60 protein-coding genes and 2 pseudogenes (2 of these 62 only partly in view) are annotated in these 57,671 nt (G+C 37.1%); 24 read left to right on the forward strand and 38 right to left on the reverse strand.

The window, feature by feature from the left end:
• Positions 1–550 carry the start of a DUF4317 domain-containing protein gene (locus tag RCG22_RS03535; RefSeq protein ID WP_308105752.1) on the reverse strand. It extends 611 nt beyond the left edge of the window, so only the first 550 of its 1,161 coding nucleotides appear in the window; its start codon is at positions 548–550; its stop codon lies off the left edge, out of view.
• 315 nt (positions 551–865) lie between these two features.
• On the opposite strand from RCG22_RS03535, the gene RCG22_RS03540 reads away from it, so the two are divergent.
• The gene (locus RCG22_RS03540; RefSeq protein ID WP_308105753.1) at positions 866–1,183 is read left to right on the forward strand and encodes a hypothetical protein; all 318 of its coding nucleotides are present in this window, start codon (positions 866–868) and stop codon (positions 1,181–1,183) included.
• Positions 1,184–1,235: 52 nt separating this feature from the next.
• Here the strand turns inward: RCG22_RS03540 and RCG22_RS03545 are convergent, their stop codons facing one another.
• Complete coding sequence (locus tag RCG22_RS03545; protein WP_308105754.1) at positions 1,236–2,426, reverse strand: acetyl-CoA C-acetyltransferase; 1,191 nt, start codon at positions 2,424–2,426, stop codon at positions 1,236–1,238.
• 383 nt (positions 2,427–2,809) lie between these two features.
• Entirely contained in the window at positions 2,810–3,544 is a 735-nt protein-coding gene (fabG, locus tag RCG22_RS03550; protein ID WP_308105755.1) for a 3-oxoacyl-ACP reductase FabG, read from the reverse strand.
• Between the two features lie 320 nt (positions 3,545–3,864).
• On the opposite strand from fabG, the gene RCG22_RS03555 reads away from it, so the two are divergent.
• The 5 genes from RCG22_RS03555 (at position 3,865) to RCG22_RS03575 (ending at position 9,164) form a co-directional block, all read left to right on the forward strand.
• Entirely contained in the window at positions 3,865–4,266 is a 402-nt protein-coding gene (locus tag RCG22_RS03555; RefSeq protein ID WP_308105756.1) for a polyhydroxyalkanoic acid synthase subunit PhaR, read from the forward strand.
• A gap of 77 nt (positions 4,267–4,343) precedes the next feature.
• The gene (locus tag RCG22_RS03560; protein ID WP_308105757.1) at positions 4,344–5,087 is read left to right on the forward strand and encodes a 3-oxoacyl-ACP reductase; all 744 of its coding nucleotides are present in this window, start codon (positions 4,344–4,346) and stop codon (positions 5,085–5,087) included.
• 92 nt (positions 5,088–5,179) lie between these two features.
• Positions 5,180–6,244: a class III poly(R)-hydroxyalkanoic acid synthase subunit PhaC gene (gene phaC, locus RCG22_RS03565; protein ID WP_308105758.1), complete on the forward strand. Its 1,065-nt coding sequence runs from the start codon at positions 5,180–5,182 to the stop codon at positions 6,242–6,244.
• A 654-nt stretch (positions 6,245–6,898) separates the two neighbouring features.
• Positions 6,899–7,507: a LysE/ArgO family amino acid transporter gene (locus RCG22_RS03570; protein ID WP_308105759.1), complete on the forward strand. Its 609-nt coding sequence runs from the start codon at positions 6,899–6,901 to the stop codon at positions 7,505–7,507.
• 202 nt (positions 7,508–7,709) lie between these two features.
• Positions 7,710–9,164 (forward strand): flavin monoamine oxidase family protein, encoded by a 1,455-nt coding sequence (locus RCG22_RS03575; protein ID WP_308105760.1) that lies wholly within the window; start codon positions 7,710–7,712, stop codon positions 9,162–9,164.
• Between the two features lie 29 nt (positions 9,165–9,193).
• Here the strand turns inward: RCG22_RS03575 and RCG22_RS03580 are convergent, their stop codons facing one another.
• Positions 9,194–9,661 carry a hypothetical protein gene (locus tag RCG22_RS03580; protein WP_308105761.1) on the reverse strand — a complete coding sequence of 156 codons (468 nt, stop codon included), beginning with the start codon at positions 9,659–9,661 and terminating at the stop codon, positions 9,194–9,196.
• A gap of 105 nt (positions 9,662–9,766) precedes the next feature.
• Here RCG22_RS03580 and RCG22_RS03585 point away from each other — a divergent pair, with 105 nt between their 5' ends.
• Positions 9,767–10,735, forward strand: a complete 969-nt coding sequence (locus RCG22_RS03585; RefSeq protein ID WP_308105762.1) for an NAD(P)-dependent alcohol dehydrogenase — start codon at positions 9,767–9,769, stop codon at positions 10,733–10,735.
• A gap of 148 nt (positions 10,736–10,883) precedes the next feature.
• Here RCG22_RS03585 and RCG22_RS03590 read toward each other — a convergent pair whose 3' ends face one another.
• Both RCG22_RS03590 and RCG22_RS03595 read right to left on the reverse strand, forming a co-directional pair.
• Positions 10,884–11,876, reverse strand: a complete 993-nt coding sequence (locus RCG22_RS03590; protein WP_308105763.1) for a LysM peptidoglycan-binding domain-containing protein — start codon at positions 11,874–11,876, stop codon at positions 10,884–10,886.
• A 172-nt stretch (positions 11,877–12,048) separates the two neighbouring features.
• The gene (locus RCG22_RS03595) at positions 12,049–12,873 is read right to left on the reverse strand and encodes a GNAT family N-acetyltransferase (RefSeq protein WP_308105764.1); all 825 of its coding nucleotides are present in this window, start codon (positions 12,871–12,873) and stop codon (positions 12,049–12,051) included.
• A gap of 185 nt (positions 12,874–13,058) precedes the next feature.
• On the opposite strand from RCG22_RS03595, the gene RCG22_RS03600 reads away from it, so the two are divergent.
• Positions 13,059–13,466: a ribosomal maturation YjgA family protein gene (locus RCG22_RS03600; RefSeq protein WP_308105765.1), complete on the forward strand. Its 408-nt coding sequence runs from the start codon at positions 13,059–13,061 to the stop codon at positions 13,464–13,466.
• 10 nt (positions 13,467–13,476) lie between these two features.
• Here the strand turns inward: RCG22_RS03600 and RCG22_RS03605 are convergent, their stop codons facing one another.
• From RCG22_RS03605 to RCG22_RS03625, 5 genes are all read right to left on the reverse strand, one after another.
• Positions 13,477–14,034 carry a Gmad2 immunoglobulin-like domain-containing protein gene (locus RCG22_RS03605; protein WP_308105766.1) on the reverse strand — a complete coding sequence of 186 codons (558 nt, stop codon included), beginning with the start codon at positions 14,032–14,034 and terminating at the stop codon, positions 13,477–13,479.
• A 172-nt stretch (positions 14,035–14,206) separates the two neighbouring features.
• Complete coding sequence (locus RCG22_RS03610; protein ID WP_308105767.1) at positions 14,207–14,425, reverse strand: DUF1540 domain-containing protein; 219 nt, start codon at positions 14,423–14,425, stop codon at positions 14,207–14,209.
• A 144-nt stretch (positions 14,426–14,569) separates the two neighbouring features.
• Entirely contained in the window at positions 14,570–15,817 is a 1,248-nt protein-coding gene (locus RCG22_RS03615) for an L-lactate MFS transporter (RefSeq protein ID WP_308105768.1), read from the reverse strand.
• 147 nt (positions 15,818–15,964) lie between these two features.
• A complete protein-coding gene (locus tag RCG22_RS03620) occupies positions 15,965–16,744 on the reverse strand; it encodes a LytR/AlgR family response regulator transcription factor (protein WP_308105769.1) in 780 nt (259 codons plus the stop codon).
• Positions 16,741–18,402 (reverse strand): LytS/YhcK type 5TM receptor domain-containing protein, encoded by a 1,662-nt coding sequence (locus tag RCG22_RS03625; RefSeq protein ID WP_308105770.1) that lies wholly within the window; start codon positions 18,400–18,402, stop codon positions 16,741–16,743. Before RCG22_RS03625 ends, RCG22_RS03620 begins: the two co-directional genes overlap by 4 nt.
• Before the next feature lie 280 nt (positions 18,403–18,682).
• Between RCG22_RS03625 and RCG22_RS03630 the strand changes: the two genes are divergently transcribed.
• Positions 18,683–19,555: a hypothetical protein gene (locus tag RCG22_RS03630; protein WP_308105771.1), complete on the forward strand. Its 873-nt coding sequence runs from the start codon at positions 18,683–18,685 to the stop codon at positions 19,553–19,555.
• A 55-nt stretch (positions 19,556–19,610) separates the two neighbouring features.
• On the opposite strand, the gene RCG22_RS03635 is transcribed toward RCG22_RS03630, so the two are convergent.
• Positions 19,611–20,813: a macrolide family glycosyltransferase gene (locus RCG22_RS03635; protein ID WP_308105772.1), complete on the reverse strand. Its 1,203-nt coding sequence runs from the start codon at positions 20,811–20,813 to the stop codon at positions 19,611–19,613.
• Between the two features lie 107 nt (positions 20,814–20,920).
• Positions 20,921–21,109: a hypothetical protein gene (locus tag RCG22_RS03640; protein ID WP_308105773.1), complete on the reverse strand. Its 189-nt coding sequence runs from the start codon at positions 21,107–21,109 to the stop codon at positions 20,921–20,923.
• Between the two features lie 206 nt (positions 21,110–21,315).
• On the opposite strand from RCG22_RS03640, the gene RCG22_RS03645 reads away from it, so the two are divergent.
• On the forward strand, positions 21,316–21,474 hold the full coding sequence (locus RCG22_RS03645; protein WP_176525608.1) for a hypothetical protein: 159 nt from the start codon (positions 21,316–21,318) through the stop codon (positions 21,472–21,474).
• A gap of 359 nt (positions 21,475–21,833) precedes the next feature.
• Here RCG22_RS03645 and RCG22_RS03650 read toward each other — a convergent pair whose 3' ends face one another.
• Positions 21,834–22,133, reverse strand: coding sequence for a hypothetical protein (locus RCG22_RS03650; protein ID WP_308105774.1), 300 nt, complete (start codon positions 22,131–22,133; stop codon positions 21,834–21,836).
• An 81-nt stretch (positions 22,134–22,214) separates the two neighbouring features.
• Here RCG22_RS03650 and RCG22_RS03655 point away from each other — a divergent pair.
• Positions 22,215–22,403: pseudogene (locus RCG22_RS03655) on the forward strand (HAD family hydrolase); the annotation flags it as partial.
• A 102-nt stretch (positions 22,404–22,505) separates the two neighbouring features.
• Here the strand turns inward: RCG22_RS03655 and RCG22_RS03660 are convergent.
• The 4 genes from RCG22_RS03660 to RCG22_RS03675 form a co-directional block, all read right to left on the reverse strand.
• Positions 22,506–22,922: a VOC family protein gene (locus RCG22_RS03660; RefSeq protein ID WP_308105775.1), complete on the reverse strand. Its 417-nt coding sequence runs from the start codon at positions 22,920–22,922 to the stop codon at positions 22,506–22,508.
• A 114-nt stretch (positions 22,923–23,036) separates the two neighbouring features.
• Positions 23,037–23,258: a helix-turn-helix domain-containing protein gene (locus tag RCG22_RS03665; protein ID WP_166262829.1), complete on the reverse strand. Its 222-nt coding sequence runs from the start codon at positions 23,256–23,258 to the stop codon at positions 23,037–23,039.
• 10 nt (positions 23,259–23,268) lie between these two features.
• Positions 23,269–23,751 carry a DUF2975 domain-containing protein gene (locus tag RCG22_RS03670; RefSeq protein WP_308105776.1) on the reverse strand — a complete coding sequence of 161 codons (483 nt, stop codon included), beginning with the start codon at positions 23,749–23,751 and terminating at the stop codon, positions 23,269–23,271.
• Between the two features lie 220 nt (positions 23,752–23,971).
• Positions 23,972–24,778: a hypothetical protein gene (locus RCG22_RS03675; protein ID WP_308105777.1), complete on the reverse strand. Its 807-nt coding sequence runs from the start codon at positions 24,776–24,778 to the stop codon at positions 23,972–23,974.
• A gap of 234 nt (positions 24,779–25,012) precedes the next feature.
• Here RCG22_RS03675 and RCG22_RS03680 point away from each other — a divergent pair, with 234 nt between their 5' ends.
• The 4 genes from RCG22_RS03680 (at position 25,013) to RCG22_RS03695 (ending at position 28,078) form a co-directional block, all read left to right on the forward strand.
• Positions 25,013–25,186: a hypothetical protein gene (locus RCG22_RS03680; protein WP_176525609.1), complete on the forward strand. Its 174-nt coding sequence runs from the start codon at positions 25,013–25,015 to the stop codon at positions 25,184–25,186.
• A 197-nt stretch (positions 25,187–25,383) separates the two neighbouring features.
• Complete coding sequence (locus tag RCG22_RS03685; RefSeq protein ID WP_308105778.1) at positions 25,384–26,403, forward strand: DUF3231 family protein; 1,020 nt, start codon at positions 25,384–25,386, stop codon at positions 26,401–26,403.
• Positions 26,404–26,744: 341 nt separating this feature from the next.
• Positions 26,745–27,173, forward strand: a complete 429-nt coding sequence (locus tag RCG22_RS03690) for a hypothetical protein (RefSeq protein ID WP_308105779.1) — start codon at positions 26,745–26,747, stop codon at positions 27,171–27,173.
• 35 nt (positions 27,174–27,208) lie between these two features.
• Positions 27,209–28,078, forward strand: a complete 870-nt coding sequence (locus RCG22_RS03695) for a nuclease-related domain-containing protein (protein ID WP_308105780.1) — start codon at positions 27,209–27,211, stop codon at positions 28,076–28,078.
• 139 nt (positions 28,079–28,217) lie between these two features.
• On the opposite strand, the gene RCG22_RS03700 is transcribed toward RCG22_RS03695, so the two are convergent.
• Complete coding sequence (locus RCG22_RS03700) at positions 28,218–28,670, reverse strand: DMT family transporter (RefSeq protein ID WP_308105781.1); 453 nt, start codon at positions 28,668–28,670, stop codon at positions 28,218–28,220.
• Between the two features lie 517 nt (positions 28,671–29,187).
• Here RCG22_RS03700 and RCG22_RS03705 point away from each other — a divergent pair.
• From RCG22_RS03705 to RCG22_RS03715, 3 genes are all read left to right on the forward strand, one after another.
• A complete protein-coding gene (locus RCG22_RS03705) occupies positions 29,188–30,036 on the forward strand; it encodes a sialate O-acetylesterase (protein ID WP_308105782.1) in 849 nt (282 codons plus the stop codon).
• A 1,082-nt stretch (positions 30,037–31,118) separates the two neighbouring features.
• Positions 31,119–31,610, forward strand: coding sequence for a staygreen family protein (locus RCG22_RS03710; RefSeq protein ID WP_308105783.1), 492 nt, complete (start codon positions 31,119–31,121; stop codon positions 31,608–31,610).
• 150 nt (positions 31,611–31,760) lie between these two features.
• Positions 31,761–31,916 (forward strand): hypothetical protein, encoded by a 156-nt coding sequence (locus RCG22_RS03715; RefSeq protein WP_374049490.1) that lies wholly within the window; start codon positions 31,761–31,763, stop codon positions 31,914–31,916.
• A 220-nt stretch (positions 31,917–32,136) separates the two neighbouring features.
• Here RCG22_RS03715 and RCG22_RS03720 read toward each other — a convergent pair whose 3' ends face one another.
• Both RCG22_RS03720 and RCG22_RS03725 read right to left on the reverse strand, forming a co-directional pair.
• A complete protein-coding gene (locus RCG22_RS03720) occupies positions 32,137–32,658 on the reverse strand; it encodes a GrpB family protein (protein ID WP_308105784.1) in 522 nt (173 codons plus the stop codon).
• Between the two features lie 357 nt (positions 32,659–33,015).
• A complete protein-coding gene (locus RCG22_RS03725) occupies positions 33,016–33,333 on the reverse strand; it encodes a hypothetical protein (RefSeq protein WP_308105785.1) in 318 nt (105 codons plus the stop codon).
• A gap of 563 nt (positions 33,334–33,896) precedes the next feature.
• On the opposite strand from RCG22_RS03725, the gene RCG22_RS03730 reads away from it, so the two are divergent.
• A complete protein-coding gene (locus RCG22_RS03730; protein ID WP_308105786.1) occupies positions 33,897–34,223 on the forward strand; it encodes a hypothetical protein in 327 nt (108 codons plus the stop codon).
• A 234-nt stretch (positions 34,224–34,457) separates the two neighbouring features.
• On the opposite strand, the gene RCG22_RS03735 is transcribed toward RCG22_RS03730, so the two are convergent.
• Entirely contained in the window at positions 34,458–35,471 is a 1,014-nt protein-coding gene (locus RCG22_RS03735; protein ID WP_308105787.1) for a DUF3231 family protein, read from the reverse strand.
• 264 nt (positions 35,472–35,735) lie between these two features.
• On the opposite strand from RCG22_RS03735, the gene RCG22_RS03740 reads away from it, so the two are divergent.
• The gene (locus tag RCG22_RS03740) at positions 35,736–36,212 is read left to right on the forward strand and encodes a hypothetical protein (protein WP_308105788.1); all 477 of its coding nucleotides are present in this window, start codon (positions 35,736–35,738) and stop codon (positions 36,210–36,212) included.
• A gap of 274 nt (positions 36,213–36,486) precedes the next feature.
• Positions 36,487–36,783, forward strand: coding sequence for a hypothetical protein (locus tag RCG22_RS03745; RefSeq protein ID WP_308105789.1), 297 nt, complete (start codon positions 36,487–36,489; stop codon positions 36,781–36,783).
• Positions 36,784–37,118: 335 nt separating this feature from the next.
• On the opposite strand, the gene RCG22_RS03750 is transcribed toward RCG22_RS03745, so the two are convergent.
• Both RCG22_RS03750 and RCG22_RS03755 read right to left on the reverse strand, forming a co-directional pair.
• The gene (locus RCG22_RS03750; protein WP_308105790.1) at positions 37,119–38,060 is read right to left on the reverse strand and encodes a hypothetical protein; all 942 of its coding nucleotides are present in this window, start codon (positions 38,058–38,060) and stop codon (positions 37,119–37,121) included.
• A 577-nt stretch (positions 38,061–38,637) separates the two neighbouring features.
• Positions 38,638–39,879: a multidrug effflux MFS transporter gene (locus RCG22_RS03755; RefSeq protein WP_308107079.1), complete on the reverse strand. Its 1,242-nt coding sequence runs from the start codon at positions 39,877–39,879 to the stop codon at positions 38,638–38,640.
• Positions 39,880–40,210: 331 nt separating this feature from the next.
• Between RCG22_RS03755 and RCG22_RS03760 the strand changes: the two genes are divergently transcribed.
• Entirely contained in the window at positions 40,211–42,316 is a 2,106-nt protein-coding gene (locus RCG22_RS03760) for a LysM peptidoglycan-binding domain-containing protein (protein WP_308105791.1), read from the forward strand.
• A gap of 122 nt (positions 42,317–42,438) precedes the next feature.
• Here RCG22_RS03760 and RCG22_RS03765 read toward each other — a convergent pair whose 3' ends face one another.
• Positions 42,439–44,346 carry a 3'-5' exonuclease gene (locus RCG22_RS03765; RefSeq protein ID WP_308107080.1) on the reverse strand — a complete coding sequence of 636 codons (1,908 nt, stop codon included), beginning with the start codon at positions 44,344–44,346 and terminating at the stop codon, positions 42,439–42,441.
• Between the two features lie 221 nt (positions 44,347–44,567).
• Between RCG22_RS03765 and RCG22_RS03770 the strand changes: the two genes are divergently transcribed.
• Positions 44,568–44,954: an ABC transporter ATP-binding protein gene (locus RCG22_RS03770; RefSeq protein ID WP_308105792.1), complete on the forward strand. Its 387-nt coding sequence runs from the start codon at positions 44,568–44,570 to the stop codon at positions 44,952–44,954.
• Between the two features lie 248 nt (positions 44,955–45,202).
• Here the strand turns inward: RCG22_RS03770 and RCG22_RS03775 are convergent, their stop codons facing one another.
• From RCG22_RS03775 to RCG22_RS03790, 4 genes and pseudogenes are all read right to left on the reverse strand, one after another.
• Positions 45,203–47,632 (reverse strand): DEAD/DEAH box helicase family protein, encoded by a 2,430-nt coding sequence (locus RCG22_RS03775; RefSeq protein WP_308105793.1) that lies wholly within the window; start codon positions 47,630–47,632, stop codon positions 45,203–45,205.
• A pseudogene (locus RCG22_RS03780) lies at positions 47,625–47,950 on the reverse strand (nucleoside triphosphate pyrophosphohydrolase). Before RCG22_RS03780 ends, RCG22_RS03775 begins: the two are co-directional and overlap by 8 nt.
• Before the next feature lie 131 nt (positions 47,951–48,081).
• Positions 48,082–48,924 carry an aldo/keto reductase gene (locus RCG22_RS03785; RefSeq protein ID WP_308105794.1) on the reverse strand — a complete coding sequence of 281 codons (843 nt, stop codon included), beginning with the start codon at positions 48,922–48,924 and terminating at the stop codon, positions 48,082–48,084.
• Positions 48,925–49,057: 133 nt separating this feature from the next.
• A complete protein-coding gene (locus tag RCG22_RS03790) occupies positions 49,058–49,909 on the reverse strand; it encodes a DegV family protein (protein WP_098263063.1) in 852 nt (283 codons plus the stop codon).
• Positions 49,910–50,160: 251 nt separating this feature from the next.
• On the opposite strand from RCG22_RS03790, the gene RCG22_RS03795 reads away from it, so the two are divergent.
• Positions 50,161–51,504 carry an RNA-guided endonuclease TnpB family protein gene (locus RCG22_RS03795; protein ID WP_308105795.1) on the forward strand — a complete coding sequence of 448 codons (1,344 nt, stop codon included), beginning with the start codon at positions 50,161–50,163 and terminating at the stop codon, positions 51,502–51,504.
• Positions 51,505–51,888: 384 nt separating this feature from the next.
• Here the strand turns inward: RCG22_RS03795 and RCG22_RS03800 are convergent, their stop codons facing one another.
• The 9 genes from RCG22_RS03800 to RCG22_RS03840 form a co-directional block, all read right to left on the reverse strand.
• The gene (locus tag RCG22_RS03800; RefSeq protein ID WP_308105796.1) at positions 51,889–52,320 is read right to left on the reverse strand and encodes a hypothetical protein; all 432 of its coding nucleotides are present in this window, start codon (positions 52,318–52,320) and stop codon (positions 51,889–51,891) included.
• Positions 52,321–52,362: 42 nt separating this feature from the next.
• The gene (locus tag RCG22_RS03805; protein WP_308105797.1) at positions 52,363–52,788 is read right to left on the reverse strand and encodes a DnaB-like helicase C-terminal domain-containing protein; all 426 of its coding nucleotides are present in this window, start codon (positions 52,786–52,788) and stop codon (positions 52,363–52,365) included.
• On the reverse strand, positions 52,788–53,264 hold the full coding sequence (locus RCG22_RS03810; protein ID WP_308105798.1) for a DnaB-like helicase N-terminal domain-containing protein: 477 nt from the start codon (positions 53,262–53,264) through the stop codon (positions 52,788–52,790). Before RCG22_RS03810 ends, RCG22_RS03805 begins: the two co-directional genes overlap by 1 nt.
• Positions 53,261–54,268 (reverse strand): DnaD domain protein, encoded by a 1,008-nt coding sequence (locus tag RCG22_RS03815; RefSeq protein WP_308105799.1) that lies wholly within the window; start codon positions 54,266–54,268, stop codon positions 53,261–53,263. Before RCG22_RS03815 ends, RCG22_RS03810 begins: the two co-directional genes overlap by 4 nt.
• A 414-nt stretch (positions 54,269–54,682) precedes the next feature.
• Positions 54,683–55,450 (reverse strand): TatD family hydrolase, encoded by a 768-nt coding sequence (locus tag RCG22_RS03820; RefSeq protein WP_308105800.1) that lies wholly within the window; start codon positions 55,448–55,450, stop codon positions 54,683–54,685.
• The gene (locus tag RCG22_RS03825) at positions 55,447–56,187 is read right to left on the reverse strand and encodes an ABC transporter ATP-binding protein (RefSeq protein WP_308105801.1); all 741 of its coding nucleotides are present in this window, start codon (positions 56,185–56,187) and stop codon (positions 55,447–55,449) included. Before RCG22_RS03825 ends, RCG22_RS03820 begins: the two co-directional genes overlap by 4 nt.
• On the reverse strand, positions 56,184–56,951 hold the full coding sequence (locus tag RCG22_RS03830; RefSeq protein ID WP_308107081.1) for an ABC transporter permease: 768 nt from the start codon (positions 56,949–56,951) through the stop codon (positions 56,184–56,186). Before RCG22_RS03830 ends, RCG22_RS03825 begins: the two co-directional genes overlap by 4 nt.
• Positions 56,951–57,241, reverse strand: a complete 291-nt coding sequence (locus tag RCG22_RS03835; RefSeq protein ID WP_098263068.1) for a thiamine-binding protein — start codon at positions 57,239–57,241, stop codon at positions 56,951–56,953. The genes RCG22_RS03830 and RCG22_RS03835 overlap by 1 nt, the downstream gene beginning before the upstream one ends.
• A 13-nt stretch (positions 57,242–57,254) precedes the next feature.
• Positions 57,255–57,671 carry the 3' end of an ABC transporter substrate-binding protein gene (locus RCG22_RS03840; RefSeq protein ID WP_308105802.1) on the reverse strand. It continues 579 nt past the right edge of the window, so only the last 417 of its 996 coding nucleotides appear in the window; its start codon lies off the right edge, out of view; its stop codon occupies positions 57,255–57,257.

Here is a 57,671-nt window from a genome sequence, read left to right on the forward strand (position 1 = left end):
TATGATAGGACTTAAATTCTTTCTCGATATAATCAAACATTAAGGCTTTTTTGGGCTGATCGGTTTTATTCAGACTGCTAAGGATAAACTTGCTGGAATAAACCTCATCATCCCCGCCTTCCTCAGATTCTGTATTCCGTTTCCGTGCCGCCTTTTTGTATTCTCCGCGGATAAATGTGACCACTGTATCAAATTCATATGCTGCATGCGCAAACATTTTCTCGACGATTTGCAGCATATTTTCTTTCCAATCTTCCGATACGTCGGCTTGTAGGCCTTCAAAGAGGATCGTTTGTGTGCTGTCCTCCACATCACGCCTAAATTTCAGCTCAAATAGTTTAGTATCCAGATTTCCTGTCAAAACTTTTTTGAAGTTTGCCAAAAATAATTCTTGTGTTTCTAGTTCTAACATTTGAAATGGTTGACTTACTTGATGGTAAATCTCACCTGATTCTTTCTTGACATAAACGTTGAAGATTTCTTGAATTTGCATAAGATGATTATCTAATTTAAATTGTTTACGGATATTTGCGATGTCTTTTTTGTTCATTAATATCATCTCCCATTCATGATTATACTGTTATGAAAGTGAAATAGTAATACTTGATATTTTTTCAACTTTATTAGTAGAAAAGAAAAAAAGCTGTAAATGCCCCAAATATGTATTATAAATCACATCTTATCTTCCTCGTCGGATGTACAATCAGAATGAAATCATCTATGAAAAGGAGGTTTTTGAATTAGCTGAAGTTAGAAGGAAGATAAATAAATGTTGATTTACTTTCCTTTATAAAAACTTTCGGGAGTTTAGCGTGTAGGAATCATACATATGTATCTAACCAAAAAAGCATAGGAGGATATTCAATTGTTCAATTTATTTGTTTTCGTACTAATTGCAATTACTTTGGTCTTGTTAAGTATCTTTGTTGATGGCCTGATGACGTTACATAAGGAGGAAAAAGAAGCTGAAAAAAATCATGTCCGCGACGGAATGGAAGGTTATTTAGATCAAACCTTTGGATTTGGTTTTGTAAAAATATTTAAAACAATGCTTGATTCAGATGGCAATGTGAGGTATTTGGTTTATTTGCCGCAATACGAGTGGTTTAAAGCCCCGCAATACAAATGGTATGAAGTGTATGCGACTAAAAGTGGTTATCAACATAATGAAATTATACGATAAAAAAATGGCTTGGAGTTTTCCTCCAAGCCATTTTTCCATTATTCATACATTCCTATTTAACATTTTCGATAATGGTAGCTACACCTTGTCCTCCACCGACACATAACGTAGCTAGACCGTAGCGATTTTCTCTTTTCTTTAATTCATGGATTAAAGTAACCAAGATTCTCGCTCCACTCGCACCGATTGGATGTCCAAGAGCAATGGCCCCACCATTAACATTTAATTTTTCTTTATTGAATTGAAGCTCGCGATCTACTGCAATCGATTGTGCAGCAAATGCTTCGTTTGCTTCAATTAATTCAATGTCTTCTAATGATAAAGAAGCGGTTTTAAGTGCTTTTTTTACAGCTGGAACTGGACCGATTCCCATAATACTTGGATCTACACCTGCAGTAGCATTCGCTTTAATCGTAACTAAAGGTGTAACTCCTAATTCGTCTGCCTTTTTACGGCTCATCACAACAAATGCTGCCGCACCATCGTTAATTCCTGAAGAGTTAGCAGCTGTGACGCTTCCATCCTTTTTAAATGCAGGACGAAGCTTACCTAATCCTTCTGCAGTCGTTCCAAACCGTGGGAATTCATCTTGACTGAATAATGTCACTTGTCCTTTGCGGCCAGGTACTTCAACAGGGACAATTTCATCATCAAAACGATTGGATTCAATCGCTGCTTGAGCCTTCTGCTGACTCGATGCTGCAAATTCATCTTGTTCAACACGTGTGATTTCATATTTTTCAGCAAGATTTTCTGCTGTAATTCCCATATGATAATCATTTTCAGCACACCATAATCCATCTTGAATCATGCTGTCTAGGATTTTCTGATCGCCCATCTTAAAGCCATTTCGCCCACCTTTTAATAGATATGGTGCTTGACTCATATTTTCCATTCCGCCGGCAACTACTACTTCAGACTCCCCAGCAAGAATCGCTTGAGTAGCTAAGTGAACCGCTTTTAATCCAGATCCACAAACCTTATTAATGGTCAAAGCTGGTACCTCTTGAGGAATTCCAGCGGCGAGGGAAGCTTGTCTTGCTGGGTTCTGACCAGATCCTGCCTGTAAAACATTCCCCATAATCACTTCATCCACATCATTAGCATTAATTCCAGCTCGTTCAATAGCTGCCTTTATAACAGTGGTCCCTAACTGAGTGGCTGAAACATTTTCTAAACCTCCCAAAAAACTACCAATTGCTGTTCTAACCGCACTTACAATGACAACTTCGTTTACTGACACTAAAATCTCCCCCAAATCAATTTATGTATTCAAATATTAATCCCACACAAATATTACTACATCTGGCTGAACTTTTCGTGACAAAAGATTCGACAAATTCAGAGTTTTTTCTCTATTGGTATTAATAATTAATGAGCCATGTGGTTAGTTATTCACCTTATTAAACATGCAAATAGCTACTCATGGCAATGGAAAAGCTTCATAAAAATAAGAATCACCTATGCTTCCAAACAGCAAGAAGCTTTTTGATGGACTTCGTAGGAATATGACAGATTTTGTAGAAAAGTTTTTTACTGTTTTTATTTTAATATAATTATAGGTATTATCGTAAAAACAAAAAAAGAGAGAAATCATGATTTCTCCCTCCAATTTAGCTTTAAAAGTTATATCACTAAGCCGCCATCCACACTTAATATTGTTCCGTTTATATAATTAGCCTTATCTGAAGCTAAGAATAAATACGCTGCAGCGATATCCTCCGGTTTGCCGAGCTTTCTAAGCGGCGTCTTTTCCTTCATGAATTGAAGTACCTTATCGGGAACAGCTGCAGTCATACCCGTTTCAATAAAGCCCGGGGCAACGGCATTGACGCGGATCCCCTTTGGTCCAAATTCTTTCGCCCAGCTTTTCGTAAGCCCAATCACGCCCGCCTTTGTAGCAGCATAGTTGGTTTGACCAATATTACCGTATAAACCAACGACAGAAGAGGCATTTAGTATAACTCCTGATCCCTGATTTAACATAATAGGTGCGACAGCTTTTGTGCATTTAAAAACACCTGACAGGTTTACAGCAATGACCCTTTCCCAAGCGGATTCATCCATTTTTGTCAGAAAGCCATCAAGTGTGATCCCAGCATTGTTTATTAGGACATCAATTCTGTTATGCCTATTTACTGTTGACTGAACCATCTCCTCGATTTGCTTACTGTCTGTGACATCCACTTTATAAAACTCTACCTTTTCATTATTTAATTCCTCTAATGCTGCTTTACCAGCCGACTCATCATAATCACATATGACGACACTTGCACCCTCTTGAAGAAATTGTTTAGCGGTTTCTTTGCCGATTCCCTGTGCTCCACCTGTAATTAACACCACTTTTTCATTATACCCCAATAATATCACCTCGTTTTTTCTTTTCAGAATAGACAGTTGGCTACAACATCATCACTTGGCAATTGAGTAAAGAATCCACAATAAAAAGTGTCAATAGGACTGAGCAGTAGAAACAGCAATAAGCCATTTTTAACCATATTATGATTGCTTTTCCTTTTTTATCACTCTAATTATATTTCATATGAAATTAGCAAAATAATGAGAAATTTGTCGTAAAATGAAGAATTGTTTTTGGATAATTTTCAATCTTTAATCTTTTAAAATTTCAATTATGTTAGTATGATGAATAAGTCAACAATAGTATTCAAGGAGGAATAAAAATGAGTCAAGACATTAATTTTTATGATATGTGGAAGGATTTATATTCACAATCCAGTAAGTTTTTCGATGAGAAAATAAGCCAAGATTTCCCTTCTCAAGGAATGGGTCAGGTTTTAGAAATGAATCTTCAATTTAAAAAAATGATCGATGAATCAACATTAAAGTATTTAGAATTTATAAATGTTCCAAGTCGAAATGATATTGCCGACATCTCCTCACTAATTGTTAATGTAGATGCAAAAGTGGATGATCTAGAAGAAAAATTGGAAGAAAAGTTTGATAACCAAGACCAGGAAGCATTAAAGGTAGAACTTTCAAACTTAAAAAAGGATATGAAGAATTTAGATAATAAATTAAACCAAATCCTAACTTTATTAAAAGTGCCAGAAACTAAGAAATAGAAACGCGTTACATACTTGCAATAAAAAAACTTAGTAATTTAGTAAACTAACAACTACAGAGCGGGAGTGGAAATCACATGACAGGATTAAAAGATAAAGTAGCAATAGTAACAGGTGGCAGCAGAGGTATTGGAGCAGCAATTGCATTGGAACTAGCTAAAAATGGCGCGAAAGTTGTTATTAACTATAATATCCGTAAAGAATTAGCAGATAGAGTAGTCGCAGAAATCAATGAATTTGGCGGAGACGCATATGCCGTTCAAGCAGACGTCTCTGAAAGTAATGAAGCAACCTACCTTGTACAAGAAACAATCAATCATTATGGTAAATTAGATATCCTCATTAATAATGCAGGAATTACAAGAGACAGCACGTTCAAAAAGTTAAATGAAGAAGATTGGAGAAAGGTGATCGATGTTAATCTAAACAGTGTTTACAACAATACATCTGCCGCCCTCCCTTACCTTATGGATTCTGAAGCTGGCCGCATTATTAACATTTCATCAATTATCGGTCAAGCAGGCGGATTTGGTCAAACCAACTATGCTGCGGCTAAAGCAGGATTAATTGGCTACACTAAATCACTGGCTCTTGAACTTGCAAGAAGCAAGGTAACCGTTAATGCGATTTGCCCTGGATTTATTGGAACTGAAATGGTTCAAGCTATTCCTGAAAAAGTTCTTGCTGGAATCGTTGAAAAAGTACCACAAAAACGCTTAGGTAAACCAGAAGAAATCGCTCGTGGCGTTGTTTTCTTATGTAAAGATGGCGACTATATTACTGGTCAGCAATTAAATATTAACGGTGGACTTTACATGTAATTGTCATGAAGGTACAAACTTCTCTATATATTATTAGAGTAAATAATTTAAGTAAGGAGTGAACAGTCATTAGCGTTCTTATACCAAAAGAATTGAATACGATACTTGATTATACCCCTCAAAAGTATAAAGACATGTATCAGCGTGTACAACGCGCAACCCAAGTATTAACGACAGATGCCGAACCGGAAGTAGCCCCTACACCGAAAGAAGTTGTTTGGACTAGAAATAAAACGAAGCTCTATCGGTATATTTCTGATCATCCAAAGAAACATAAAGTTCCACTTCTTTTTGTTTATGCTTTGATTAATAAACCCTATATTTTAGATTTAACAAAGGGTGGCAGTTTAATAGAGTTCTTGGTTGAACGTGGTTTTGATGTCTATCTTCTTGACTGGGGTACACCAGGTTACGAAGATAAAAAGATGAAACTTGATGATTACATTATGGACTATATTCCACGTGCTGTCCGTAAAGTTTTGCGTAAATCTAATGCAGACGAAGTATCGATTCTTGGATATTGCATGGGTGGGACGATTACATCAATGTTTGCGGCTCTTCATCCTGAATTACCGATCCGGAACCTTATCTTTATGACAAGTCCGTTTAATTTCGATAATAGCGGCGCCTATGGTGCAATGCTGGATGATCGGTATTTTGATATTGATAAAGTCGTAGAAACCCTTGGTTGTATTCCACCAGAAATGATTGACTATGGTAATAAAATGATTAATCCAATGGGAACTAATTTTGGACCATTTATTAGTCTGGTTGAGCGTGCTGACAATGAAAATTTCATAAAGAGCTTTAAACTACTGCAAAAATGGTTAAACGACGGAATCTTATTCCCTGGTGAAGCCTATCGTCAATGGATTAGAGATTTTTATCAAAAGAACAAACTAATCAAAGGCGAAATGGTTATTCGCGGCCAAAAGGTTAACCTAGAAAATATCAGGGCCAATGTGCTCAATTTAGCTGGGAAAAACGATCTCATCGCCCCACCCCATCAAGTGGAGGCATTGATGAATGCGATTTCAAGTGAGGATAAGGAATTTAAAGTTTTACCTGTTGGTCATACTTCGATTACTTATGGCAGTCAAGCAACAAAAATTACGTATCCAACTATTGCTGAATGGTTAGTAAAACGTTCCAACTAATCAAAGAGAAAGTCTAATCAGTGAGGTATTTCTTTTACATCAGTGGAGTGTCCCGAAACATTTGGGGCACTCATTTTTGTTATTCTAGAAGTTCACACTTTTACGAGGAAAACAAGATGTTAGTAGTGGTAAAGTTAATTATATTTAATTTTCAGATAATAAGCAAGTGGTAACAGGATAAAAACTTTTCTGACATGTGTTAATTATTTTGCATTAAGAGGCTTCACGGGTTATAGTCGCTGCCACTAGTTCCCGTTGAACCGATTTTTCATGCTTCACGTGCATTAGTCGCCTCTACTAGTTACCGCGGAACCGATTTTTCACCCTTCACGAGCATTAGTCGCCTCTACTAGTTACCGCGGAACCGATTTTTCATGCTTCACGGGCATTAGTCGCCTCTACTAGTTACCGCGGAACCGATTTTTCACCCTTCACGGGCATTAGTCACCTCTACTAGTTACCGTGGAACCGATTTTTCACCCTTCACGGGCATTAGTCGTCACTATTAGCTCCCGCGGAACCGATTTTTCACGCTTTTTTTTGTCCCCTCTCCCCTCTCCATTAAACCTACCTACCAAAATTTATTGTGCTTGGGTAAAGACAAATGTAAATATTTTATATACAATTCAGTTATTACCTATCAGGGGGAGAAACATGTTAGAAGCAATGCTACACGGTATGATCTTAGCTTTCGGCTTAATCCTGCCGTTAGGAGTTCAAAATGTTTTTGTATTTAATCAAGGGGCAAGTCAGACCAAATTCGTAAGAGCTTTACCAGTCATTATAACCGCAGCCGTTTGTGATACTTTGCTTATATCCATAGCTGTCATAGGGGTCTCGGTAGTTGTGCTGAATTCCTATTGGATAAAAATACTACTTTATGTCATTGGTAGTTTATTTTTACTCTACATGGGCTTTGTGGTATGGAAGGCAAAACCTCAAAATGTACAGGAAGCAGGAGGATCTTTTTCACCCAAAAAACAAATTTCTTTTGCGATATCTGTGTCTTTACTAAACCCACATGCCATTTTGGATACCATTGGGGTCATCGGGACCAGTTCCGTTAAATATATAGGCTCGGAGAAAGTAGCCTTTGCTGCTGCCTGTATACTAGTTTCGTGGGTATGGTTTGCAGGGTTGGGGATAACCGGTAGAATGCTAGGAAAAATAGATAAATCGGGAAATTATTTAACTATATTAAATAAAGTTTCAGCCATCGTCATGTGGGGCACAGCCATTTATATTAGCTCTTCCCTTTTTTAAAAATTCCTCCCTTCAAGGAATTGAATTGAAACTTAATAAATTGGTAAAGGAAATCACAATGATTTCCTCTTTTTTTTGGTTTGGAACTAATCGAACTTCCTTTTCCTTTTCGTCCCAGAGGAAATTGCACATATGGGGCCTATTAATTGTATATAATGCATTAAGCCATTTACAGGAAATGTAAGGGAGGTTGCCGAATATCATGAAGAAATCCCAACTTTCGGAGCAACAAATGCTCACAATCATTAGAAATGGTCTTAAGAAATCACAATATCCAAAGCATATGATTGTAATAGGTGCAGGAATGGCTGGACTAGTTACGGCATCATTATTAAAGGAAGCTGGACATAGGGTTACCATTCTGGAAGCGAATGATAGAATTGGTGGACGTGTTTATACCATCCGGCCTCCCTTTAGCAATCCTTTATATTTCAATGCGGGAGCCATGCGTATTCCTGACACGCATACGATAACCTTTGAATATATTAAAAAATTCAAGTTGCCTACAAATCTATTTATTAACCGGACACCCACCGACATCCTCTACGCCAATGGTATCAAAACTCGACTGAATGTTTTTGAAAGTAATCCAAGCATATTAAAATTCCCTGTGGCCCCAAATGAAAGAGGCAAATCCTCAGAAGAACTATTGCTCTCGGTCATCCAACCAATTATCAATTTTATTAACCAGGATCCCGTAAAGAATTGGCCGCTTATAGAAAAGCAATATAGAAGTATAGCCTTTGGTACTTTTTTAAACGCTTATTTTTCAGTCAGTGCGATCGATATGATTGGGGTGCTTCTTGATTTAGAAGCATTTATGGGGATGACCTTTGTTGAAGTATTACGAGAAATCATCATTCTAGTATCAACGAAGAAATTTTATGAAATAACGGGTGGCATGGATCGGTTGCCACTTGCCTTTCTCCCGCAAGTAAAAGAGAATATGTTATTTAACCAAAAAATGATAAAAATTTCTCAATATCAAAACAGTGTAGCCATTCATTGTAAACATCAGCAAACCGGTGAGAATATTATGATAACTGGTGATCTTGCTATAGTCACCACTCCATTTTCAACCTTACGATTTGTGAAATTCGAACCTTATAATTCTTTTTCCTATTTCAAAAGAGTCGCAATACGCGAACTCAATTACATGGCATCGACAAAAATAGGAATTGAGTTCAAAAGTAGATTTTGGGAAAAAGAAGGTCAATTCGGAGGTAAATCGATAACGGACCTGCCCATTCGCTTTACATATTACCCAAGTTATGGCATAGGCTCACCTGGTCCCGCAGTTATTACAGCTAGCTATATTTGGGCAGATGAGGCACTAACATTAGAAAGTCTGCCTGAAAAAGAACAGATACAATATGCATTAACGAACTTAGCAGAACTTTATGGACCGCAGGTTTATTCAGAGTTTATAACAGGTACTTCTTTTAGCTGGAGTAAGAATCCTTATTCCTGCGGAGCTTTTACTTCTTTTGAACCTGGGCAGGATTCGGAACTTTATCCATATATATCCACCCCGGAGGGAAGAGTGCACTTTGCCGGAGAACATACGTCACTTACCCATGGATGGATTCAAGGAGCTATTGAATCAGGCATACGGGTGGCAAATGAAGTAAATGACATACCTAAATATGCTCATTAAAAAAAGGCTGAGAAGGCAGCCTTTCAAACTCAGTAATATCTTTTTATCTTCTCAAATAAATACTGTACTCCATATAATAAATAAGCCTTATAGTGTAAGTAGATAAAAAATTGAAAATGACTTAACCGATTTAGCCCGACGATTTTCAGTTTTTTAAGCACATCAATGATAATAAACGCAAAGAGTCCATCAGAAATCGCGTTAAGTAATACAAACTTTTTAAAATTTCCGAACGAAAACTTAAGCAACCACATGGATATTGGCATATAAGGACCGACACTAAAAGGAAGTTCATCCTTAATAAATGCTTTTCGCTTATCGTAAAACTTCCACCAATTCCTTTTATGGCCATATAAATGGTTGATGATCTCAAAAATAACAATAAAAATGCCCGAGAAAGAATAACGTCTCATGTTGCTCTTACCGATAAATAACAAGGATAACCATGGGATCAAAATGATTGATAGATTAAATATTTTATGCCTACGAGTCGCCATTAGCTTTTCACCCCTACCCGCTTTACTACTCTTATTTTAGAGTAACCAAATGGAATAAAAAAATACTGCCAATGCAGGAGGAAGTTGTAATTAGGGGGACTTTATATGAAAGCGATTGTTTCTACTAAATATGGTTCACCTGATCTTCTTGAATTAACAGAGGTTGATAAACCGATCCCAAAGGGCAATCACGTCCTCGTAAAGATTCATGCGGCATCCTTGAATTTTGGAAATCTGGTCCTTTTAAAAGGAGAACCATTTATAGCCCGATTTGCCTTCGGTCTTTTAAAACCAAAATACCCCATACCAGGAGGTGACATAGCAGGTCAGGTAGAAGCGGTGGGAAAAAGTGTAACGCAGTTTCAACCTGGTGATGATGTATTCGGTGATCTATCAGGTGTTGGTTGGAGTGGTTTTGCCGAATATGTTTCTGTTCCTGAAACTGCATTAGTATTAAAACCAGCTACTTTATCCTATGAAGAAGCTGCTGCTGTCCCAATGGCAGGTGTTACAGCTTTACAGGGTTTACGGGATAAAGGAAAGATTCAGTCAGGACAAAAGGTATTGATCAATGGTGCCTCCGGTGGTGTCGGGACTTTTGCCGTACAGATTGCCAAATCTTACGGGGCTGAAGTAACAGGTGTATGCAGTACAAGAAATTTAGACATTTTGGAATCACTTGGTGCTGACTTTTGTTTGGACTATACTAAGGAAGATTTCACCCAAAGGTCGCAACATTATGACTTAATTCTGGGAGTTAACGGACATTATCCCCTATCAGCTTATAAGAAATCATTAAATCCAAATGGAATATTTGTTCACGTTGGGGGTTCCGGTGCTCAAATGTTTCAAGCCATGTTCCTAGGGCCGTGGATTTCTATGACCGGAAATAAGAAAATGGGTACCTTTTTACAACGATCCAACCGAAAAGACCTATTATATATGAAAGAACTTATTGAGGCTGGCAAAGTGCATCCAGTGATTGATAGAAGCTATCAGTTACGTGAAGTCCCCGAAGCATTCCGGTATTTTGAAGAAGGGCACGCTCAGGGAAAAGTGGTCATCACGATGTGATCGGGAATAAATAGAGCAGACTGGCTTTATAAACCCTTCTTATTGACCCCTTCGGTGAATTATTAGCACAGATGGGCTTTATGAACATAAATGCCATGAGGACAATTTTTAATATAAACTTCATAACTTGTCCTCATGAAAGCTTTGATTACCGCCAAGATGCTTGTATTTCCTGCATTTTCCCCAACACGAGCGGATAAAAATTGTTTATAGCATCGGTTGTGGTATTTCCTCCGAAAAATCCAGTACCTGGGCATGTTTTGACATTATAATCTGGACCTTTATCCAGCACTCTTTGCTTCGTTCTTAAATTCCACCAATGATGATAAGTAATACTGTCAATAGACGGATTTAACCCGAATTTTACTGAAAGCGCAGCAGTTATATATACAATCGTTTCCTTTTGTTCCGGAGTCATAACATCATGCCCTTTATCAAAATTTCCGACATTTTCGATAGCAATCCCTGTAGTGTTCGCCTTTGGCCCAATCGTACCTTCGGGTGCAATGTTAAATGGCCTTGAAACTGCTATTTTCCCGTCCGGAAAAGTGGTAATATTTTGAGCAATATTGCTCCAGCCCATTCTTCTTTTATGAAAATTCTCCATCCCCATTAACATTCTAAAATGATTGGACCCATTAAAATGCTTATAGGACGGTGACCAGGTATGATGTTGTTGAATAATATTTACCTTCCTATTAACCCGACTGTTAAACAGCCAATCCCTAAATTCTTCCCTCGTCAACAAGATATGCTGCCCTTCCATCGTCATTCTTTTGGGAGGAATCTTTATTACCTGCCCAATATAAAGTTGGTCAGATTCAAGTCTATTTTTCCATTTAATCAGTTCGACGGTAGAATGATTGGCAGAAGCAATTCCCCTTAGGGTATCCCCCGCGACCACTTCATACATGAATGGAACCCATAATTTTTGACCAACTAATACGGTATTGGTTTGCAATCCATTGGTTAATTTAAGTTCTACAACAGAAGTTTCATATTTCTTTGCAATTCCAGGCAAAGTATCTCCTGATTTTACCCAATAAATATTATCAGGTTTAGGCCCAGCTGCCTGGGCAGGAAATATAGCAATGAGTATCGATAAGATCATAGCAACTACAAACCCACATGTCTTCTTCATATAAAAAAACCTCTCATAGTGAAACTGTGCTACTAATCAAACTTGTCCCTACTATTATTTTGTCCTAGCGTTAGGTGATTATGTTATTAATTTGATTAGGTTGTCCTAACTATAGTTTTTAATGTAAAAAATAACTTGGCATCGATGCCAAGTTATTTCTGCTGTGTCGTATTTAATTTAAATATTTATAGTAATCCTGTGAATGATAGCTTCTAAATCCACATGTTTCATATAGCCTCAGGGCGTGGGCATTTTTAGCCTCCACCTCTAGGAAAATCGGCAGCCCCTTTTGATGCTCCATTTTAACCATTCTTGATAAGGCTTTTCTCCCAATCCCCTTACCCTGAAGTTTAGGAAAAACAGTAAACCCATAAATCCATGCTTCTCCATTCGATTCAGATACGCGCATCTTCCCGGCAATTTTTCCTTCAAATTCAATCAATAACCGTTGATCACTGCTGTTCTCCCTAATTAACTGATTAAACTCGCGTGCTTCGTTTTCATTCAATCCAAATCCCAAGACTTCGAGTTGTATTTCTGCCTCCCAATCCTCAGTCGAATAAGACGGCCTAAAGGTTACATTAGGATCGATAAATAATTCAGTTTCCTGCCATTTCATTTGATATTCCGCAAACGAATATTCACACGGAAAATTCCTTAAAAACTGACTAGCAGATTGAGAGTCTGTTGGAGCATTTAACAAAACCAGAGGATAACGTTTTTTCGATTCCACTAGTCCCATTTCCAGTAACTTAGAAAAAATCCTTTTTCTGCGGTAATCTGGGTGCACCATGCCGCAAAGCTCTACCTTATCTCCAAACCCATAACAGCCAAGAAAACCGACAAGCCTGCCATTTTCATAATGGAAAAAGTCTTTCTTTTTCTTTCCAATCCGATTTTCAAGCATATCAAAATTCAGTTTCAGCTGAAATCCGCCCTCATTTTCACAAATCTTCTGAAGTGTTTTGATTTCAAACAATTCTTCCTTCGTAAACATTCTATCCACCCCTGTTCATATTCACCTATTACTATTCTTGATTAAGCCCTTTCATTCCTTCTTTTCTAATAGGACGGATCAGGCGATAGAAGACTTGATTCTATTATTGAATACTAGTATATTCAAATTTATAGTTAAGAAGAAAACGAGTGATTCGAATGGTAACTTCCCAACAAAAAAATGAAATGAGCAAATTACATAAGCGTACGATAAGGTTTGGTTATTTGGTAGCGGTGGTTCTCACCATCCTATTTGGCCTAGCCTCTAGAAAATTTTCTCAACTACTTCCTGTTTTTGTTGCGGAGAATGCTGGAGATGCACTATGGGCAATGATGGTTTATTTCGGGTTCCGTTTCTTAATCATACGAAGGAGCCTCCGAACAGCCATCATTCTTAGTCTTTTATTCAGCTATAGCATTGAATTCAGTCAACTGTATCAGGCCAGCTGGATCAATCACCTGCGAAGTACCTTGCTTGGGTCATTGATCCTGGGTAAAGGTTTTCTTACGGTAGATTTGTTTCGCTATGCTGCAGGGATTATTTTCGCCACTTTTTTAGATCGGGTGATGCTTATTTTAACTCGCCGTAAATAAGGATAGAAACCTAAGGCTTTGGAATTGGAATTTTTAACGTATCTATTTTAGACCCATCTTTTGCTGAGTAGACAAATAATTCGAATGTAGTATTACCTGAAGATACTAATCCTTTAGAAAACGTGATTTCAAATTCTCCCCATGCAGGTGCACCGTCTGTTTGGTAATTACTTTCTTTCACCACTTTATCGCCATCATACAGGGCATATTGAAACACCCCTTCAAAAACTTGTGCTTTCCCAGTTATGGTTATTTTATCTGACGTTTCAGTGACAACGACATCTTTAAACACATCATTTTGATATATTTTTTTCTCTGGTTCTTGTGAATCGGGCTTACTGGGACTTGATGGATTTTCTCCTTTTGGTTCCTGTGTAACGGGCTCATTGGGTGTTGATGGATTTTCTCCCTTTGGTTCCTGTGTAACGGGCTCATTGGGTGTTGATGGATTTTCTCCCTTTGGCTCTGTTACTGGTGGTTTTTCTTTGACCACTTCTTTTTGCTGATTACAAGACACTAAACCAATGGAAGCAATTATAATAGCGAACAAATATGCAATTTTCTTCATTCGTCATCCCCGCCTATTCACCTTTTATTTTATTATATTAGACATTTTTTTCAATAAACCTTCTTTGAAAAATCAAATATAAAAAAAGTCGTGAGTTACTAAAAAAGGACGGAGCCTTTTCCTCCACCTGAGGAAGCACAAGCCCGTCCTTTATTTGAACAGAATCCGTTAACTAAGTTCTGCTTCGTTTAGGTTTAAAGGTCTTACAACAGGTTTCGGCTGAATGACCTGCCTGATCTACATGATTCTTTTCACCTAACTCGGAAGACATTTCCGTATCATATCTTGCATGATTATCTAGTTCAACCATGATTTTTTCCGCGGTACAAACATTTCCTTGTCCATAAAAGGAACAATTGGAGATCGCACAAGATACTTCAACTTTCGGCATTGTCCTACCTCCTAGTTAATGACCTGTTGCTTGATTATTTTTTGTAAAAATATCTTTTTTCATTCATTGGGTAAATACTTATTTGTTTAAAACAAAAAGCAACGAACCCAATTGAGTTCGTTGCCTCATTATTAAAGTGCGCTATTAACTTGCTCGTGTCTCCGGTGAAAGGCTGCGAACCTTTTGTTGATTTCCTTTTTCTTTTGATTTCGGCTCACCATTAGAAGGTGCCTTAATCGTCATGGCAATGAGTAGTGAGATAATGCTCAGTACCGCAATGAGCTTAAAGGTAGGAAGGAAGCCACCGAGAGCAGAAGCAATAAATGAACCTGAAATGGCTCCAATTCCGAAACCTTGATAAATGATGCCGTAGTTTTTGCTTTGATTTTTTAATCCGAAGAAATCTGCTACGATTGCTGGGAAGATGGTAATATTTCCGCCAAAACAGAAGGCAATCCCGGCAACACAGATAAAGAATAAGGCATAATTTAATTGAACAAAGCTTAATACAGTCACTGCTGCTGCGGTAACAAGAAGTGCACCTGATACCACTTTTAAACGACCGACTTTATCTGATAATGCACCGAGAATGATGCGCCCGCTTGTATTAAAGATGGCAACCAATGCCACCGCATTACTAGCTGTTTCAATATCAAGACCGACCAATCGAACGCCAATGTCTTTCACGACGCCAATTAAGAATAACCCACTCATACATGCGGTGAAGAAAATAATAAATAATAGATAAGCTTGCTTTGTTTTCAGCATTTCTTTTACTGTAAAATCTTTTTGAATGCTAACTCCAAGCGTTTGTGTTGCTTGGCTGACTTTTGCTTCGCGAACAAGGAATGAACCACCCACTACCAAAATCATGACGATTAATCCCCAGTAAAAGAAGGTTTGAGTCACACCAACAGATTGAATCAGTGAACCATTAATGAACTTGAATAATAAACTTCCTGTACCATAGGCACCAACAGAAATTCCTGAAATAAGGCCTTTTCGCTCTGGAAACCACTTAATAAGATTGGATAAGGAAGTAATATATGCTGTTCCGTCTGCAGCCCCAACGACCACTCCTGCCAAAATATAAAGCATCCACAGTGACGATACCTGGGAACTAAGGATTAAGCCTACTCCCAACACAAGACCTGCACATCCAATGAGACGACGTAGTCCCCATTTATCTTGCAGCTTCCCGGCAAATAACGTTGAAAAGGCCAAGGCGAAGCTAGTAATTGAAAAAGTAATAGCCACTGAATTTAACTTCCAATGAAAGAGTTCTACCAATGGCTGATTAAACAGGCTCCAAGTATAGATAGTACCTAATCCCATCTGTACAATAATTGTTCCTAACACAATCAGCCATCGACGATCTGTCCTTGATTTCATTGCGATCTCCTCTTTTCTTTTCTATAAAAATGATAATGTTCAACATCAGAAACCTTAGTTGACCTTGTTTATATCATCATCATAGCACCGAAAAAAAAGAGAAACTGTTTTCAGAATGAGATGGCTATTATTCGGAATGAATGGCTGTTATAGATGCATAATTTGTCGAAACGCTTTCACTTTACTTCTGCTGACCGGAATTTCCTCTGGGAGATTTTTCAAACGGAGCATATAGGTTTGATTAAACCATGGGACAATTTCACGGATTTTCGTCAGGTTAACCGTATAAGAACGGTGACAGCGAAAGAAAAGGTCTTCTGGTAGAAGTGCATCAAATTCCGATATGCTCATTGGCATGGTGTATTCTTCTTCTTGTGTGTACACCAATGTCACTTTTTCGCTAGCGATAGCGTAATAGATATCATTCGCATCTGTAACAATAATCTTATCATTCTTTTTCAAATTGATCCGACTCGTAGTCTTCGCTGGTATTTCTCTTGGCTGGCTTAGAGTATTAAGACTAGATTTGGGCTTTTTAGCCGGTTGCGATGTTTCGAGGTGATCGCGTTTAAAGGCAGATTCCAGTCTACTTAACATCGCAGCAATCCGCTTCTCATCATAGGGCTTTAATATATAATCAAAGGCCTCCAGTTCAAAGGCTTGTGCCGCATGCTCTTTGTAAGCCGTGGTAAAGACAATATAAGGTCTTTTAGTAAATTTACTGATTGTACTCGCTAACAACATCCCATTAAGAGAAGGAATATTTATATCTAAGAAAATCACATCTGTTTCATGCTCCTGCAAAAATTTCAACACATCTAAACCATCATCAAAGAAATGGGTCACTTCAATTTCACTATAGGCCTCAACTAAATACTCCAGTTCTTCACGAGCTGGGACTTCATCTTCCACAATGATTGCTCTCATAGATTCTCCTTTACGATATCAAAAAAAACCTCAGTTCCTGGTGACAAACGATGAATGACCAATCCATGTCCATAGATTAGTTTGACTCGTTGGTGAACATTATACAAGCCAATTTTGTTGGCTGGTACATTATCTTGGAACAATTGTTCAATGACTTCTTCGCTAATTCCCGCTCCCGTATCCTTGACACTAATTCTTATTTTATTTCCCAGATCCTTAACGGCAATCTTCACCACTCCTGGACCTTTGATTTTTAAGATTCCATGAATAATGGCATTTTCGACTAATGGCTGGATGAGCAGACTCGGTATGTTGACCTTTACATCGTCAATCTCGTATTCCACCGTTAATCGGCTCCCGAAACGGGCCTTCTCGATTTCCACATAATCACGGACTTGCGTTAATTCTTTATGAAGATCAATCAATTCATCACTAACTTCTAAATTGTAACGCATATAACCAGAGAGATTGATTATCAACTCACGCGCCTTGTCCGGATTTCTGCGTGTTGTGGAGGCAATCGCATTTAGGGCATTAAATAAAAAATGCGGATTAATCTTCGTTTGGAGCGCCTTTAACTCCGCCTTGTTCGCTGCTGATCGAATCTGTTCAATCCGAGAAACCTCCATAAGAGTGGAGATGGTTTGCGATAGCCCAATCGCCATCGTCTGCAGCGAATAGGTCATTTTATAAGCTTTACGGTAATAAATTTTAAGTGTCCCCGTCACCTCTCCATGTTCCTCAAACGGGACAATGAGCAGGGAGTGAATTTGGGGTGTATGGTGGTCGGCCACGTTATTCCGAATAATAAACTTCCCGCTGTGAATCACGTCTTTCGTCAAATCACTGATGATTTCCTGACCGATGACATATCGTTCTTCTCCAAAGCCCACATAGGCGAGCACATTTTGTGTATCTGTAATCGCAACCGCATCGGCCTTGATATCCTCCTTGATAATCCGGCAAATTTCCTTCAGGGAATTATAATTGATGGATCGAAAATAAGGCAGGGTCTTATTCGCGATATCCAATGCCATCTTTGCTTGTCTCGCTGCAATCAATTCTTTTTCACCTTCGACGCTCATCACCAGTAAAACAATGAGTCCGATGTTTACTTCCCCTACAATCATCGGCAAGGCGATTTTCGAAACAATATCCAAACCAAGTTCATAGGGATTTGCCATCACTAGGATCAGTAACATCGTCAACATTTCAGACAACATTCCTGCCGCGATTCCATAAATCCAGCGTAAGGACCTCTTCACTCTTCGGTTAATATAACCCGATACAACCCCCGCTAAAATACTTGTAATTAGACAGGGAATCGAAGTGGGACCACCAATATCGATTAAATATCGATGGACACCTGAAACAATACCAGTAATAATTCCTACCCAGGGTCCAAACAAGATCCCGCCGGAAACGACTGCAATAATCCTGACATTTACAAGTGATCCTTCCACATTAATCCCTGAATACGTTCCAAAAATGGCAAATAAGCAAAACACAAGGATAATGACAACTCGCTCAGTAACAGAGTGGCGCTCTTTTTGAAGCGACTCCTTAAATCTCGGAATCCGTATCATAAAAAATAGGCAAATCAAAAGCAAGGCCGCTCGTTCAAATAAATGGATTAGCATTTCTAATGTTGTGTTCATCGAAGGTTCCTTTCTATATTTCTAATCCTTCCACATTTTAGAGTCTTTAGAGTCATAATCTTTTTCAATTTAATATTTATTAATATCCCCAAAAACAGGTAGAATTTTTTCTGTTTAATGTTTTAAAAACTCTTCTATTTTAGAGAAATCGAGCTAGTATTTCCACCTATTTGCTCTAAAGCTTGGATTAAAACAGGCTATTTTCTTAGGACAACATCCTCCCGAGATACATATACATGCAGTGTAAATATAATTCATTAATTTTAAGGGGAGAATTTTTATGGATAAAGACACGATGAAATGTTTTATAGGGAAAGTCATCAAGGTTGATAGAGGAGGACCCGAATCCAAAATCGGGATGTTAATGGATGCTAGTGATGATCTTATCGTCCTTCTCACGGAAGATGATGGTCTTGTTTACTACAATAGTAAACATATTAGAAGTTTTACGGATAATATTAAAGGGTCTATGAAATTAAGCATTGAAGTCCCCAAAGACTTCAAATTTATAAAAGCTGCTAATTTCAAAGAATTGCTTGATTCCTTAAAATTTAAATGGATTAAAATTAATCGTGGAGGCCCGGAGAAATTAGAGGGGGTACTCACGGAGGTAGAGAATGATTCTGTTTTCTTAATCAATAATCAGGAAATCGTTCGCCTATCTCTAATACACATTAGGAGTATTAGTTATGGATTAATAGTTGAAAAAGCTGAAGAAGAAAAATCTGATAAACAAAAATCACATAACAAAGACGGAAAATCAAACAATAGCAATAAAAACAAAAACAATAAGACCAATAACAAAAAGAGAACTTCGCAAAAGAAATCTACGGATAATGCTGAAATGGCTCTAGCGTATCCATTATCTTCGCAAGAAACAATGGTTGAAGATATTGAAAGTGATCTATCCATTCCTTTAGAAACAGTGGAAACCTTGCAAGAAACTACTGTGGAAGATGTTGAAAGTGATCTATCTATTCTTTTTGAAACAGTAGAAACTTTGCAAGAAACTACTGTTGAAGATGTTGAAAGTAATCTATCCAATCCTTTAGCCACAATGGAAACAGCACAAGAAACAGCTGTTGAAGATACTCACGATGATTTATCCGTTCTCTTTTCAACATTGGAAAAGATTTTACGAAAATACGTCTAAATCACGATTTGCTATATAAAATAGAAGGATCATTAATGGTCCTTCTATTTCTTATTTATTCATGATTGTGACTTAAAAAATTAAAAATCTCATCCACTGCTTGGTGATACCCTCCCGATTTTTGAAAGGATTCCTTTATATTTGAAACAGCTATCTGGAAAGATGAGTCGTTTAACACATGATCAGCGTCTTCACGTAGTTGATTGGCCGTCAAGTCTTGCATTTTTAATGTTATACCAGCACCAATTTTGGCCACTTGCTCGGCTATAATCGGCTGATCCGCGCTTTGTGGGATGACAATGAGCGGAACCCCGTAGTAGAGACCTTCATGGGTGCTGTTCATTCCCCCGTGAGTGATAAATAATTTAGTGTATTTTAGCACTTCCGTTTGTGGAAGATAAATTTTTACAATGAAGTTTTCAGGGATTTCCCCTAAATCAGATAGTTGAACTTTGTCCCCAATCGACATGACCACGGTATGATCCGTATGTCCAAATGCTTCAAAACAAAGTTTATAAAAGTCAATGGCGTGATTAAAGACAGTACCTAGTGAAATATAAATGGGTCTTTTTTTCTTGATGGCTGTAAGGTCAAGGTTTTCTTGATTATATCGTGTCGAGATGGAAGGACCAATAAATTTGTAAGTTTGATCGAATGTTTCTCCAAAAGGTTGAAACTCCCTCGTGGTATATACGATTGTAAGTGGTGCCGGATTACAAAATACTTCATAAGGAGAATGGATCTCAACATTATATTTTTCCGCACATCTTGCCGTCAGGCTTTGATATTGATCGTTTATTTCTTTACCCACTTCTGGAGGAATGTTTTTAGACTGCTGTTCCAACATTTGATCGAATGATTCCTTTGTCTGTGCAAAGGAAGTACATGAATTGATGGCTGGAAGCTGAAGGATTTGGGCAAGTATATGGCCACAACCAAACATGGAATCGTGGATGATATAATCAAATGGTTCTCCTTCAATCTGTTCAAGCACGCTAGGTATGACAATATCTGCCGTATGTATAAGACCATTGATTCTTTCGGGTAAATAATTTCTTCCACCCGAGATAAAGGCTTTAATAAATTGTTGGCCAGCCAATGTTCGTACCGTGGCTCCCGTCTTCTCTATTCGCTCCCGAAAAGCTTCTATTGTAAAGTACACTACCTCTTCCCCGCGCGAAATAAGCTCTTCCACAACTCCCATCGTTGGATTGATATGTCCTTCTGATCCGGCATTGATAAATAAAACACGTGCCATTTCAACCACTCCTTAAGTAATTCTAAAATTGTTGAAAATAGGCCATTTTCAACAATAAAAAAATATTTTGCAACTAATGCATCCGCTACATCAATAGAATAAACTGGTTAATCCGTTCTGCCATATTTCAATAAAATAAAATGGTTATGCAGCTCCCGTTCATTAATTGCTATCCGGACTGCTAAGTCTTGCGTTCGTAACACAAAATCTTTAACATCAATAAATTCAGATTCAGCAATCAAATAGAATTGTGTTCCTTTTTTAAAATTCTTAAAATTATTCTTTAACTTATACATCTTCATTTTTTTCCTAGCTTCTCCCCAAATCTTTAATAAGTCTGACTATAACATAGTTTTTTTCGCATAAAAGTTTTTCCTCTGTATTTCTTATAATTTTTTTACAATCTTTGTATGCTCATTGCCTTGGGGAGGAAATCAATCGTTTTTATTTTCGATTCGATGCTAATAATAACATGGTGAAACAAGAAAAAAGGAGGACTTATATGCAACAGAAGCAAAATGCTAAAAAAAATGTGGGGTCGATTATGAAACCGGAATTTGCTGGAACGGATGCACAAGAGGTTAAACAAGAAATTCAAAACGATGTGAGCGCTGGTCAAGGTGCAATGACTTCCCGAGAGGCAGGATCCATGCGCGATTAAAAACCAATCCAGTTTGCAAACCATTTCCGCCTTCACCGAAAAGCATTTTATGTAGGTAGGAGAATTCATAGGCGGAGAATTTCCGCCTAATGTGTATTAGGGAAGCTTAAGGAGTAGTTATAAGCGGAATATTCCGCTTAACTGCTCTAAATTAGACAAAATCTAAAGATTTGGACAATATAAGCGGAAAAGCTTCCCTTATTTTTAAGGAAATATGGGTATTTCCCAATTTAGCCGGACTTTCTCCGTTTATTTTTCAAACAAAGTGAAATCAACCTTCAGTTATAACAGAACCTAACTAATATCTTAACAGGACCCGTTATCCATTGAGTGTTTTTTTCCCTCCCATACTCTACTCCTTAATCAAACCGTTCTGTTTCAAATCCTTCCAAAATATCCTCTAATTCGGTAAGAAAATTTAGTTGTACAGGAGCAGGGATTTGTTCCATCCACTTTTTTATTTCAGGTAACTCCTCAGCCTCTTCTATACTCGATGGCTTTGGTTGAAGCGTTTCCCACCACTTTTTCAACTCATCAATAAATTCATAAAAATAGCGTTCAAATCTTTCTGCCCATTCTGTCCCTTCATCACCAGACGTCTTTTGCATCATACTCCAGGCTTCCATTGCTGTTTCAAAGTACTCATCAATTAGCCTCATGTCAATCTCCTTTCTACATACTGTTATATCTTTCGTTCCCTCATTGTAACATTAATTGTTTAGGGAGTTCGCAAAGTTGTAGCCATTGGAGACGGACCCAATGATATAGAAATGCTTCGTCATGTCGGTACAGGTGTAGCGATGGGGAACGCAAGCAAAGAGGTTAAAACAGTAGCTGATTTTGTAACAGGACATCACGAAAATGATGGACTAGCTGAGTTTATAGAACGTTATCTGATTGATAAGTCATATGAATCAAATGTGATTTAAGATAATTTTTTCAAAAAAATGGCAGGTGTGATCTATTGTTGATAGATCCATACCTGCCATTTTCATTTCCCTAGTTATTTAGACACATTGAGCGTCGGGCGCTCAGCCCTTCGGCATTTTGCTCATATCCATATACAATACGTTCCAGCGATGACCATCTGGATCAGCAAAACCGCAGCCGTACATCCAACCGCCCTTTTCTCCCGGCCTGCTGTATACGGTGCCGCCCGCACGTTCGGCTTTCAAGGCGAGCTCATCCACTTCATCCTTGGAGTTTGCCCCCAGTGAGAATAATACTTCAGTACTCTGCAACGAATTCGCCACAGCATTTCCCGTAAAACTGCGGAAAGTAGATTCTGGGAAGAGCATTAAAACAACCTTATTGTCGCCGACGATAAAGCAGCTTGAGCCATCCTGGCTCGCATATTGCTCATTCAACCGAAAACCGAGCTGCGTATAGAACTCCTTTGCTCGTTCAGGCTCTCTTACTGGCAGGTTCAACCACAAATCTCTCGCCATACCTAACAACCTCCTGCAATTTCAGATAACTTCCCTTCCTATTCTACCTTTTCTACATGGGAATAGATATGAAATATCCCCTTGTTTTTCCCAACGTTAAAACTCCCCCATTAATTATCCTAGACTATCTTCGTCTCTTTTATATTCTAAAATATCTCCAGGCTGACAGTCCAAAGCTTTACAGATGGCTTCTAACGTCGATAATCGAATTGCTTTTGCCTTTCCATTTTTCAAAATAGAAAGATTGGCCATCGTGATTCCGACCCGCTCCGAAAGTTCTGTCACGCTCATTTTCCTTTTAGCTATCATCACATCAATATTGATTATAATCGCCATTGTTTTCACCTCAGACCGTTAAGTCATTTTCTGATTTTATATCAATCGCTTCTTGTAAGAGTTTTTGGAGAACAGCAGCAAAGACGGCAACGACAAGTCCGGCAAAAATAATGGCCATTCCGATTAGGATGATTCCCGGAGCGTCATCTGCCTCAGCGATCAGATAAAAAATTGGCATGCCAATCACATAGATGCCACTGAATGTGATTGCACAGTATTTTATATACTTTAAAGCCTTAATCGATAACTCTGAGAAAGCTTGTGTTTGATCAATGTAGTGTAAAAGGTTAAAAGCTTGAAACAGAGCAAAGTAAAAAGGGATTGCCGTTGCATACAAATCGAGGAAAACGAGATATTTCAAATAAGCATGATCCGGATACAAATCTACAGCAAACTTCGCTATCTCTGGTACCAAAAAGATACACAAAGCAAGAACCGGCAAGCCTATGAGTATAAGAGCTATTTTTAAAAAGAGTGTTGAACCACGTTTCATACAAAGCACCTCACTTCATTATTGTAAGTAGATTTTACCATGGATTATATCGTTTTGCGATAAAAAAATATCCTTTTCTATTATATTATTGTTGATATGAAATATCCACTTACCTTTAGACAAAAAGAAAAAGCATTCCTCATTCTACAGAAATGCCATTTGTAAAAATACCCATCAGTAAATAGGTGATACTTCTTTTCTTACTGATAGAAAATATAGATCAAATCTTTTCACAGTTCCCTAATAATTTCTCCGTCTGTTCAATTAATAAGAACATTTCATCCCAAGAATAATTGGTATTCAAATTCTGAGCATGCGCCAAGTTGTTTCGTAAGCTTTCTAATTTTTTAAAGAAAGATTTCCCTTTGCTTTTTGATTCAATACCCAAAAGTTCCTGTAACGGAGCCTCATTAAGAATGATGTCACGTTTATCACAAATCTGCAGACAATCACTTAATTGAATCGCTTCATTCCGTGACTTGCGAAGGGAATACAATTCCTCTGCATATTTAACTCGATTGGAGCCTAAATGTACTTTCCAAGTATCCTCAGCAAAATAATCATTAATTATCCGATAAAGGTGCATCTCCAACAACGAAATCAGGCCAAATAGTAACATTCGAATCGGAGATTTCTGGAGATCTGCTCGCGTCACAACCTTTGTTATCCGGTTGCCTTCTAGGATAAATATTCTTTCGATCCCTTTAAAGATAGATAAAGTATCGATAAGCGGTGTAGATTCTGAGACAAGTTCAGTTGGACTAAAACTCCGATAATACTCTTTACAATTTCCGTCTTGCAATTCATTTCTTACAACATAGCCAATCACAATTCCGTTATCTTCCACACCCAAAACATCATAATCTTTTATCGTCATCATCCTTTTGATGGTATCCGCATCATCATTAAGATGACAAGTATCCATCGTTTCGGAAATACTGTTCACCGTGATGTTTTTCTCGTACAAAGACCGTAGATTTTTATAAGAACTCACCTTATCACGCTGTTGCGTTGGAATAGTTGTCATTTAATTTACCTCCACTAAAACACGTATGACAGATGATATCGCAAGATGGTTTCATCACATCTCTCAGATCACCCATTCGTTGCATGTATTATAGTTCATTTTAGATTGTATACTTGGCAGAATCAAATGATAAAAGTTAATAAAAGTGTGTGAAAACGTTCACATTTTTTGTGGTAATCGCTTACAAAGTGATATATAATTATATTAAAATTACAACTTACGAGGTGAAGAGGCATGAAAGAATATATTTTTATTCTAGAAGAACCGGTCGGTACCAGAGAAATTAAGATCATTGCATCAGGAATGATGGAAGCCTTCAAAAAAGCAAAGGAATTTAGAAAAAATATTGTTCAAGATACAAAAGTAAAAGTGGATATGATGTTAAAAGGTGTTAGATATACGGATTAACCTTAGATAAAATTTATGTGGAAAGGAAAAATCCTACCCTTTATGATCATTATAAAACGAATAGTAGATAGTTAAAGGAGAACACATTGGCAGATGACCAAAATGTGTTCTTTTTTCATTTTGAAGGATACGTATACAATAAGAAGTCTTGAGAAAAATAAAGGAAATATGACTTTATTATTCGGAGGAAAAACATTATGGAGCAGGGAAAACAGATTAGGTTAACATCAATGGAAATTGCTCAACTTTGGGGACAATATATGCATGACAGCGGAAGCGTTTGTGTTCTTTCCTATTTTTTAGAAAAGGCTGAGGACTTAGAGATTAAGCCTGTCATTGAATACGCTTTAGAACTCGCAAAAAAACACATAGAAAAACTAACTTCTATTTTTAATGAGGAAAAATATGCTATCCCTCATGGTTTTAAAATAGAGGAGGATGTCGATTTAACTGCACCCAGATTATACTCCGACAATTATGTATTAAATTTTATTAATCAAATGTCAATGATTGGGCTGACCACCTACTCAGGTAGTTTATCTGGTTCTTCCAGAGCTGACATAACAGATTTCTATATGGAGTGTATCTCTGAAACCATACAATTATTTAACAAGACGAAAAACTTACTTTTGTCAAAAGGTCTTTATATAAGGTCTCCGTATATGCCAAATTTAGAAAGAGTAGATTTTGTAAAAAAGCAAAGTTTTGTTTGGGATATTATTGGCGATAAAAGACCATTACTAGTAACTGAAATAGCTAATATATTTGCAAATATTCAAAGAAATTCTTTAGGAGCAGCGACTCTAGCAGGATTTTGCCAGGTTGCTCAGGATAAACAAGTAAAACAATTCTTTGTCAGAGGGATTGAAATTGCGAAAAAACACATTAAATTATTCGGGAAAAAATTTGAAGAAAGTTATCTTCCAGTTCCCACAACTTGGGCAACAGAAATCACGAATAGCACGGTTTATACTTTTTCGGATAAACTAATGATGTTCTTTACAACCACCTTAATCGGACTGAGTATTGGGTATTATGGGACAGGTATTGCTCAAAGCCCCAGAGTGGATATAGGGCTCATGTATAACAGATTGATGGTAGAAATCCAGCTATATTCTGAAGATGGCTCCAATATCATGATAAATAATAGATGGTTAGAACAGCCTCCAATAGCATCAGACAGAGAAGAGTTAGCCAAAGCTAATCTTAAAAGCTGATTTCAATGGACATTAGGGCTGTATTTTCCAATAATAAGTTATAATAATGGCTTAGGAAAACCCCAAGCCATTTTACGTTTTGGCGGAATGTACATATATACCGGATGAACTTAGAAAACAATTGCAGACACGCTCCTATCCATAAATGGATGGGTTCGATCCTTGAGTCTTTTTTTAATGGCACCACAATGACAGGTCTAATGATGGAATCGATATACGATTGAAATCATCCGAAAAAATGCGATAGGTAAATAGTCTAAAGGAAGATAGAAGGATTTACTTTCCTTTTTCTTTTCCTAAAAATAAAGAGTAGCAGATTTTGAAAGGTCGTGTCGGACACCATGCTTTATATTAGGGATATTGAAAAAATAATTGAACATACATTACAAGAACACAAAATAACTATTGATTATGAAATCAACAATAATCTACTTGCACCAATGAGTTTTAATATATCGACTAATACAATTAAATTTAACTATTTACAAATTAATGGATACATTGCTAATATTATCTTTAAAATTAAAGAGTCTGATGAAGATTGTGTTAAAATTATTCTATATCATCAACTCGGTTATTATTTAGCATTTAAGAACAACAAACATGATTTAAGAGTTTTAAAGTATTTCGAGGATGAAAAGAAAGCACAGCTTCTAGCTAAAATAGAAACCAATGCCTGGGACTATGGCAGAACATTGGTACCAGAGAGATTAATAAATTCCTATGATGAGGTCCGTGAGTTAGATAAAATGCTACTAAAAAGCTATTAAACAAATATATGTACTGATAGTTAAGGAGAAAATAAATGATCTGGTTAATTATTTCCACTTTACTTGCTGCTTCTGTCATTTGGTTAGCCTATTTGGTAAAAAAGGAAAAGTTAAAACAAAAAGAACTGAGAAATGACTACCACCAAGAATTAGAGGCCCTGAAAGAACTACAAAAGGCTTCAAGGGAAACGGCAGCCACTCAATTTGATGAGCAGGTTATGCGAATGAACGAGTCGTACCAACGTGAAATTGAAAAACTGATCATCGAAAATGAAGAGATCCGGAAAAATTTTCGAAATCAAGGAGAAATCCTCACCCATCAGATACTAGAAAATTTTAAAGCCGACTTAATCTCAAAAAAGATCATTCCAGCAGATGAAATGATTATTATGCCGAACATTTTTATTCCAGAAGGTAACGGAACTACCCGGCAGATCGATCACTTGGTACTTTTATCAACGGGTCTATATGTAATAGAGACAAAAGACTGGACTGGCCATATCGTATTGGGATTAACTAGAATGGGCAGCCACAAGTTTTCTTTTTTAGCAGAGTTAGTAGACAGTGAAAAAGAGGAATCGATTGTATTTAATAGAGATGAGTCGGGAGCATTAAAGGTAATTACATATGAAAATCCAATTTGCCAGATTCAGCAGTCAGCCATCAGTCTATCAAATTATTTAGAAGGTAAAGATATTCCAACTTGGATCAATCCCCTGCTATTCTTTAATGACGATGAAAAAGAGGTTCACGATTGGTCGGATCACAGCATCGTAAAACGGTTGACGAATAAAGAGCAGTTACAACAGTTTTTTATCCATGAGTTAACAACCAAAAACAGATTATATGGAGCTTTTCAGCTTAATAATATAAAGCATATTATCGAAAATGCTCATTACATTTAAGTTGGCAGAAATTTAAATGTATTTATAAACTTTTATATCGGAAATTTAGTTAATTTAAATAAATAATCCCTGAATCACCGCGGTTGGATTCAGGGATTTATTTTCATTGATTTTCTTTCACTAAATTAAACTCACGAACTCAAAACCATTTACTCTTCCCCTTAAATATCAAAAGCAACGAGATAAGTAATAAGATTAAACCTGTGATGCGGTACCAATCAATTGGTATTGGTTGTTTAATAAAAATCCCAAAGTGATCAAGTGTCACACTGATTAATAACTGTCCAACAATGACAGCTGTAATGGCTGAAGCCACACCAATTCTTGGTACTACAGCAACCATAATCGTTACATATCCGGCTCCAAGCACTCCACCAATTAGCTGCCATTTCGGAACCGTTGTTACTTTTAATACATCTCCTTTACCAAAAAAAATAACGAGTAATAAGAGAATGATGGTTCCGATAAAAAACGAAACAAAACTACCTTCGATCACGCCAATCCTTTTTCCCAACACACCATTGATTCCTGCTTGTGTTCCTATTAAAGTCCCGCCGATTATGGCTAATAGTAAATAAAAAAACATGTACATCCCTAAACCCCCTTTTTAATCCATAATTAAAATGCTAAGAGTGTCTTCCGAATTTCGAGGGTTCCTGTTTAAATTATTGTATAAACTCCAATTGTCCCCGAAAGAAGAAATCGTTCCCTTGAATCTTCGATCGTTTCTTTAATTCCTATATCTATCAATTTCGCAGTTTAAAAGTTCCTCCATCTTCCCATCATCAGGTTCAGCCTCATCCCAGCCATTACCAAACATTATCCCATACCTTCTTTAATAAAAATAATAACTTTTTTAGATGTTGTCTAGCATTATTACTCTTATTGATACTACAAAAGCCCCGTAGATTTTCTTTTAAACGAAGCTTTCCACCTTCTAATGAATTCAGGAATGAAGATGTTGACTGCAAATGGTTTGTCGGTAAGCTTTTTAGGCCCATTTACTTGAATAAAGACAAAATCGACTTGACTAAAAGTCTAATTGAGCTATACTCTTAATCTTATTTGGTCTAATTAGACCTTTGCAAAAAAAGAAAGAAGGTTTTTCTATGAAATCTATATTATTAATCGGACAATCAAATATGGCAGGCAGAGGATTTATTGAGGATGTACCGCCAATTTATAATGAGCACATAAAAATGTTGCGAAACGGCAGATGGCAAATGATGGCAGAACCACTTAATTTTGATCGGCACGTATCTGGTGTTGGACCGGCAGCCTCTTTTGCTCAGGCTTGGACAGAGGATCATCCGGGCGAGTCTATTGGGGTCATAACATGCGCCGAGGGAGGAAGCTCTATTGATGAGTGGGCAATTGATGGTCCATTAACAAGACATGCAATTTCCGAAGCAAAATTTGCTATGGAAACAAGTGAAATAGTGGGAATTCTGTGGCACCAAGGAGAAAGCGACAGTTATGGTGAACGGTATAAGACGTATGAAGATAAATTGCTTTCATTATTTAAACACTTGAGAAAAGAATTGAATGCACCAGATATCCCGATTATGATCGGTGAGTTGGGACATTATCTTGGTGAGGTCGGATTTGGAAAAAGCGCTGTAGAATATAAACAAATAAACCAAATATTATCTAAAGTTGCTCATACCGAAGAAAATTGCTATTTTGTAACATCAAAAGACTTAACAGCCAATCCAGATGGCATTCATATTGACGCTATCTCCCAAAGAAAATTTGGATTAAGATATTATGAAGCTTTTTCAAAACAAAAGCATGTTTTAGATATTTTGGACATAGAGCATGAATGGATTGATAAGGAAGCAAAACGTGAACTAACGAAAAATGAACGTATATTTGTTCAAAGTATGAAGTTTGCCTTAGGACAATTAAGTTTTGAGGAGTTTTCTATTAATATCTCCAATATTAATAATAGTAAGTAATGCAAAGAATCATGGGAAAATAGAAGATTGAAAAGAAAACTTTAAACAATCGGACGCGATTGCGGAATACCATTAGCCTAATTCCTCAGTATTAATAAGGAGGAATTAGGCTTTTTCACTTTCCAAAGACTTGCCGTTACCAATTGGTAAACGCGTGGCAACAAGTGGTGAAATTCGTGGCATACACTGTTATAAATATAGCTGAAGCGGTACATTCTTATGGTCATGCATACCTTGTGATTAGCGCGCTTTGCCGCCGACTATCTTGCTAGAGCAAACCTTAAACAATTTCATATTAGCTTATTCATATTTGAATTTAAGTTGGCTACTAGGCATACATCCAATCCAAGCTTTGACCCTGAGCATAAACTTGGTTATAAGTCTAATTTCAATAGGGAGTGAACCTCGAATTATGGTATATACACAGCAAATGCCATCTGCCCTGAACCCCAGGGGTCTTGAAAATTGTATCTTTCGTTTCACGTATTTGTGGCTTAGAAACGGTGATAATTTCTGGTTTTTTTTGACGACTGTCGGGCATCAAAGAGTTTATGGTTATAGGTTTTTCGGCGGAAGATGGAATCAATATTCGGTTGCTTTAAGAGATATTGTTAACTTCCATTGTTCTCCTCCAACTCCAACTCTATATTAAAACACAGCGTCTGACCTCCGTAATCGTATCGTTCAGTCTTACTATAGAAACGTTTGGGCTTTCGCATAATTAGAGATCGTTTTTTTGAATCGAATACTGTGATCACCAGATATCCGCCACCTGCGTTTTCCCTTCCATCACGTAAAGAACGTTAATTATTTCGGTTAGCGTTCTTTATACTGAAATTAGACAAAATTAAAAATGAACACAAGTTTATTCCTGAGGCTGCGTTAAACTGCTCCTTTACTTGAATAAAGAAAAAGAACGCTGAAGCGATCATTCTTGAGCTCAAGCAATCTATGAATCGTTATCTCCTTCCTAGGCACCAATACAGTCATATAGTTATTGACCCACATAAAGTAATACATATAAATTTATGTTTATCTATTGGAATCAAGCACATTGATTATAAATATAGGGGGGATTGTATATGTCCGTTTTTAATCCACAGAAATTATCCATCAAACTTATTCCACCTACCACTTTCGCTCAGCCAGTTGAAGGAAGAAAATATACTCTCACGCATTCAGATATTACAGCAGAATTATTTTTGGATATTGGATATGTGTACAACTACAAATCTATTAACCCCAAAATGCGTGACGAAGTATTAGCAGAATGGAAAAAAGATTCACATGGTGGTTTAAATTTAATAGGAAAAGCGTATGTAGATGGTGGAGAATTCAGTCAAAAAGTTGCAGACACTCGTTTTAAAATATTTAATAAAGAAATGGCTACAGCACTTAATGGAATTGTCTATGGTGATCGTCAATTTTACGTACACTATCCCTTCCTCGTCGATGCACCCATCTTTATCCATTACTTATCCATTTATCCGCAATATAGGCAGGTTGCTTTTTATGGTACACCACGCCAATATTTGAACCAAACTATCAAACAACCTGATCTTCCCCACCCTTAAAATTGACCCTAGCCAACGCCTCCTCAATTCCAACTGTAAACCAAAAGGCTTTTTGTAATGCAAATTTTAAAAATTGGGTTAGAGACCCAATCATATAGACTATTAATGCATATCCTTTTCTGAATTGAAATAATAGAGGGAGGAATTGCTTTGATCAATGATTATCAAAGCGTACGCCCAGGATTCGGATTTGGAAGACCTGGATTCGGAATTGGCTTAGGCTTCTTAGGTGGTCTTGCTACTGGAGCATTGTTGGCTCCAGGTCCTAGATTTGGATATTATTACCACCACGTCCTTACGATTTAAAATATAATATTCCATCCTCTCCTTACTAAAACGTAAATATATAATAAGAAAAACGGAACACCAATTCTTTGGCACTCCGTTTTTCAAACATTACTTTTGAGTTAAACAATGTAAATTTCAGTTTCTTCTCCATTAATAAAAAAACTCATTTACTTCTGGTATGGATCCATTGCTTGATCCTAAACTAACCTGCCCCGTTAGTCGAATAAGAATAAGGGTTTTATTCCTGCACTTTTTCCTCTTTAGCTTGCTTTAATATATCCTGTATAAACGGTACCTTTGCCTCTGTATATGAAACTCTGTCAAAGCGATATTTTTCGGCTAATTCTTCTTTTAATTGATGATACCTTTTTAGTACATCTGGATGCGTTCTTAGAAAGTCTCTAAAAAGGAGCTGATTTTTCCAGCTTTCACTTTCAATCTCATAAAAATGTAAATGATGTGTTCCGGCTCCCCATTGCCCTTTTCTAAAAAAACGCCTTTCTGGAAATTCTTGATGATGAACAAATTCATATCCTAAAAGTTTTAAAGGTTCAATGAACTCATCTACAACTTCTAAATTATGTACAGCAACAGCAATATCCAATATAGGCTTGGCACACAATCCATTTACCGACGTACTTCCTATGTGTTCAATAGATATAATCCTACCATTTTTGATTTTCATCAACTGTCTCATTTCTAATTCAAAGTTCTTAGTCCAGTCAGGGTTATAACCCTCAATCATTACTGGTTTATCCATTAAACGCACCACCATTCACCTATAAAATTCTTTACTTTTACAAAATAATCCTTCTTCAACTAACCTGCTTACTTTACTTGAATAAGAAAAAGCATTACCGTTATTCCAGTAATGCTACCCTTTACTTTAAGTAAAATAGTTCACATAATATTCTACAAAATAAAGAACATAACCACGTTAATAAATATGATAGTTATAATTAAACCTAATGTAAACTTTTTAACAGTAAATTTCATCGTACCCTTTTGTACTCCTCTAAAAACCAAAATTGATATTATTAATAAGAGTAATATAATTGGCGTTGGCACTATTTCACCTCTATTTCTTTATCAATTAAAGCACCCGTTTGTTGAAGAGTTAAAAAGGAATTTCCCCTGTAAAAAATGGAACAAAAACTCCGACAGTAGAAGCAATAACAATTACCCAAAATGTTTTTGAGGTTAATCTTTCCTTCAGTAACCGACTTTCTTTTGACACAAAAAAGGAGAGTACGATTGTATATAATCCAAAAATCATAAATGATAAACCAAACCATACTACCCAAACGTTTCCTATAAATCTAATTCCAGAACTTTCATAAATATATTTAAGAACATTATCAGTTAATAAAAAACCAACAACTAAAAATAGAATAATTTCAATAATAGTAATTAAATACATTTTCCATATAGCCATCTCTCCACCTCCTCGGAAAAAATAACCAAATTCACATCCATATTATAACATTGTTCCTGTACTAAACTGCTTACGTTAGCTAAATAAGAAAACGGGATCGCCGCAGAATACTAATTTAGTTTTCGTGGAAACCATAGTGTTTTTAGGTCCTGCCTGGAAATGTGGTACAAAAAACAAATATTTTGCCCACCACGATATTAATAAAATTATCATCATTACAATCGGAATTATTAATTTTTTCCTCATACGTCCCCCTATTTCTTTTCGGTACGTTTTCTTCTTACGCTAAACTGCTTACGTTAGTTTAATAACAAAAAACCCACCAAATTGGTAGCTGGATCTTCAACTCCGATAGTTTAAGTGTAATATTTCACAATATTTCTTTAATAAAAGGCTCTATTAAATAATATTGTTGATAATAATCAAATATAAATCAAGAACCTCAAAACGGACCTTGATTTTATTTTAATTGAAGAAAAGCATTCGTAAAAAACTTATAAATGATATTGATACTTGTGGTAGTATGATGATATATATTCATTCCCATAAAGCTGGTGATACGAATGGAAAAACAAACATTGGAAGAAAAAATAGAACAAGAAATAAAAACAGCCCAAACTATTTATTGGGTTTTAATCGCTTGCGTAAGCCTTCCGGCTGTATTTATTTCCGGAGCTGCCGGTACCTACATCGATGATAAATCCTTCATTCACCAAATTGTCTGGTGGTTAGCTGCTTTTTCTTATCCAGGATTCATTTTCATTGTATTTACAAGTAGATATTTTGCAAAAGAATATCTTCGGATGGATGATTATAAAAAAGCTAGACAATTTAACATAATTCCTGTCTATGGAATTATTTTTATAATCCTCTTGTTCCTATTTATGTAGAAGAAATGTTTAATAGGAAAACCCTCCTTGTTCCACTAACTTGCTTCGTTAGTGGAACAAGAAAAGGGATTGCAGTCCCCATCTTTAACTCTTGCACCCGTTACTTTAAGTACAACACTTCACAATCTGCTTCGTTAAGCAAACCAAAATAGGCGATGCCTTGTCAAAGCATCGCACCCTTTAGTTGAAGAAGAAACTCAGATGTTATTTACAATACGCACTACTTAATGCTTGTTATCTTTCAATTATTGCTTTCCGTTCTACCATTTGAGGTGGTTCTTCCATCCAACCGTTCTTAATCATAATTTTTGCACCTTCATGGGCATATTCGAAAATATCTTTCGTAAAAGCAGTATTTTTTGCTGCCAAGTCGTTCCGTAAACTAAAAGCTGTACCCACTGCATTGCCCCCCATAGAAAAACTGCAAAACATACTGATACAATACATCATGAGCTTATCAGAAAACGGTGCAACAGTTGAACGTGTCGCATGTCCCCCTGCTGTGGCAGGTATTTGAATACCATCTTCTAGAAATGTTTCACTCATCTCTTTTATAACACTTTTGGATAGTTCTGCTCCTTTTGCAAAAAATTTCACTACTTCTGCACTTTTAGCACATTGAGCAAAACCAATAATCATTTGTAAACCAGTAACATTTGATTCAATACCATGATAAATATAAGCAACTTCTATCGTGTTTAATGTTCGTTTTTTACCAAGTTTACCAAATGGATTCATTCCGGCCAAATAGTCTTTATCTTTTACGAACTCAACCGAGGTGGGCATAGAAACATAAGGAGAACGGGCAATCATCCCTTTTTCAATCAAATATTGTGTGCAAGAATTATAATATGTTTGGGTAATGGCGGTAAGTTCTTTGAAAAGCATGACAATGTCTTCACGATATGCCATGTTTATATTTAGGGTATGCAGCCCCATACTAATTTCCATAAGTAATCGTATAAACAAGATGTCAAAACCGTTATCAAAGAGCTTTGGAACATCTTTATTTACGTCTTCAGAAGAAAACCCGACTGGGATTGTAGCCCCTTCACTTGTAAAAATATTTGTTATTTTGCCAACATAAATGTCTATTTCATTGTATACATCAGTCATGATTTTTTTGGCTTTTTCGTCGTCAGCTTTTTCAATAAAGTATTCTAACATTCGCAAATTCATCGTTTTCTCTTGGTATGTAAGCCATAGAACTCCAAGTTCGGATGACGTTATCGCAGGTTTCTCAGGCATACTGCATTCCTCCTAGATTTTCTCTTCTTAATTTTGCTCAACAAATGATACAATATCCAAAAAATTTACGTTTTTTATCTTGGTTATTATAGAAAATAATATTTTTTCCTTTAGATAGAATATTTCAATGCAGTAATAAGGAAAATAAATTCAATTAAAAAATTCGATGAGGAAAATTAGAGGTCATTTAGATGGAAGGATGGAAGAACTACCCCACTTCCAAATAGATACGAAATAGTAAAAGAAAAGTGATAGTGAATATCAATGATAACAAAAGATGAGCTTGAAAAAATCCTTTGGAGTATTGCTTTACCTGGGTTTGCCCAAATTCTGAACAAAAAATTTTTTAAGGGATTACTTTTTATCGGATTAGAAATATTGATCAATGTCCAATCCAACTTTAATGATGTAATTATTCTGAGTTTTCATGGGGAAATTGAAAAAGCAATTGGACAAACGAATTACCAATGGTTGATGTTTTATCCTTGTCTTTATTTTTTTGCAATTTGGGATGCTTACAGTGATGCAAACGGTAAAAAAGCATCCTTAGCGTTTCTTCCGTTTGTGTTTTCCGCCTATTTAGTTACAGTAGGGCTTATTTACTCAGCAACATTTAAAGTAAACGGAATGTTACTCGGACCTATTTGGTTACCAATGTTGTCATTACCCATCGGAATACTGATTGGAACCTTTTTGAGATATACACTTTTAAAATTTATATATCGTGCCGAGGAAACTTAGGTACACTAGCTCGAAGAAATTAGTGATTCTTCAATAAAAGGAAACGCCAAAGGGTTCAATTGGCGTTTATTTTTTATTGAACTAACCTGCCCCGTTAGTGCCATAAGAAAAAGGCTGCCGCAGCAACCCATGTTATTGAAGTAAAGCACCCGTTAGCCATCCATGAAGCGCAAAAATCAGCGCTTCACCACAGAGAATGAAAATGGTCACTAACCGTCAATACTGATTCTACGGCTGGGAGAGGAAGGTCGCTTAACTATGGTGGAGAACAAACGTGAACAAAATACTCGTACTTTTAGCAACCTTTTCGATACTAATGGTTCTTAATTTCGGAGCAGCACATCTTTTTCAAGCCAATATTGTTGATTTAACTTTTCCAGTTGGAATACTTGGAATCATAATTACTGCACCGAATAATCCAATGACCGATTTATTTAACAGCCAAACCTACATGGAAGTTGAGGGAAAAAGAGGCACTAAATTTGGAAGAATACCAATCTTTGCTTCCGTTGCTTATACTTTATTTGCGATTATCATTACATTCTTTTATTACAAAAGCTATTTCATATAGTTTGAATAAACCTTTCTTACTGTGCTGCTATGATTAGCAGCACTTTTGTTTTAGAACGCATTTTGTGTCAAATATGGCTTTAATGAACAATTCCTTCCTCAACTAACCTGCCCCGTTAGCTTAAGTACATTTCTTCACAATATTCTCTATTACTTTATCAAACTTCCCCTAATTATCTCATTAAATGTTTTTCCACAAACTGTCCCTTAACAAAAAGAAAAAGCACAATTCTTGCTGCAGAATTGTGCTCAATTGTTGAAGAAGTTGTATTAATATTTTTTATAGGATTGCTAGTAATACCTTAACTTAGTTGGGAGTGCCTCCATTAGCATTGTTTAATTTATTTTCTTATTATCTTTACTTAGAACTTGAATTTCATAAGGACCAGGAAATGATTTGTTAATTTGTTTATAATGGAAAAATTCATTTATAAGTTCTTCAATACGTTTTCCATTTTCTTTAGCATTTTTATCTGTGCTGCTTATTTCAGTATTAACAATAATTGGATTCTTATCATCTATTATAGTTGTAGATTTAACTTTAAGATCTTTTATTTCTTTTAACCCTTGGTTTATTGACGGCATCACTTTCATTTCCCAATCTCGTTTTAAATTTGATTTAAAACGTATAGGAATATCTGTAACATTGAATCCATTTTCTTTAGCTAATTTTAAAAATTCTTTATGAAAATAATTCACTTCATTTGGATCTATAATTTCTTTGTTGTTTCTATAAAGCATTAAGTCCAATTGTACAATACGTCCGTCAGTAGCTGAATATTGGGTTCCCATCGAAACATTAATTTTATGAGTCTCTTTCATTATCTGAACTATTTCATTTAAAATCTTTTGTTCATTTTCTTGTCTTTCTGTCTGATTCGTTTTAGACCAATCAGCAAGAACTTTAACTTTATAATCCGTATATTTTTTTGCTTGCAAAACTTCTTCAATATTACTTTGAAGGTCGTCTTTTAAATAATTAAAATTTTTCTTAGAATAAGGTCTAATCATAAGAATGACTTCTTTCTTTGCCCGAGAAAGGGTTAGATCATAACCATCTGGATAACCTTTTTTCTTTAACACCTTTTTGTTGAAAGAAGATTCAATGGAATTTTCTAATTTAATGGTATCATAATATGAAATTAAATTATTTGAACTCCCTTTAGTTATGGTGTCATTATCAGATTTTTCCATTTTTTTATTTGTCTTATTTGATGTGCATCCTACTACCAAAAATAACATACTGAATAAAACGAATAACATTGATATTCTTTTCAAAAAATCAACTCCTTGAATAATTTACATTTTTACACAATATTGTTAACTATTATACTACAAAAAATAGTAGAAGAAACTATAAGAAAGCTTATCTTTTCTAGTTCAACTAAACTGCTTCATTAGTTTGAGTGAAATCATTCACAAAATGCTCTAAAACAGAGGGAGTTTATTGCGCAGTATTTGTCTACTACGTTATACAAGAGTTAATCTGGACCGTTTGCAGAAAAATGATCTTATTGAAAGTCAATCAATTTTTTATAACATTTTGATTCTCAAAACTATGATTTTATATCTTTTATCACCAGATAGATTGCATGGTAAACAGTCTGTAATTCTTTGGTACATTTTTTGTCATTCGGTGGTAAAAACTATGTCAAAGGTGGTACATTCCAATGTCAGTAATCATCAGAAGCTGTTACGTTGAAACTTGCGGAGTTGCTGGATAAGCAAAGCTCATAAATGAAGGTCAATATCTTTGCAAATTAATTAAATTTGCCCTTAATAACTAGAGCTGCCTGGACTACGGCAGCTCTTTAAAAGTTCCATTCAACATGTGTTCGCCATAAAACTTTTATTCTTAGATACTGGATTTCTTTACTGTGCACTGGTCATTGGATAGTTGTATCCCAAGCGTTGCATTGCGTACCAATACAAAATAGGAAAGGAAAGCCAGAAAACTTGAGCCTAAAATGATGGCGCCCATCGGAACGCCTGTATACGCCCCTGCTATTCCCACAAGTGGAGCACTTAATGAGCCAAGTAAAAATGGCAATAATCCTAAAAGGGCTGAAGCACTGCCCGCAATATGTCCTTGTGTTTCAATCGCTAAAGTAAAAGATGTGGTTCCGATAATACTGATGGAAGTTATAAAGAAGAAAATAGGAATCACAACTGCAAAAAGTGGTGCGTTTAATAGAAGAGCGATAAGTAAACCGGCACCGGCTAAATTAGCGATGGCTAAACCGATTTTTAAGAAAGTCCGCTCTGGAATGATGTCTGCAAAGCGGCCGACCAATTGACTTCCAATAATTAATGCTAATCCATTGGTCCCAAATAATAAACTAAATTGCTGCGGTGTAACTTCGTAAATATTCTGATAGACAAATGGAACTCCAGATACATAGGCAAAGATTCCTGCAGCAGTAAATCCTGAAGTTAGTGCGTATCCCATGAACGTTCGATCTCGGAATAAAGAACCAAAGTTGTTCATAATTTGTGGTAAATTGCTTGGAACACGGTTTTCTGTTGGCAGAGTTTCTTCTAATTTTATAGCAACAGTGAAGAGTAACACCGCACCCACACAAGCTAACGCAATAAAAACCCCATGCCAATTGGTAAAAGCAAGAATCCCCCCACCAGCAACCGGTGCAACAATCGGCCCGAGGTTACCTACTAATACCATCATCGTAAAGAACTTGGTAAGTTCCCTCCCACTAAAGAGATCTCGAACAATCGCTCTAGAGATCACAAGTCCGCCGGCAGCAGCAAAGCCCTGGACAAATCGAGCGATGATAAGGAAATAGATATTGGACGACACCGCACATGTGATAGAAGCAAGTAAGTACAAGCTGATAAAGATTAACAAGGGTTGTCGGCGGCCTTTTACATCACTTAAAGGACCAATCACCAATTGCCCTAATCCCAATCCTAATAAACAGGAGGTTAAACTAATTTGTACAAGGGAAGCCGTCGTATGAAAATCTTTTACAATCGTTGGAAAAGAAGGTAAATACGTATCGATGGTAAAAGGTCCTAACAGTCCCAGTGATCCTAGAAGTATGGCCAGCTGTATTCGTTTTTTTCCACTAGGTTTATTCAATGTCCATCGCCTTTCCCAAAAAAGAAGTATTTTTGCTCGTGCATTAATTTCGATTTCCAAAATAATAAATTTTATTATAACCTGAGCCATGCTCAGTGGTAAACAATTAATTTCCGTGGAAACGATTTCATTTTTCGCCCCTAGATGAAATCGAAACAGGAGGATGGTTCTGCACCGTCTCCCCCACCCCTTTTTCCAATGCAATAGGTTAAAAATAGAAACAAAAATTGTGCGTATTTAAAAAGGACCATTTATATATAGGCAAGTATCTATGCCTGCTTCAAAATGGACACATAAACTAACTACGAAACAATTCGAGGAGGATTTAAACATGCAAAGATTATTCGGAATGGGATACGGAGGGTATCCCGGTATGGGTTTCGGAGGTTATGGAATAGGATACGGCGGTTTCCCGAGAATGGGTTTCGGAGATTACAGAATGGGATACGGCGGTTTCCCCAGAATGGATTTCGGAGATAACAGAGTGGGATATAGCGGGTACCGGCCTATGTCTAGAATGATTGAGGTTACTTCATTTAATCTTTCGGCTTCTACCGTTGCCTTTCAAGGCAACAGAGTCCCTGGTTACACAACCATTCAGTTGCAAACCAATGTGCCAACGCGCGGGTATCTTCTTCTCGTAGGGAATGGCCTACAAACAAAAATTAATTTATCGACTTTGGCCTATAAAACCGTACACAAAGTGGATTGGGTGCCATGGGATGATACGAAAAAAGCACCTCTTCCTGCAGGTATATACCAAATCAAAGGATATTTAACAGACCAGGAATACAATCAAATGCAAGGATATCCGCTTGGGCAGCTCACCGTTGTCTCGGAATCAAATCCCAAGCCATTGATTGATGGTGTTTCTCCAAATCCAGCAGTGTTTTCACCTAAATACGGACTAACACAAATAAACTCAGTCCAAATTCCGTTCAACTTAAACCGTCCTGCTGAAGTTCAGCTGACCATTCGTAATATGAACGGAGATGAAATATATACCGGCAGCAAGGAAACCCTATCTCCTGGAAGCCATACAGTAAGCTGGAATGGCACAGATAAAACAGGAAGGATTGTAATGGATGGTAGTTATGAGATTGTTTTTAAAACTATCGAAACAGCATATAACTATCCTTCCACAACACCGTTAACCTGGCGATCGGGCACGATTACAATCAAAGATGCCGATTATTATATTCCGGTATCAAGATTAAAAGAAATTGTTACAGATGCTTCCTTCCAATCACCATCGTTTACTCCTGATGGAGATGGAATAAACGATAAGGTCACAGGACAATTTACACTGGCAGTACCTGCGAGATTATCCATTTATATCGCAAATGCTGCTGGAGCACATGCCGCTTTAGTTGTAAGTGAACAATCATTTGAAGCTGGTACTCACACGTTTGAATGGAATGGCTCAGACATCATGGGCGGAAAAGTACCAAACGGAAGCTACTACATCAAGTTGAATGTGATCGAAGGCCCAAATAGCGGCTATATTACGTTTCCTAGCGCTGTGAGGGTGCAAAACATGTACGAAATCAAACCGATGCAGCCAGAAAAAAGAGTACGCGTCATCAGCGAAACAGCAAAAATGAGTGTTGATCCTGCAGGGCAAGGCTATACTGCTATAAAAGGAGACACTTTCCCGCTTATGTCGGAAGCGATAGAGAATGGAAAATACACCGTTCTTGTTAAAGAAGGGGTCACAGGAACAATCAGTGTGAGTGACGTTGAACTTGTCACTGAACCGTCTTCGACCAAGCCAACGACTGATTATATAGTCGTTAGTGGTGATACGCTTTGGAAGATTGCATCCAAGTTCAACACGACCAGCTCTGAAATTGTTACCTTGAATAACCTTGATCCAAGCAAATATCTATATGTAGGACAAAAATTAAAAGTCCCTGCGTCCTCATCTCAACAACCCGAACAGCCAGCGGCAACCATATATTCTGTAGTATCCGGTGATACGCTTTGGAAAATTGCTCAAAAATTCGGCGTAACTGCACAAGCCATTGTCGATGCCAATAAACTGGATCCAGCTGCATACCTTTATATTGGACAAAAACTAATCATTCCAGGAGTAGTGCAGCCCGTATTGCCAGCGGCAACCTCTTATTCTGTTGTATCCGGTGATACGCTTTGGAAAATTGCTCAAAAATTCGGCGTCACGGCACAAGCCATTGTCGATGCCAACAAACTGGATCCAACTGCATACCTTTATATTGGCCAAAAGCTAATCATTCCAGGAGTAGCGCAGCCCGAATTGCCAGTGACAACCACTTATTCTGTTGTATCCGGTGATACGCTTTGGAAAATTGCTCAAAAATTCGGAGTGACGGCACAAGCCATTGTCGATGCCAATAAACTGGATCCAACTGCCTACCTATATATTGGACAAAGGCTTATCATTCCATCAAAACAGTAATAGTAATAGGTAAGCGGACGTTACGATCCCGCTTACCTTTTTCATTCGATTTAAATTTCATGCTGTTAAATAAAAAAGCTGAATGATAAGGACTTTATCAAACAACTTTTTTTCACTTTTATTTATTTTATATTTCCAATGCCACTTTTCTTCTGATGCCTCTCCAGTAAAATCCGGTCCAGATACTTTGTGAATTCAGATTCACCGGAATACGACAAGCAGAGATATTCCTTCGCCCTTGTCATTCCTATATAAAATAAAGAAACTTCTCTTTCTTTATCCTCTTCAAGGGGAAATGGCATGGAATCTACATTAACGATAAATACCGCTTGGAAATCGAGGCCTTTGCTGCTATCAATGGTACTTATTTTAATCTTTCCATCTTCTTTTTCAAATGATCGCTTTGAAACGTCATTCTCCGTAATCCAGTAGTTTGGCAATCCCAATTCCGCTAACGAGCGTTTAATAAGATCGACAATCGGATATTTATGGGTACGCTTCACTCGGTAAAGGATTAACATCTCTTCCAGAGGAACCTTTTTCTCTTCATTCAGCTTTTTTATTTGTCGAGCCACCAATTTCATTTCATCAAAGAAATTTACTGCTTTAATGATTCCTGGCTCTGGTCCTTTACGTTTGGTGCTTTGTGGAGCAATGATTTCACCATCCAGATTACGATTGACTACCTTATTCTTAAACATCGAATGCTCACGGTAAAAATCCCAAGCAAACTTAACGATTTGGGAGGTATTTCGATAGTTAATTGACAGCACCTTTGACCTACCTTGAAAACTTAAACCAGTATCCTGTACGTAGGAACGTTTTCGCCTATAAATCGTTTGGGCCCGGTCCTCCACCAATAATAAGGATTGAGTATCCGTATTTATAAGCAGGCTGACTAGGCGGAGCCAATCTGCATCAAAATCCTGCCCTTCATCTATCAAGATCGCATCATAGGAAGGAAGAATAGTTTCTTTCTTTTCAATCTTGTCGATAATACTTGATAGATTTTGCTCTCTAATCCTAAGATCATTCTTTAACCATGAATGAAAATTCCGAACGATAATGTTTTGATTACGCACGGCCTTTATGGTTGGGTCAAAATCAAATAAATCATCAGGCTCATTCATCATATGATTGATCATTTGCTGGATTGCATTGGACAGAGAAATGTTATAACAAAGGATAAGAATCTTCCAATCGGGATTTTGTTTCGCCAACATCTTCGCCCGGCTGGCCAAAATAATCGTCTTTCCACTTCCAGCCACTCCTCGGATCAATCGGTTCTTATCCCCAATCTGTTTCGCTAAATTCTCCTGATGCAGATCCATGGTTTTAATATCATGAAGAGAAAGCAGCAGTTGATCTTGGTATGGAACTGGTGCTTTAAATTCTGCACTAATCCGAACCTCTGGGAATAAGTGATACCGAATGGCATTAATGTCCTCCATCGAAAGAGATTCTTTTAAGCGGTATGGGACCACAAACATGTTGAGGATCTTCTCCATTAAAATTTCTTCTGAAAACTCATCTTTTTCAGGATCAATTTCATCTCTAGTAAAACAAAGATTAGGCTCAATAACAGAATACAATCCCTCTTTAATAAAGTCTTTGGAATACATTCGAGTAAAAACCACACCATGTCCGTATGGGAACTTTAATGAAAATTTATATTTCCCATCCAATTGAACAAGATTTTTGTCTTTTTTCAACATGTCTACCAGATGAAACATATTGTCTCTTGCTTGTTTCATTGGACTTTTAATGATGGCTTGATCACCAGAAGTCGCTACAATATGCCATTCTTCATGGTTAATTTGCCAAAGCGTATTTTTAGTATAATCCTTCACTTCCAACACCAAAATACCGAGATCTGGTCCGATAATGACAAAATCAGGTCGTCTTCCTTGGATTTCCGGTTCAAAGTACACGATATAATCATCAGGGAGATAGGTTTTTAGTGTTCTGAAAAACAACCGTTCACCCGTTGTGGCAGTAGATCTAATGGTCTCGGGAATCGTAATCGCCATAATAACCGCTCCAAAATTTGCATTTTTCTCCATTATACTACAATTAGTGCAATCGTCCTAAATAATTACAGGGATTTGCTATATTACCAAACTATTACAAAACATTTTTCTACTAAAATAAACAAAATTCCCCAAAGGTGTTGTTTTTTTCATATATTATTTTAATAATAGAATAGGAGTAAATTTTCATACATAGGACTTTAGAACTCAAGGGAATTGGAGTGAAAACATTGATTAAGGGTTTCATAGATAAATTATTAAAAACAACCCAAAAACCGCCGCAACCAGAGGTTAAATATGTTAATCATGCGGAAGTAGAGGCATTAGTGGAATTAAGGATTAAGGAGCATGCCGCATCACTTCAAAGGGCGACGAACAACCAAGAGGATCAAAAACAAACTATTGACCAAGAAGATTACACCCTAACCCAAAAGCAGATGGAATACGCCCTCTCGTTAATTGAAAAGATTAAGCCGGAATTAGAACTAGCAGTTGATCCAGCACAATTGACTATTAAAGATCTAAATAGATTAATTGCTTATAATCGTTATAAAAATAAGGGGACGCTTGTTAACTTGGTGAAAAAAGGAGTCCTGAGGAAAAGGTAAGGTTACACTGGAGCATATACATAAGGAGACCAAGATGAAAAGCTGTCCTATCTCGGACAGCTTTTTTGCAGAACTACAACTCTAATCCCTCTACTCCAACATTTTATTAGACTACTCAATTAATTGTAGTTGTTTAGTATTTTGATCATAATTGTCTTCTCTACGATATAAACTGGACACTGGATATGTAACTATGCAAATAGGACTGTTTATCAGATCTTAATTTACTACAGAAGACATCCCCAAACCTAATGTGTTTGGGGATGTCTTGCCCTCCGTTCAAAATGATAATGAAGCCGGTATTCACAAATTTCTTTTGTCCAGTTGTATAGAACTTTTTCATCTTCTTTTAGTACTTCAAAATTCAACCTAAAAATATCATTCTCAAAAGTAATTAATCCTTTAGAGCTGCCACTCCATTTTGTCATTGGCATCGTAGCTATCAGTTTGCTAACACCTTTTTCATCATAACTCCATAATTTTTTAGCACTTTTATCGGAAAAATCAATCCTTTTGCGGTGTTCTTTTTCCATTAGGAAATGATGAAAAAATGATGCAGCTTCTCTAGATGATATGGGCTGATTCCAATTCTCAGCTCCCCGCTCGAGCATCGCCAGTAAGATTACCATTTTATAGCTTTTTGCCATACCCGTTTTTTCTACTTCAACGAACCAATTTTCGTACCGGTTGTAGATTTCTATTTCCTGATCCGATAATTCATCTGCCCATTGAAGAAATCCAAAGTATGAACTAAATTCCTGTCTGTATTGAGGTGAATCGGAGTCACCCTTTAAGTGCAATTCCAAATAGGATGGCCTTCTTCCAAGATCTCTTTTTAGATCCATGTAGTCAATGAATAACTTCTCTCTACGAGGCTGTCGCTTTCGGGACATTTCTTTAAACAGGTTAATGACATTTACATCCAAATTTATTTCACAGTACAATGGCAGTGTAGGTTCAATAGTTCTAGTTTTCCCGTCATTTGATTGTGTATCGAATAGACTTAACTTTATATCTGCATTTCGATAATTCCCAATTAAGTCAATGATGACACACGATTCTTTACCTGGATGCAAACGGAGTCCCCGACCGATTTGTTGGGTAAAAACGGTTAAAGATTCAGTGGGTCTAACAAATAAAAGAGTATCGACTGCAGGTATATTAACCCCTTCATTAAACAGGTCCACTGTAAAAATAATGTCAATTTCACCACTTGAAAGTTGAGAACTAGCTTTAGTTCTGTTCAGACCCATTTGTTGCGAATGAAGACTACCGGTTCGATAACCATGATGATTAAAGTAATTTGATAAGAAGTCAGCCTGCCTAATGGATGAGCAAAAACCTAATGTCCTCGTTTGTTTATTATTCTCCCAGGCACGAAGTACTTTTAGAGCTAAATCTTCTCGTAACTGAGCTTGTAGTAATTCTTCTTCATCATAGCGATTACCCAGCCAAGGAATCTGACTATAATCGGTATCATCATATACACCGAAATATTGAAATGGCGCTAACCAGTTCCGATTTATGGCATCCAGGAAGTCTAAACGAAAAGCCACATTTCCATCACAAATCGCATATACATCTTTGTTATCATTACGATCAGGAGTCGCAGTAATTCCAAGAAGGAATCGTGGTCGGAAATATTCTAGAACCCTCTGGTAGGAATCAGCTGCAGAATGGTGAAACTCATCAATGATAATTAAATCAAACTCTTCTGGCTGGAAGATATTCAAATGCCTTTTCAGACTTAATGTATAAATGGAGGCAAAGATTGCATCAGCTTGGGCTTCATTTGTTTTTCCATTATAAATTCCATATTGTCTCTCAGGCATTATTTTCTTAAAAGAATCTCTAGCCTGATGAAGAATTTCTTCACGGTGAGCAATAAATAGGACCTTTTTAAAAGTTTGTGCAAAAAAGCCAGCCAAATAGGTTTTCCCTAACCCAGTGGCCATAACTACAAGAGCCTTATTATATTCTTCATCAAGAGTTTTGTTTAACTCCTCCAATGCCTCGACCTGAGCATATCTTGGTTGTATTTCCGCATATCCAACTGAGGGATCAAAAATTACACCTGGCTTTCCAGCAATCTCCTTCTTTACTGGCAGTATTAAATCTAATTCTTCAATCTCCGTCCACTTTTGAACTAAATTTGGATATTTCCGTTGATATTCATCATAGCTTTTTCTATATTCTTCTATTGTTTCTTTATTTAAAGGCACGGTTTGATCTGAATAGAAAATTTTAAGAAACTCAGATTGTGCATCGTCAAACACTTGCTGCTCATCACTAACCAACAGGTTCCATTCCACACCATTATGTAAAGCCGATTTTGATAAGTTAGAAGAACCAATAAACAAAACATCATGTTCATCGGATTGGAATAGGTATGCCTTAGGATGAAATGAAACACCATTACTTTTCCAAATTCTAATATTTATACTTTGATCTATTGATAACAGCTCTTCCAAGGCTTTTGGTTGTGTAATGAATAAGTAATCCCCGGTACAGATTTTAATATCGGCACCGTTTTCCACAGCCTTTTTTAATGCATTACTTAAGTAATCAACACCTGACTTCATAACAAAGGAAGCTAGAATACAAATCGTGTTTGCATCTTCTAGATTTTCTATTAAATGATTGCCAAGGTTTTTAGTGATCAGTTGAACCTTACTCACCTTCAACATCAATTAAGAAGATTTTTTCCTTAAAGCCCCCACGTTTTCCGCCTTCCTTTGTCGAACTTCTTCTAGCTCGCTAAAAGATGCTCCATGACACTCTGCTAAAGCATGGATTATTTCCAATAAATCAGCTAGCTCCTCAATCGCATCATTGTCATTTTCGGCATAAAGGTATTCGTCAAGTTCTTCACGAGTCTTATTTCTTAGTTCTTTTATGTATTCTTGATTGTCTAATATTTTTGTAGAAAACCTTTTTCCTGTATTTTCGATGATTTCTGGTATACGGTCTCGAACCAGTTTGTTGTGCACGGGCATTTAAGGTACCTCCAATATTGAAATAATACCTTTATTATATCGAACTTTGGAATAGATTAGGAACTATTAAAATGATAAACCTTGGGTTACTTTAGTACTTTAATGATTTTTGTACTACTTCAAAATATGGCTTAAAACTCTTCATAAATCGCAGGATCTTGATGGTTTATTCTGCCATCAGGGCGAGTTAATCCTGAAATCATGCTCATTTCTGATTCATTGAGGGAAAAGTCAAAAATAGATATATTTTCAAGCTGCCGTGCAGGTGATGATGATTTAGGAATGGAAATGGCCCCAAGTTGATAGTGCCAGCGCAAAATAATTTGTGAAATTGACTTGTTATGATTGTCAGCAATCTTTTGAATGGTATCATTTTGTAACACTTGAATTGCTCGAGCTAATGGACTCCAGGATTCCGTTGCAATGTTATTTTCTTCATGCCATTTTCTTTGTGTTGCTTGGTTGTATAAGGGGTGTAATTCGATTTGGTTTATGCTTGGTTTCGCACCTGTTTCCTTTTCTAAACGCTCCATATGTTCAGGTAAGAAATTACAGACACCAATCGAACGAATCAGTCCCGATTTTTTTGCCTCTATTAATGCTTGCCATGCTTCCACGTATGTATCCTGTTTAGGATTTGGCCAATGAATCAAATATAAATCATAATAATCTAGGTTTGCACGGTATAGCGATTCCTGAATGGTCGTAACTGCCTTTTCATAGGTTTGATAGCGACCTGGCAGTTTCGAAGTAATTATTAATTCCTCTCTTGGGACAGCGCTGCGTCGAACCGCTTCTCCAATCGTGCCTTCGTTTTCATAATTATAAGCTGAATCTATTAATCTGTATCCACTCTCCACTGCGCTTATGATTGAATTGACTCCTTCCTTCCCTTTCAGTTTATATGTACCCAACCCGATCACCGGTAACTTAAGCCCATCATTCAGTGTTATTTCTGGAATCAATTGAACCATAATGAATCACTCCTTTTGTAATGATTTAAGATTAGCACAATTTGGATAATATTCACAAAAGAAAAAGCACAGGTTCAATAGAAAACCTTGACCCGCGCTTCAGCATCTCATTAAGTTCCAACCATTAAATCCCCTAAATTTCTAATCCTGCTATTCCAATTCCGCCAGGCCCAGCGTGTGTCGATATCATTGCGCCCGCTTGAATCCATGTTACATTTTTGAAACCTGTTTCTTTTGCGATTTCATCCATCCTCTGCTTAATCTTTTCATCAAGTCCGATCGAGTAAATAAGATACAGTTGTTCTTTATCCATGTTGTATTGGCCCAAATAATCTCGGAAGAGTTTTTCCGAAACAATTTCCATTTTCCCACGATATTTTTTTGTTGAGACAAGATTTCCATCCATTAATTCAATACGCGGCTTAATTTTTAACAAAGCTCCACCAAGATAAGCTAGATTACTAACTCGCCCTCCAGCTCTTAAAAATTCTAAACTTCCGGGAACGAATGCCAGTCTGGATTTAGGAACCTTTGATTCAATCATCACTACGAATTGGGCAGGGTCAATGGACGGTTCATTCTCTAATAAAGTAACCGCATACATCACAATCGCTGTTAATCCACCTGTTACGTTCAACGCATCAATTAGAAAAATATCCTCCAATTCTTCCGTTGCAATGATCGCATTTTGAAAGGAAGAAGATGCCTTTGACGTATACCCAATATGTATGATGATACAATCTGGAAAATCGCTTTTAATCTTCTTGAAAAATTCAAGATACTCATGAGAATTTGTCGATGTTGTCGAGGGTATCTTTTTTGTCCGCTCGTAGTAGTCGTAAATATCCGTGACAGGTAACGTACCATCTAAGTAATCTTGCCCATCCATAATCACATGCATCGGAACTACTTGGACATTATGTTTATCAGCTAATTCTTCTGGTAAATCCGCACCACTCTCTGTCGTCAATATTATTCTTCTCATAAATATCCCCCACTTCTATATAAAAAGACTCTCAATACGTTTTATCATCTTCGGCAAGAAGACTCCATCTGATTTGTGTAACAGGCGCAAGCCCAACAATTCAGGTGGAGATGAATTGCCGTCAGCCGATAGGCTGAACTTTTTTTGTATTTTCTAAAATTTAAGAGCGAATGTTCGCTTTCTTCTTTCTAAATATAATATAATAAAATATAGAGCAATTTCTAGATTTAACCAGAAAGGTGGTGAAAACAATGACAAGAAAGAAACCAATTAAAGTCTTACGCAAGCAAAAGAAAAGTGAAAATATTCAACGATTCACACAAAAACAAAACATTGGACGAGCTAGCCTTACGGCTAAAGAATTTCGTCTACTTCAACGCATGACACATAGTTCAAAAGCTTTGCGAAATGTTGGTTTGTATACCATTAAACAAAGCTACTTAAATACAAATAAAATAGCAAGTGTTAAAGAAATAGACGCTGCCATGCAAGCGGATATAAATTATTGGGGCGTTCAATCAAACTCCGTTCAAGCTATTCGTAGAACTTTACTCTCTGATGTGAAGAGCTTTTTTAAAGCATTGGAACAATGGAAGAAAGCACCTGAAAAATTCACAGGTCGCCCTAAGTTTCCGAAGTATTCTGGTTCGACGGAAAAACGGATTATTGAAATCTATCAAGTTCCAAAAGTTGATAAAGACGGATGCTGGACAATTCCCATGAATGTGGAATTCAAAAAACGATTTGTTTCCATTAAAATTCGTATGCCGAAAAACTTATTAAATCAAAAAATCTCTTACATTGAAATCAAACCAAAGCAAAAAGGTCGGTTCTTTGAGGTACATTACACCTATGAAATACACAAGTCTCAAATGAAAAAACAACCTACGACCACGATAAACGCTTTGAGTTGCGATTTAGGTGTAGATAGATTGCTGAGTTGTGCAACAAACACAGGTGATACATTCTTGATTGATGGAAAAAAACTAAAATCCATTAACCAATATTTCAATAAAACAATAAGTAACTTACAACAACAAAATATTGAAAATGGACTTTCAAAACGTATCGTAACCAACAAAATGGCTGAACTTTGGAACAATCGCGAAAGCCAAATCAATGGTTTTATCTCACAAACCGTGGGTTTGTTGTTCAAAAAAATAAAAGAATATAAGATTGATACTGTTGTCGTCGGCTATAATGCTGGTTGGAAACAAGAATCTGATATGGGGAAAAAGAACAATCAAAAGTTTGTTCAAATACCATTTCAAAGGCTAATTTCTGCTATTGAGAATAAGTGTTTAAAAGAAGGCATTCGTTTCAAAAAGCAGGAAGAAAGTTATACCTCAAAAGCTAGTTTTCTAGACAAAGATACGATACCTGTATGGTCAAAAGACAATAAAACTCACTATCAATTTAGTGGGAAACGTGTAACACGCGGCTTATACAAAAGTAAATCAGATTACTGTATTCATGCTGACATTAATGGCGCGTTGAATACATTGCGAAAATCAGAAGTGGTAGAAATAGATGAAAATCTCAAAGTGAAAACACCAATCCTATTAAAAGTCCAAAAACGTAAGGCTGTTGCTTAACGCATAGCTTAGTGGGTGCGTCAACCATCCATGTGTACTCGTCACGTTTGTGCCGGGGCTTGTAGCACACGCCAGAGCAATCTGAGTGGTGGCTTCTACCGTAAGGAAGAACTGTTCGAAAGGATGGTGCAAGTGGGAAAACGAAAGTTCGTTGCCAGTACCAACCAAAAACTTACTTGGGGTGTTACCGTAAGGTGACATGATTTCTAGAGCGTCATTCTGTCTAGCAATAGACGAAAAGACCTAGATGTCTAACTCAAGCCCCCACTGAAATGATTCATCCCAGCGGGGGTAGTTGACGTTCTTCTCTACTATATCTTATAAGATGGCTTGGCTACACACATATCCAGAAGTATATATTAGTGTTTAAGTGGCCCCCCACTCTCACATCCATCCTTCTCTCTTAAAATACCCCGCTATAGCTGGAATACTATCGAATTCCTTCCTCATGTCCCGAAACGAAATCGCATCATTTCCTCTATCGAGCTGGAAATCTAGCGAATACTCGTGACAATTCAATGGGTTTTGATGGAATTTATTGAAATAATATTGGATGGCTTCTTGCTGACTAGCTGCAAAGATAAAGACAAAATCCGTTTGGTTCATCTTCAGTGAGTAGATACCAACTTTATGAAAACCTAATATATTGTTTCGAAACATTTCCCTTACTTTCTGATGATCTGCTTGTTCTAAATCTATTTTAGATATGTTATCATCTAAAGTAATTTTCTGCTCAGCAAGTAAATGATGGATGTAATAGCCCAAGGAGGCCTCTTCGTAATAGAAACAATCCATATAAAGCTCTTTAACAATCATGTGATCACACCTCGAAATAAGATATTTTTGGCTAAATAGCAGTTATACAAGCGTTGGACTTTCCTTCTGCTCCTCAATTCTGCCTGTATTCACGTTGTAATTGACAGGGATGCTACCTACTGGACCATTTCGGTTTTTCGAGACAATGATTTCAAGGGAATGATTGTCCGTTTTCTTGTTGTAATAGGCTTCACGATATAAGAACAAAATGACATCTGCGTCCTGTTCCACACTGCCCGATTCCCGGATATCAGACATCATCGGTCGTTTTTCGGCTCTTGATTCCACCGAACGATTTAATTGGGCCAAACAAATGACAGGACAATCAAAATCCTTCGCCATCGTTTTAAGAGACTTGGAAATTTCCGATACTTGTAAATGGGAATTCCCTCCATAAGCTTGACCCGATTGAATCAATGTTAAGTAATCGATAAAAAGGATCGGTTTCTTGTACGGAAATTGGCTCATTAACTTTCTGTTGCATTTCCTTGCGAGATTCGATCTTCCCAGGGTGCCTCATAGATATCTACCAATGCTTGGTGTAAGGATGTATGATCGTCCATCTTCAGTTGGTTAATTTTATCGAGTTCAGTAAGGACTTTCGCAATGGACCAATCATTCAGGGCTGCAAGCGTTAAGATACTTCTCTTTTCTCGTTCCTTCCACAAATCAAGAATCAGCTTCTCCATCCCGTCAAATTTCTCTAGATTTGCAAACGATAACAGCTCTGATAAGTAAGACATTCCGCCTAATGACTGGAGGTCTGGTAAGGTTGTAAATGTGATCAAATCGATATTCTTACCCGCTTGATTTAACTCTATCATTCGTCGCATGATTTCTTGATGCCTTGTACTTTCTAGCTGTTCCGGTTGAATAACGGTATCTTTGAGTAAATACTCCGCCTTTATCAAGGTTCCTAAAAACGCCTTTTCAGCGATACTCATTCCTCTTCACCTGCCGTAATGTCAAGTTTAAATCGACCTGGAATCGGTCTTCCACCAGGAACTGTTTCTTGTGATTGCCTATGCTTTGGTATGGACTTTTGGTTCTGGTAATGTGAATCAATATCTGCTACGGTCAGTAAAGATTCATTTTCCCAGTTCTTCAGTATCCCCATCACATAGTTCAGCCTTCGTTTGTTATTGGCACAAGCAATATTCATCGCTTTTAGAATCACCTCTTTTGGCTGTAAGAAGCTAGAATCATTTAACCAAGCTAACAGCTGCTCTTTCCCATTCATGTTCGAGAAACCAAATCCATTGTTGTCCCAAAACTCAATAATTTCTTTTACATCGACAAGTTTTTGGTTATTATGTAAGGTATCGTCACGATCTGGAATACTCTCCATTTGGGGGTAAAAAACTTCTTGTTGTTTTTCTTCTTCTCTTTCTTCTTCTCTTTCTTCTTCTTGTCCACGTATGGTATGTTGATTGGTCAACGTATCGTCAATTTCTTTCCAATCAAGAGTTTGATCGGTAAGGTTCTCATCTTGGTCATTTACATCCTTGCTGAAATTAACCTCTTCTGTTTTACCAAAAGATTCATATAGGCTGCGGATATCCTTTTTTAGAATCAACTCTGAAACATATTGAATTAATGAAGCATCCTTGACCGTTTTTAATTCGGAACCAATACAATCCATCATTGGTTTCCCCCCTTTATCAAAGTTATTTTCCCCCCAGTTTTTAATGGCCAGCTCTCTCGTTTCAGGATTGTAACGGATCAGCTGGTGGTGGGTGATGAATCGTTCCATTAATGAATGAACACTTTCAATCGAATAGCCCATATCAAAGGCCATCTGTTTTTTTGTAATTTGATAGATTCCAATTTGAGTACTACGCTGATTCGTTAAAAGATATAAATAAAAGTATCTGTCCTCTGGTGTCATTTCCTCCGAAACCATTGGATCCATCCAAAAATCCATACGCACTTTTCTAAACTTTACCATCCTTAACCACTACCCTTCTTCTGAATAATACCTTCATCTTTTATATAGAAATAACTGATTAAAAAGGACATAGAATTTTCATTAAGAAGTGAATATTTTATGACACCTTTTTATTACCTTGTCCGTTATGAAGACCAATGTAAAAGCCCCGTCCCGTACTTTTACAATAGCGAGATTAGCAGCTGAATGCGAATCACGAAAAATCAAATTTGAAGCCCATTTTAGGGTCAAAACGTCTAAAAAGGCCACCAAATTTGATTTTTGGTGGCCTTTTTTGATGTTTTGGTCATTTTTTAGCATTTTTTAAAATCAAGGTAATTTATTAACTATTTACACTGGAACTTTATGAATCCATTGGTTTCCTGTTCATTATTTACAAAAATAAAGAAAGCTACCAATGTTTGATTGGTAGCTTCAAGTTGGTATTTGGTAAAACCCTTTTGTGTTTTGATGTAAGACATCTGAAACTTCCTCAGCGGAAAGTTTCTTGAGCCGTGCGATTTTCCATATGGATTCCTCCATCATTTGGGGATGGGTCATTTTCCCTGCAAATGGACCTTCAAATGGCCAAGGACCATCTGTTTCAACCATCATACGCTCGATAGGATAGAAGCTGACAAGCTGCTGGATTTCTTGTTCATATACCACATCCGGGGTAATAGAAATATGGTAGCCGTTTCTTATCATTCGGTCTATTGTTTTCTGATCTCCTTTAAACCAATGAAAATGCGCTTTGGAAACAGAATATTTTTCGAGAAGGTCACAAACGAGAGGTGCATCATCGTAAACAGCATGAAGAACAATCGGTTTGTCCCATATTTTCGCCTTACTTATAAAAACTTCTAATATTTCAAGATAAGGAGCAATCGAAATCCCGCTCTCTTGCCTTAAGTAGAATGGCAGCCCCACCTCACCTACAGCAATCATCTCATCAAGGTGGTCGTCCATCCAATTTAACAGCTCGTTCAGCTCGTTTTCAGAAGGCAATGCCTGTTCTGGATGGTATCCAAATGCAGGTTTTACCTTTGGATATTTTTGTGAAAGCAACAGGTTTCTTTTACTGGAATCCATATGAAAGGATACAGAAATCAAGGCATCGATACGGGCAGAATCTAAAACAATCCGTTTGATTTCCTCATCCCTGTAGCGATCCAAATGGATATGAGCATCGATCATGTTCATTTACCTTCACCTACTAATTGGTAGTATACATCCCTTTTGCTTTGAATAAAGTTTTCATCTAGCAATATACTTTCGTGACGCGGCCTGTCAAAGGGAACCTCTAGGGTTGAAACCACCTTTGCTTGCTTACTAGAAAGCATCATCACTCGGTCGGATAAAAACAGTGCTTCCTCAATATTGTGAGTAATAAAAAGAATGGTCCTTCGATGTGATTCCCACATGTCCAATAACCATTTCTGCATTTCAAACCGGGTTAGCTCATCTAAAGCTGAAAAAGGCTCATCAAGACAGATCACTTCTTGTGGGCTCAATAAGGCACGGATAAAAGCAGCCCGCTGCTTCATTCCTCCCGATAGCATGTGAGGATAGGCGTTTTCATCATCAGAGAGTCCTGCAATCGCCAACATTTCTCGTGCTGCTTCTACGTCTTTTTTACCCTGAAGTTCTTGGCCAAGAAGGACATTTTCAAGGATCGTCCTCCACGGGAAAAGAGAAGAAGTTTGAGGCATATAACTAATAAAACCACGCTTGCCATTAATGGACTGGCCGTCTAATAGAATCTCCCCTTCATCTGGTGAAAGAATCCCTCCAATTAAATTAAAAATGGTGCTTTTCCCACTACCTGAAGGGCCAATAATCGAAACAAATTCATTTTTATGAATGGAAAAATCAAGGTCTTTTAGTACTTCCTTTTGCCCGAAACGTTTCGAAACGTTTTGAAAACGAAGATAGCTCATTTTTTCTCATCCCCTTTCGGCTGCCAGCGAATCACTCTTCGTTCCATAAAAACGATAAAAAAGAAAAAGAAGAGGCTTAAGAACATGATGGTAAAAATGGCAACGAACACCCGGTCCGTTCGAAAAGACGACGATGCGAATGTCATGAAGACACCGATTCCCTGCTTAGCACCAAGCCATTCAGAAATAACGGCACCCATTACACTATATGTGGCTGAAACCTTAAAGCCAGAAAAAATCGAAGGCATGGATGACGGCAGCTCCAATTTCCAAAAAAGCTGTGTTTTCGATGCACCTGCCATCCTCATATAATGCTTCAACTCTGAAGGGGTTTGGCTAAATCCATCCAAGGCGGCCACTGTTATGGGAAAGAAACAAACAAGGGTGATGACAATCATTTTGGGCAATAAGCCAAACCCAAACCAGATCACCAACAGTGGAGCAAGAACGATAATGGGAACATTTTGCGATAAAATCAACAATGGATAAAAAGAATCCCTTAAAACAGGAACCAGATGGAATAAAATGGCGACTGCCAGTCCAATCGATGCTCCAACTACAAATCCATATAATGAAATTTTAACTGTTGAAAACACATCTGGATAAAAATCATGCCAACCAGCAATGGCCTCTGTGAAAATCTTGGATGGCGGTGGAAGAAGCCAATCCGGCACTCCTGTTAATTTAACGACCATCTCCCAAATGACAAACAAAAGGAGGAGAACCAAAATCGGTCTCCACCCTTTTACAAGATTCTTCCTCATCATCGATATTTTCCCGTTAAGTCATCCATGGTAATCCCTGTTGGCTGATAAAGGATTTTCACTTGAGAAATGACATTTTTGCTTCCCATTTCAATCATTCGTTCATTCATTTTTGAAATCACCGTAAATAATTCGTGCAGTTCGCCTTCCATGGTTGTTTCTAACGGGTGTACCTCATATTTCACACCCGATTCAGCAATGACTTTAATCGCTTCATCAACGTATGGAATAACGTCCTCGCCATTCTTTGTTTTCGGAATGATTTGTATGCTGATTAATGAATTCGCCATGTCTTTCTACCCCCTATTGTTTTGGTAAAAATTCATTTGTAAATGCCTTTTTCGCATCTAATTTCTTGTCAAGAAGCTTATTCTCAAACATCCATTGGGCATAATTTTCCCAAATCTCTTGCTTTTGTATTCCCCATTCCTTTGCATCATCCTGATATTTCGGAGACAACCATTCTTGACTCTTCTTTACAAGCTTTGGATCTAAATCCGGTGCGGCTTTAATCAGGATATCTGCAGCTTGATCAGGATTTTTAATGGCAAATTCATACCCCTCGGCAGCGGCTTTTACGAATGCCTTAACCGTTTCAGGGCTCTCTTTGATCATTTTCTCGTTGGTTTCTAAAACAGGTGTATAGTAGTCCAGTTTGTCAGAGTAATCGGTTAAGTAAACCATATTAATTTTTTCCTTACGAAGCTCTGCTTCTACACC

Origin of the sequence: Neobacillus nitrireducens (assembly GCF_030915405.1) — a bacterium.
Lineage (GTDB): Bacteria > Bacillota > Bacilli > Bacillales > Cytobacillaceae > Neobacillus.

Bases quoted from the DNA above. Each gene is read 5' to 3' on its own strand.
- RCG22_RS03810 (WP_308105798.1), bottom strand. From the start codon at position 53,264: ATGAGTATCGCTGAAAAGGCGTTTTTAGGAACCTTGATAAAGGCGGAG.
- RCG22_RS03670 (WP_308105776.1), bottom strand. From the start codon at position 23,751: ATGAAACGTGGTTCAACACTCTTTTTAAAAATAGCTCTTATACTCATA.
- RCG22_RS03735 (WP_308105787.1), bottom strand. From the start codon at position 35,471: ATGCCTGAGAAACCTGCGATAACGTCATCCGAACTTGGAGTTCTATGG.
- RCG22_RS03555 (WP_308105756.1), top strand. From the start codon at position 3,865: ATGAGTCAAGACATTAATTTTTATGATATGTGGAAGGATTTATATTCA.
- RCG22_RS03630 (WP_308105771.1), top strand. From the start codon at position 18,683: ATGGATAAAGACACGATGAAATGTTTTATAGGGAAAGTCATCAAGGTT.
- RCG22_RS03605 (WP_308105766.1), bottom strand. From the start codon at position 14,034: ATGAAGAAAATTGCATATTTGTTCGCTATTATAATTGCTTCCATTGGT.
- RCG22_RS03800 (WP_308105796.1), bottom strand. From the start codon at position 52,320: ATGATTGTTAAAGAGCTTTATATGGATTGTTTCTATTACGAAGAGGCC.
- RCG22_RS03650 (WP_308105774.1), bottom strand. From the start codon at position 22,133: ATGAGGCTAATTGATGAGTACTTTGAAACAGCAATGGAAGCCTGGAGT.
- RCG22_RS03795 (WP_308105795.1), top strand. From the start codon at position 50,161: ATGACAAGAAAGAAACCAATTAAAGTCTTACGCAAGCAAAAGAAAAGT.
- RCG22_RS03615 (WP_308105768.1), bottom strand. From the start codon at position 15,817: ATGAAATCAAGGACAGATCGTCGATGGCTGATTGTGTTAGGAACAATT.
- RCG22_RS03700 (WP_308105781.1), bottom strand. From the start codon at position 28,670: ATGTACATGTTTTTTTATTTACTATTAGCCATAATCGGCGGGACTTTA.
- RCG22_RS03640 (WP_308105773.1), bottom strand. From the start codon at position 21,109: ATGTATAAGTTAAAGAATAATTTTAAGAATTTTAAAAAAGGAACACAA.
- RCG22_RS03570 (WP_308105759.1), top strand. From the start codon at position 6,899: ATGTTAGAAGCAATGCTACACGGTATGATCTTAGCTTTCGGCTTAATC.
- RCG22_RS03645 (WP_176525608.1), top strand. From the start codon at position 21,316: ATGCAACAGAAGCAAAATGCTAAAAAAAATGTGGGGTCGATTATGAAA.
- RCG22_RS03580 (WP_308105761.1), bottom strand. From the start codon at position 9,661: ATGGCGACTCGTAGGCATAAAATATTTAATCTATCAATCATTTTGATC.
- RCG22_RS03575 (WP_308105760.1), top strand. From the start codon at position 7,710: ATGAAGAAATCCCAACTTTCGGAGCAACAAATGCTCACAATCATTAGA.
- RCG22_RS03665 (WP_166262829.1), bottom strand. From the start codon at position 23,258: ATGGCGATTATAATCAATATTGATGTGATGATAGCTAAAAGGAAAATG.
- RCG22_RS03785 (WP_308105794.1), bottom strand. From the start codon at position 48,924: ATGGTTCAATTGATTCCAGAAATAACACTGAATGATGGGCTTAAGTTA.
- RCG22_RS03675 (WP_308105777.1), bottom strand. From the start codon at position 24,778: ATGACAACTATTCCAACGCAACAGCGTGATAAGGTGAGTTCTTATAAA.
- RCG22_RS03725 (WP_308105785.1), bottom strand. From the start codon at position 33,333: ATGGCTATATGGAAAATGTATTTAATTACTATTATTGAAATTATTCTA.
- RCG22_RS03695 (WP_308105780.1), top strand. From the start codon at position 27,209: ATGATCTGGTTAATTATTTCCACTTTACTTGCTGCTTCTGTCATTTGG.
- RCG22_RS03815 (WP_308105799.1), bottom strand. From the start codon at position 54,268: ATGGTAAAGTTTAGAAAAGTGCGTATGGATTTTTGGATGGATCCAATG.
- RCG22_RS03560 (WP_308105757.1), top strand. From the start codon at position 4,344: ATGACAGGATTAAAAGATAAAGTAGCAATAGTAACAGGTGGCAGCAGA.
- RCG22_RS03590 (WP_308105763.1), bottom strand. From the start codon at position 11,876: ATGAAGAAGACATGTGGGTTTGTAGTTGCTATGATCTTATCGATACTC.
- RCG22_RS03760 (WP_308105791.1), top strand. From the start codon at position 40,211: ATGCAAAGATTATTCGGAATGGGATACGGAGGGTATCCCGGTATGGGT.
- RCG22_RS03720 (WP_308105784.1), bottom strand. From the start codon at position 32,658: ATGGATAAACCAGTAATGATTGAGGGTTATAACCCTGACTGGACTAAG.
- RCG22_RS03705 (WP_308105782.1), top strand. From the start codon at position 29,188: ATGAAATCTATATTATTAATCGGACAATCAAATATGGCAGGCAGAGGA.
- RCG22_RS03610 (WP_308105767.1), bottom strand. From the start codon at position 14,425: ATGCCGAAAGTTGAAGTATCTTGTGCGATCTCCAATTGTTCCTTTTAT.
- RCG22_RS03595 (WP_308105764.1), bottom strand. From the start codon at position 12,873: ATGTTTACGAAGGAAGAATTGTTTGAAATCAAAACACTTCAGAAGATT.
- RCG22_RS03620 (WP_308105769.1), bottom strand. From the start codon at position 16,744: ATGAGAGCAATCATTGTGGAAGATGAAGTCCCAGCTCGTGAAGAACTG.
- RCG22_RS03740 (WP_308105788.1), top strand. From the start codon at position 35,736: ATGATAACAAAAGATGAGCTTGAAAAAATCCTTTGGAGTATTGCTTTA.
- RCG22_RS03835 (WP_098263068.1), bottom strand. From the start codon at position 57,241: ATGGCGAATTCATTAATCAGCATACAAATCATTCCGAAAACAAAGAAT.
- RCG22_RS03830 (WP_308107081.1), bottom strand. From the start codon at position 56,951: ATGAGGAAGAATCTTGTAAAAGGGTGGAGACCGATTTTGGTTCTCCTC.
- RCG22_RS03685 (WP_308105778.1), top strand. From the start codon at position 25,384: ATGGAGCAGGGAAAACAGATTAGGTTAACATCAATGGAAATTGCTCAA.
- RCG22_RS03625 (WP_308105770.1), bottom strand. From the start codon at position 18,402: ATGAACACAACATTAGAAATGCTAATCCATTTATTTGAACGAGCGGCC.
- RCG22_RS03690 (WP_308105779.1), top strand. From the start codon at position 26,745: ATGCTTTATATTAGGGATATTGAAAAAATAATTGAACATACATTACAA.
- RCG22_RS03730 (WP_308105786.1), top strand. From the start codon at position 33,897: ATGGAAAAACAAACATTGGAAGAAAAAATAGAACAAGAAATAAAAACA.
- RCG22_RS03660 (WP_308105775.1), bottom strand. From the start codon at position 22,922: ATGGCGAGAGATTTGTGGTTGAACCTGCCAGTAAGAGAGCCTGAACGA.
- RCG22_RS03585 (WP_308105762.1), top strand. From the start codon at position 9,767: ATGAAAGCGATTGTTTCTACTAAATATGGTTCACCTGATCTTCTTGAA.
- RCG22_RS03600 (WP_308105765.1), top strand. From the start codon at position 13,059: ATGAGCAAATTACATAAGCGTACGATAAGGTTTGGTTATTTGGTAGCG.
- RCG22_RS03805 (WP_308105797.1), bottom strand. From the start codon at position 52,788: ATGAGCCAATTTCCGTACAAGAAACCGATCCTTTTTATCGATTACTTA.
- RCG22_RS03790 (WP_098263063.1), bottom strand. From the start codon at position 49,909: ATGAGAAGAATAATATTGACGACAGAGAGTGGTGCGGATTTACCAGAA.
- RCG22_RS03680 (WP_176525609.1), top strand. From the start codon at position 25,013: ATGAAAGAATATATTTTTATTCTAGAAGAACCGGTCGGTACCAGAGAA.
- RCG22_RS03825 (WP_308105801.1), bottom strand. From the start codon at position 56,187: ATGAGCTATCTTCGTTTTCAAAACGTTTCGAAACGTTTCGGGCAAAAG.
- RCG22_RS03820 (WP_308105800.1), bottom strand. From the start codon at position 55,450: ATGAACATGATCGATGCTCATATCCATTTGGATCGCTACAGGGATGAG.
- RCG22_RS03710 (WP_308105783.1), top strand. From the start codon at position 31,119: ATGTCCGTTTTTAATCCACAGAAATTATCCATCAAACTTATTCCACCT.
- RCG22_RS03635 (WP_308105772.1), bottom strand. From the start codon at position 20,813: ATGGCACGTGTTTTATTTATCAATGCCGGATCAGAAGGACATATCAAT.
- RCG22_RS03765 (WP_308107080.1), bottom strand. From the start codon at position 44,346: ATGGCGATTACGATTCCCGAGACCATTAGATCTACTGCCACAACGGGT.